Annotated in this window: 31 protein-coding genes (1 of these 31 running past the window's edge); 26 read left to right on the top strand and 5 right to left on the bottom strand. The window is 46.6% G+C overall.

Going from position 1 to position 41,179, the window contains the following annotated elements; translation table 11 throughout:
* Positions 1-200 precede the first annotated feature (200 nt).
* On the top strand, positions 201-2,132 hold the full coding sequence (locus tag GWI56_RS17280) for an HD domain-containing phosphohydrolase (RefSeq protein WP_198573605.1): 1,932 nt from the start codon (positions 201-203) through the stop codon (positions 2,130-2,132).
* Between the two features lie 135 nt (positions 2,133-2,267).
* Here the strand turns inward: GWI56_RS17280 and dapD are convergent, their stop codons facing one another.
* From dapD to map, 3 genes are read right to left on the bottom strand one after another with little or no spacing between them, the layout of a single operon-like run.
* On the bottom strand, positions 2,268-3,092 hold the full coding sequence (gene dapD, locus GWI56_RS17275) for a 2,3,4,5-tetrahydropyridine-2,6-dicarboxylate N-succinyltransferase (protein ID WP_028760609.1): 825 nt from the start codon (positions 3,090-3,092) through the stop codon (positions 2,268-2,270).
* A 21-nt stretch (positions 3,093-3,113) separates the two neighbouring features.
* Positions 3,114-5,699, bottom strand: coding sequence for a bifunctional uridylyltransferase/uridylyl-removing protein GlnD (gene glnD / locus GWI56_RS17270; RefSeq protein ID WP_105249721.1), 2,586 nt, complete (start codon positions 5,697-5,699; stop codon positions 3,114-3,116).
* Positions 5,700-5,732: 33 nt separating this feature from the next.
* Entirely contained in the window at positions 5,733-6,563 is an 831-nt protein-coding gene (gene map / locus GWI56_RS17265) for a type I methionyl aminopeptidase (RefSeq protein WP_226058787.1), read from the bottom strand.
* Between the two features lie 283 nt (positions 6,564-6,846).
* Here map and rpsB point away from each other — a divergent pair, with 283 nt between their 5' ends.
* From rpsB to tilS, 17 genes are all read left to right on the top strand, one after another.
* Entirely contained in the window at positions 6,847-7,575 is a 729-nt protein-coding gene (rpsB, locus tag GWI56_RS17260) for a 30S ribosomal protein S2 (RefSeq protein ID WP_028760607.1), read from the top strand.
* A 120-nt stretch (positions 7,576-7,695) separates the two neighbouring features.
* Positions 7,696-8,547 (top strand): translation elongation factor Ts, encoded by an 852-nt coding sequence (gene tsf / locus GWI56_RS17255; RefSeq protein ID WP_028760606.1) that lies wholly within the window; start codon positions 7,696-7,698, stop codon positions 8,545-8,547.
* Positions 8,548-8,615: 68 nt separating this feature from the next.
* A complete protein-coding gene (pyrH, locus tag GWI56_RS17250; RefSeq protein WP_006080981.1) occupies positions 8,616-9,353 on the top strand; it encodes a UMP kinase in 738 nt (245 codons plus the stop codon).
* Positions 9,354-9,374: 21 nt separating this feature from the next.
* A complete protein-coding gene (frr, locus tag GWI56_RS17245) occupies positions 9,375-9,932 on the top strand; it encodes a ribosome recycling factor (protein WP_012088724.1) in 558 nt (185 codons plus the stop codon).
* A gap of 81 nt (positions 9,933-10,013) precedes the next feature.
* A complete protein-coding gene (locus GWI56_RS17240) occupies positions 10,014-10,841 on the top strand; it encodes an isoprenyl transferase (protein ID WP_028760605.1) in 828 nt (275 codons plus the stop codon).
* A 20-nt stretch (positions 10,842-10,861) separates the two neighbouring features.
* Positions 10,862-11,719, top strand: coding sequence for a phosphatidate cytidylyltransferase (locus GWI56_RS17235; RefSeq protein WP_131523803.1), 858 nt, complete (start codon positions 10,862-10,864; stop codon positions 11,717-11,719).
* A gap of 4 nt (positions 11,720-11,723) precedes the next feature.
* Complete coding sequence (gene ispC / locus GWI56_RS17230; protein ID WP_198573604.1) at positions 11,724-12,914, top strand: 1-deoxy-D-xylulose-5-phosphate reductoisomerase; 1,191 nt, start codon at positions 11,724-11,726, stop codon at positions 12,912-12,914.
* 39 nt (positions 12,915-12,953) lie between these two features.
* Positions 12,954-14,324, top strand: a complete 1,371-nt coding sequence (gene rseP, locus GWI56_RS17225; RefSeq protein WP_028760602.1) for a sigma E protease regulator RseP — start codon at positions 12,954-12,956, stop codon at positions 14,322-14,324.
* Between the two features lie 31 nt (positions 14,325-14,355).
* A complete protein-coding gene (gene bamA / locus GWI56_RS17220; protein WP_131523800.1) occupies positions 14,356-16,836 on the top strand; it encodes an outer membrane protein assembly factor BamA in 2,481 nt (826 codons plus the stop codon).
* Positions 16,837-16,900: 64 nt separating this feature from the next.
* The gene (locus tag GWI56_RS17215; RefSeq protein WP_028760600.1) at positions 16,901-17,398 is read left to right on the top strand and encodes an OmpH family outer membrane protein; all 498 of its coding nucleotides are present in this window, start codon (positions 16,901-16,903) and stop codon (positions 17,396-17,398) included.
* Between the two features lie 3 nt (positions 17,399-17,401).
* Positions 17,402-18,427 (top strand): UDP-3-O-(3-hydroxymyristoyl)glucosamine N-acyltransferase, encoded by a 1,026-nt coding sequence (gene lpxD / locus GWI56_RS17210; RefSeq protein WP_105249717.1) that lies wholly within the window; start codon positions 17,402-17,404, stop codon positions 18,425-18,427.
* Positions 18,428-18,458: 31 nt separating this feature from the next.
* Positions 18,459-18,923 carry a 3-hydroxyacyl-ACP dehydratase FabZ gene (gene fabZ, locus GWI56_RS17205; RefSeq protein WP_006080990.1) on the top strand — a complete coding sequence of 155 codons (465 nt, stop codon included), beginning with the start codon at positions 18,459-18,461 and terminating at the stop codon, positions 18,921-18,923.
* The gene (gene lpxA / locus GWI56_RS17200) at positions 18,920-19,690 is read left to right on the top strand and encodes an acyl-ACP--UDP-N-acetylglucosamine O-acyltransferase (protein ID WP_028760598.1); all 771 of its coding nucleotides are present in this window, start codon (positions 18,920-18,922) and stop codon (positions 19,688-19,690) included. The genes fabZ and lpxA overlap by 4 nt, the downstream gene beginning before the upstream one ends.
* A gap of 241 nt (positions 19,691-19,931) precedes the next feature.
* Entirely contained in the window at positions 19,932-21,110 is a 1,179-nt protein-coding gene (gene lpxB, locus GWI56_RS17195; protein ID WP_198573603.1) for a lipid-A-disaccharide synthase, read from the top strand.
* The gene (gene rnhB / locus GWI56_RS17190; RefSeq protein ID WP_168823176.1) at positions 21,110-21,742 is read left to right on the top strand and encodes a ribonuclease HII; all 633 of its coding nucleotides are present in this window, start codon (positions 21,110-21,112) and stop codon (positions 21,740-21,742) included. Before lpxB ends, rnhB begins: the two co-directional genes overlap by 1 nt.
* Positions 21,743-21,892: 150 nt before the next feature.
* Positions 21,893-25,366 (top strand): DNA polymerase III subunit alpha, encoded by a 3,474-nt coding sequence (gene dnaE, locus GWI56_RS17185; protein WP_198573602.1) that lies wholly within the window; start codon positions 21,893-21,895, stop codon positions 25,364-25,366.
* Between the two features lie 41 nt (positions 25,367-25,407).
* Positions 25,408-26,847 (top strand): tRNA lysidine(34) synthetase TilS, encoded by a 1,440-nt coding sequence (gene tilS / locus GWI56_RS17180; RefSeq protein WP_198573601.1) that lies wholly within the window; start codon positions 25,408-25,410, stop codon positions 26,845-26,847.
* A 140-nt stretch (positions 26,848-26,987) separates the two neighbouring features.
* Here the strand turns inward: tilS and GWI56_RS17175 are convergent, their stop codons facing one another.
* Positions 26,988-27,878, bottom strand: coding sequence for a GGDEF domain-containing protein (locus tag GWI56_RS17175; RefSeq protein WP_105249714.1), 891 nt, complete (start codon positions 27,876-27,878; stop codon positions 26,988-26,990).
* 170 nt (positions 27,879-28,048) lie between these two features.
* Between GWI56_RS17175 and GWI56_RS17170 the strand changes: the two genes are divergently transcribed.
* A complete protein-coding gene (locus GWI56_RS17170; RefSeq protein WP_173245826.1) occupies positions 28,049-29,995 on the top strand; it encodes a monovalent cation:proton antiporter family protein in 1,947 nt (648 codons plus the stop codon).
* Positions 29,996-30,106: 111 nt separating this feature from the next.
* On the opposite strand, the gene GWI56_RS17165 is transcribed toward GWI56_RS17170, so the two are convergent.
* Positions 30,107-30,316, bottom strand: a complete 210-nt coding sequence (locus tag GWI56_RS17165) for a cold-shock protein (protein ID WP_006080998.1) — start codon at positions 30,314-30,316, stop codon at positions 30,107-30,109.
* A gap of 566 nt (positions 30,317-30,882) precedes the next feature.
* On the opposite strand from GWI56_RS17165, the gene GWI56_RS17160 reads away from it, so the two are divergent.
* The 7 genes from GWI56_RS17160 to GWI56_RS17130 form a co-directional block, all read left to right on the top strand.
* Positions 30,883-32,757 carry a DUF885 domain-containing protein gene (locus tag GWI56_RS17160; RefSeq protein ID WP_242068429.1) on the top strand — a complete coding sequence of 625 codons (1,875 nt, stop codon included), beginning with the start codon at positions 30,883-30,885 and terminating at the stop codon, positions 32,755-32,757.
* 262 nt (positions 32,758-33,019) lie between these two features.
* Positions 33,020-36,241, top strand: coding sequence for a DEAD/DEAH box helicase (locus GWI56_RS17155; RefSeq protein ID WP_198573600.1), 3,222 nt, complete (start codon positions 33,020-33,022; stop codon positions 36,239-36,241).
* A 49-nt stretch (positions 36,242-36,290) separates the two neighbouring features.
* Positions 36,291-37,055, top strand: coding sequence for a phosphatase (locus tag GWI56_RS17150; RefSeq protein WP_198573599.1), 765 nt, complete (start codon positions 36,291-36,293; stop codon positions 37,053-37,055).
* A 6-nt stretch (positions 37,056-37,061) separates the two neighbouring features.
* Complete coding sequence (locus GWI56_RS17145) at positions 37,062-38,234, top strand: NAD(P)-dependent oxidoreductase (RefSeq protein ID WP_198573598.1); 1,173 nt, start codon at positions 37,062-37,064, stop codon at positions 38,232-38,234.
* Between the two features lie 357 nt (positions 38,235-38,591).
* Positions 38,592-39,398, top strand: coding sequence for a 3'(2'),5'-bisphosphate nucleotidase CysQ (gene cysQ, locus GWI56_RS17140; RefSeq protein ID WP_198573597.1), 807 nt, complete (start codon positions 38,592-38,594; stop codon positions 39,396-39,398).
* Positions 39,399-39,459: 61 nt separating this feature from the next.
* Positions 39,460-40,377, top strand: a complete 918-nt coding sequence (mak, locus tag GWI56_RS17135; RefSeq protein WP_198573596.1) for a fructokinase — start codon at positions 39,460-39,462, stop codon at positions 40,375-40,377.
* Between the two features lie 218 nt (positions 40,378-40,595).
* Positions 40,596-41,179, top strand: partial view of an ElyC/SanA/YdcF family protein gene (locus tag GWI56_RS17130; RefSeq protein WP_198573608.1) — the 5' portion only. It continues 118 nt past the right edge of the window; only the first 584 of its 702 coding nucleotides appear in the window; its start codon is at positions 40,596-40,598; its stop codon lies beyond the right edge, outside the window.

Here is a 41,179-nt window from a genome sequence, read left to right as displayed (position 1 = left end):
GATGATGTAGGTTCTTGGAATAGCCCCTTCCAGGGGCAAGTCAAAGCCGCCTTCTAAGAAGGCGGATTCTTTACTTTAACCCGCGTCTGTCATGAAATCAGCTATCATTATGTTTATTGGAGATTTTATAGTGCTCACATTGGGGTGAACATAGCGGTATAGTGTATTGCCCATGCTCGAATTACAGGTCGGAGTGCTGGATGTCAACTCGTCAAAGCCTTATCGTTGGAATGAAAGACTTGCCCGATAGTTTGAATTTATCTTGGGCACAGCTAGATGAGCAGTTTTGTGTGCTACGGATGAGCCAAGCCTTTTACTGCCGTTGTAAACGCTCTGCGGCGCAAATCATTAATCAACCCATTAGCCAATTGTTTAGTGCTTTTAATGCTGAACTATGCGCCGATATTGTGAGGCGACGCGGCCAAGAAATAGGTTTTCAATTACAAGATCATCGCGGCATACGTGTGCATCTCGCGCTGCATTCTTTGCCTGAAATGGGATGGTATTTGATTCTATCCGACATCAATTTTGAAGATCCGCAGATGAAGGAGTTGCACTCGGATTATCGTCGAGCGATTCAAGCCAGCGATGCTTGGCTGCAACACATTGAAGATGTGATTAAATCCTCCCAAGAAGAAGTATTTAAAGTCGCAGTTTCTAAGGCGATGTCACTCACTGGCAGTCGATATGGCTTTATTCTGTTGCATAACGAAAAGTTAAAAACACTCACACTCGCCGCGCGTTCTGAGTATCCCCACGCAGAGGCTAATCAAGCCGATTTTGTTGAAGATAATACCCAAGTGTCAGAACTTGAAAGCCGCGTATGGCTCGAATGTGTGCGAGATTATAAGCCGATCATCCAAAATCAAACCGACTCCCAAAGGCGCTTAGGGGATTTGCCCTTAGATAAACTGCTACTTGGAGGGCGTTACTTGGCGGTGCCGATTTTATTTCGCAGTCGCTTAGTGGGCATGCTGTGCGTGGTCGACCGTAACGAGCCTTATAGTCGTAATGATGCGAGATCATTACTGACTTTTGCCAGCATTTTATGGCACAGCATTGAACTACCACGCACATTGCGCGCGGTATCCCGCCAGTCCAAAATCATTAAAGCGCAAAAAGAGCAATTATCTCAATCGTTAACACAGCTTATTAGTGCTATTTCTGAGGCATTAGAACTGAAAGATGCCTATACCGCAGGGCATCAAAAGTCGGTGGCGCAATTAAGTTATTTGATTGGTGAGAAATTAGGCTTAGACCCGCTGCGTTTAGAAGGGCTGAAGATTGGTGCCTTAGTTCATGATATTGGTAAGTTAGCGATTCCATCACAGATTTTGACAAAACCGTCAAAACTTTCAAAAGAAGAATACGCATTAATACAGACCCATCCGCTCCATGGCGCTGAAATTATTGAGGATGTGGAGTTTCCTTGGCCCATTAAAGAGATGATTTTACAGCATCATGAGCGGCTCGATGGCTCAGGTTATCCCGCGGGCTTAAAGGATAAGGCGATTTTATATGAGGCAAAAATTATTGCCGTCGCCGATGTTGCCGATTCGATATTGTCCCACAGGCCTTATCGCCCATCGTTAGGGCTGGAGAAAATGACTGAAGTATTGCGTGCGGGCAAAGGGACTCTTTTTGATCCTGAGATAGTCGAAACCTGTTTAGCGATTTTGATTAATCGAGAGTTGAGTATTAGCGATCATATCGGCGCTGCGCCGCTTGAACCTTTAGTCACGATTTCACTCGACCATGAGTTAGTTGATATTAAGCGTTTACTTACGACTGCCCATGCTAAGGTGGCCGTGGTATTGGATGAGCAACATAAGATACTTGGGGTGATCACGAGTCGCTTACTGGAACATTGGTTTAGCCCATTACTTGGCACTGCGGCTGAGCGTGAACTGGATAGGGCATCTTTACATAAAAAAGCCCATCAGATCATGGAGCATTCAGTGCCTATTATCAGTGAGGTGGCCACATCGGAAGATGCATTACTGCAGTTGAATTTACTAGACTCAGAATATCTTGTGGTGGTGAACAAAGCGCAGCAGCCATTGGGGATTATCGGCTGGCGGGCCATTGCAATGACGAGAAATGCATTCCGTGAAGTAGAGCGTTTGATTTAAGTGTCTTATTAAACACTTTATTTTTAAGCCTGATAATGACAGCGCAACCGTAGGCTAAATTTTACCGACAATAAAAAAGATGCCCTTAGGCATCTTTTTTATGGAACTCATGTTATCGAACAAATGCTGTGACTGTTAATCAACAATACGCAGTAATTCGTTGATACCCACTTTACTGCGGGTTTTTGCATCGACTTTCTTAACGATAATAGCGGCATAGAGGCTGTACTTGCCACAGGCTGATGGTAAGTTGCCAGAAACAACCACAGAGCCTGCTGGCACACGACCGTAATGCACTTCGCCGGTTTCGCGATCATAAATTCGAGTACTTTGGCCGATATACACGCCCATAGAAATCACTGAGCCTTCTTCAACCACAACGCCTTCAACAATCTCAGAACGCGCACCGATAAAGCAGTTATCTTCGATGATAGTTGGGCCCGCTTGCAATGGCTCAAGTACGCCACCAATGCCCACTCCGCCAGATAAATGCACGTTTTTACCGATTTGTGCACATGAGCCAACCGTTGCCCAAGTGTCAACCATAGTGCCTTCATCAACATAGGCGCCTAAGTTCACATAGGATGGCATCAACACGGTATTTTTACCGATAAATGAGCCTTTACGTACTGTTGCCGAAGGCACTACACGAATGGCTTCCGCCTTAAAGCGGGCTTCATCATATTCGGCAAATTTTAACGGCACTTTGTCGAAGTATTTGGTTTCGGCGCCATCGATAACCACGTTATCGAAAATACGGAAGGACAGTAATACCGCCTTTTTCAGCCATTGGTGCACATGCCATTGTCCGTCGATTTTCTCGGCGACACGGACTTCACCTTTATCGAGCATATTGATGACATTTTGCACATCGCTGCGCACACCTGCGTCAACTGTGCTTGGTGTGATGTCGGCGCGCGCTTCAAAAGCCGCCTCAATACGTTGGCGTAAAGCCTCCATTTACTTCTCCCACTGGTCTCGTTAATTAACTGATTCGATATTCTTTGCACTCAGGGCACTGATTAAAGCATCCCTGAGGGTATTCTCTTGGGTTTCGTTAAGTTGCAAGCCATCATTAGTCTGCAGCATAAAAAAGTCTTCGGCTCGCTCACCAATGGTGGTGATTTTGGCCGCGAGTAATGTTGTGTTGCAACGGTAAAAGATATCCCCGACTTTTGCCAGTAATCCTGGCGAATCTAAGGCGATAAGCTCCATCATACTTGTACCATGACGACTGCTTTCGAGGAAACTCACTTGTGTCGGCACATTAAAAGGTTTCATCTTGCGCGATAGTTTTCTAAAGCGCGGCAGTTTTGGACTGTCGCTCGACAGGGCTTTCTCAAGCGCCTTACGGATACTTTGGATGCGTGAAAGCTGGCTAACGGGCTCACCATCCTGCTCTAAGATCACAAAGGTATCGAGGGCATAATTGTCTTTTGAGGTCATGATGTTGGCATCATGGACGTTGATATTTTTATTGTCGAGTACCGCCATCACAGTTGCGAACAATTTAGGTCTGTCTTGGCAATAGACAAATAGCTCAGTACCACCACGGGTGGTGTGTTTGGACACTAAGACTAAGGGCTCATCCTGTTGTTTGTGCTTTAAAATCGCTTCGGCGTGCCACGCGACTTGATTTGGCTGGTGGCGTAAAAAGTAATCTGCCTTAAAACGTTGCCACAGGGCATCGAGATCTTTCTCTTTCAATCCGCGGCGCAGCAGTTCTTTTTTCGCCTTGGCTTGGTATTCACGCACTCTGGCACGAATATCGACGGGTTTTTCTTTACCGCGGGCTAGCACTCTTTGGGTCGAAAAGTACAAATCGCGCAGCAGTGAGCCTTTCCAGTTGTTCCAGGTTTTTTCGTTGGTGGCGCAGATATCAGCGACCGTTAAGCAATACAGATAACTTAAATGCACGGCATCGCGGACTTTATTGGCAAAGTCGGCCACCACATCGGGATCGGAAATATCACGGCGCTGGGCGGTGACAGACATCACCAGATGATTTTCAACCAGCCAAGCGACTAGACGGCCATCGTGATCGTTTAACCCGTGCAGCTTACAAAAGGCGAGGGCATCGCTGCTGCCAAGTTTACTGTGATCGCCACCGCGGCCTTTGGCGATATCATGGAAGATAGCGCCTAATACGAGTAAACCTTTTTTAGGCAGTTGGTTGATGAGAATCGAGCCTAAGGGAAATTCTTCCTTTTGTTCGGCTTGGGAAAAACGCTCGATATTGAGCAGTAATCTGTGGGTGTGTTCATCGACCGTATAGGCGTGGAACAGGTCGAACTGCATCTGGCCTTCAATATTTCGCCATGCGGGTAAATAGGCCGATAACACGCCGTGTTTATGCATTAAAGACAAAGCAACAATGCCGCGAGGGTGTCGCAGAATTTCCATAAAGGCTTGGCGACAAAGCGGGTTTTCTTGCAAGGCTTGCGGTTGGGCGCGTCTTGCTCGGCGCAGTGAACGCAGTGTTGGTGCGTAAATACCTTTGATGTTGGAGTTTTTAGCGACTAACAAAAACAGCCGGACAATTTCTTCGCCGCTATCGAAAAGATCATCGCTTAGCGCTTCGATAAAAGTGCCGCGGCGCTGGTAGTGTTTATCTATCGATTGAATTTCTAAAGCTTTTGTGTGCCCCAGTGTTGCCCGTTTAAACAGCTGCAGCAACATTTCGTTTAGCTCCATCACTCGGCGTACTGTGCGATAGTAACGTTTCATCATTTGCTCAACAGCAAGCTGGGTGGCGTCTTCATACCCCATAAGTTCGGCAACTTGGCGTTGTACATCAAAGAGTAAGCGATTTTCATCGCGACCGACCACCATGTGCAGGGCAAAGCGTATCTTCCACAAAAAGTGCTGGCATTCGAGCAGCTCTTCTAGTTCACCAGGCTCTAAAAAGTCGTATTGGACTAATTCTTCGAGGCGAGCGGCGCCAAAATGGCGCATGGCCACCCAAGCAATGGTTTGAATATCCCTAAGACCACCGGGACAACTCTTGATATTGGGTTCTAAATCGAAGGCACTGGCTCTGGCATGGCGGGCATTTTGCTCATCCCGTTTTGCGATAAAAAAATCGCTTGAAGTCCAAAAGTCACTCTGACGAATCGCATCATAAAGTTGATCGAATAAAAACTCGGGCCCTTCGAGCAGTCGTGCCTCTAACAGATTGGTGGCTATGGTGATGTCTTCACGGCCGAGGATAATCGTGTCGTTTAATGTACGGACACTGTGGCCGATTTCCAGATTGGCATCCCACAGAAAGGCAATAAACTGACTGAGTGCCGCTTCGGCGGCGGGTGACAAGATATCATTAAACAGGAACAGCAAGTCGACATCCGAGTGGGGATGCAGCTCCCCACGGCCATAGCCGCCCACGGCAATCAAGGCAATATCATATTCCCTTAGACCGTGTTGTTCCCAAGCTTGCTTGACAAGGGCATCGACAAATTGACAGCGCTGCGTGACGAGCTCTTCAATCGGGGTTTTAGCCTTAAAACTGGCCAAAAGAATCTGATTCTGTTCGATTAATGATTGTTTAGCGAGCAGAGCTATATTCATCGAGTCCCTTGTTTTTATGCTTGTTAGTGTGGCCTATCGCTCGTGATTGATGATACGTGGGAAATCCTCATCCTCACGCAGGGTAAGTACTTCAACCCCTTTTTCAGTCACCAGTAAGGTATGTTCCCACTGGGCTGAATTTTTACCATCGGAGGTCGTTACCGTCCACTTATCATCGCGATCGAGTATGGTCGTGTGGCGACCAGCATTGATCATAGGTTCAATGGTGAAACACATGCCTGGGCGTAATACTGTGTTATCGCCGTTACGGTAGTGCATGACCTGAGGTTCCTCATGGAAACCCGAGCCAATACCGTGGCCACAATAATCTTGCACGATGGAATATTTCTCAAGCCCTGTTTTGCTGGCTTTGATGAATTTTTCGATAGTATTGCCAATTTCACCCAGTTTTAAACCTGGACGAACCTTACGAATAGCTAAATACAGGCTTTCTTGCGCGATGCGGCACAGACGTTTGTCCTTCGCGCTCACTTCACCGATTAAAAACATCATCGAGGTATCGCCGTGATAACCGTCTTTAATCACTGTGATGTCGATATTGAGGATATCGCCTTCTTTCAATGGTGGGTTGTCGTTTGGAATGCCGTGGCAAATCACATGGTTTACAGAAGTACAAATGGATTTGGGAAAACCATGGTAGTTAAGCGGCGCCGAAATCGCACCTTGCTCTTCGGTATATTTGGCGCAGAGGTCATTGAGCTCATTGGTGGTCACGCCCGGTTTAACATGCGGCGCGATCATTTCTAATACCTGTGCGGCTAGTTTGCCCGCAGCACGCATTTTTTCAATTTCTTCAGCGGTCTTGATGACTATACTCATTGCGTTTTCTCTTGTGTCTTTAATGTCTGTTGGCCACGCAACCTAATGCAAAAATTTGTGCTTTAGGGCTATTTATGGTATAAAGCGCGCCGTTATGTTTAAGTCTTGATGAATTGTCCAAGCTAGCTTTTGCGCTGCTTTGATACTTGCAAGACTAAAGATGGCGGCCATTATACATGGCTATTTGTCTAAATACTAAATCACACACGTGTCGACACATTCTTCGGGGTGCCCTCAGTTGTTATATAAGGGGTCGAAGACATGGGATACGTGGAGGTCTAACCCCCTAAATTTTAAGGTAATAGAAATGACTACAGTTTCAATGCGCGATATGCTTCAGGCCGGTGTCCACTTCGGTCACCAAACCCGTTACTGGAACCCAAAAATGAAGCCATTCATTTTCGGTGCTCGCAACGGTGTTCACATCATCAACCTTGAGCATACTGTGCCAATGTTCAATGAAGCGCTAGCTTTCATCAGCAACGTAGCTTCAAAGAAAGGTAAAGTATTATTCGTTGGTACTAAACGTGCTGCTGGCGAAGCGATCAAAGAAGCTGCTCTGTCTTGTGACCAGTACTATGTTGATCACCGCTGGTTAGGCGGTATGCTGACTAACTGGAAAACCGTTCGTCAGTCAATCAAACGTCTGAAAGAACTGGAAAGCCAATCAGTAGACGGTACTTTCGACAAGCTGACCAAGAAAGAAGCGCTGATGCGTACTCGTGAGCTTGAAAAGCTGGAAAAATCTTTAGGTGGTATTAAAAACATGGGCGGCCTGCCAGACGTATTATTCGTCATTGGTGCTGATCATGAGCATATCGCTATTAAAGAAGCTAACAACCTGGGTATCCCTGTTGTTGCAGTTGTTGATACTAACTCTGCGCCAGATGGTGTTAACTACATCGTTCCTGGTAACGACGACGCTATGCGTGCTATCCGCCTGTACACTTCTTCTGTTGCTGCTGCTGCAAAAGCTGGCCGTGGTCAAGATTTGGCTGTTCAAGCTGAGCAAGACGGTTTCGTAGAAGCCGAATAATAATAAGGCGGGATGATTATCATCACCCTTATTAACCAAGATTTTTGATTGGTTAACAGGGGCCATTCGGCCCCTGTTTTATATCTGCAAATTAGTCGATTTTTTATAGAGGATTTAACAATGGCAATTACTGCTGCCCAAGTTAAAGAACTGCGCGACCGTACTGGCGCAGGCATGATGGATTGTAAAAACGCTCTGACAGAAGCTAACGGCGACATGGAGTTAGCAATTGACAACATGCGTAAGTCTGGCGCTGCTAAAGCGGCTAAAAAAGCGGGTAACATCGCTGCTGACGGTACAATTCTGATCAAGAATGGCGAAGGTTTCGCTGCGCTATTAGAAGTTAACTGTCAAACTGACTTCGTTGCTAAAGATTCAAACTTCTTAGCATTCGCGAACGCAGTATTAGATGCCGCTGCTGCATCTAAAGTGACTCTTGAAGATTTAAAAGCACAGTTCGAAGATGCACGCGTTGCATTGGTAACTAAAATCGGTGAAAACATCAACATTCGTCGTGTTGAGTACATCGATGGTGCAAACCTATCTTCATACCGTCACGGTGAGCGCATTGGCGTTGTTGTTGCCGGTGAAGCTGACGAAGAAACCTTAAAGCACATCGCAATGCACGTTGCTGCTTCTAAGCCTGAATACGTGAACCCAGAAGATGTTCCTGCAGAAATCGTTGCAAGAGAACAAGCTCTGCAAATCGAAATGTCAATGAACGAAGGCAAATCGGCAGAGATCGCTGAGAAGATGGTTCTTGGTCGTATGAAGAAGTTCACCGGTGAGATTTCTCTGACTGGTCAAGCTTACATCATGGAACCAAAGAAAACTGTTGGCGAAATTCTGAAAGAGAAAGGCGCTAAAGTCACTAACTTCATTCGTTTAGAAGTGGGTGAAGGTATTGAGAAGAAAGAAGAAGATTTCGCGGCTGAAGTTGCTGCTCAAATCGCTGCTTCTAAAAAGGCTTAATCGCCAACGCTAAATACCCCCAAGACCGCGGCAATAGCTGCGGTCTTGTTATGACCAGGATAAAAATTATGAGCACCAATCCAAAACCCGCATTTAGACGCATTCTTCTTAAATTAAGTGGCGAAGCACTGATGGGCGACGAAGGCTTCGGCATCGACCCTAAAGTATTAGATCGCATGGCTCAGGAAGTGAAAGAGCTGGTTGAGCTGGGTATTCAGGTGGGTGTGGTTATTGGTGGTGGTAATCTGTTTCGCGGTGAAGGCCTAGCAAAAGCCGGCATGAACCGTGTGGTGGGCGATCACATGGGTATGCTGGCAACGGTTATGAACGGCTTGGCAATGCGAGACGCCCTGCACCGTGCCTATGTTAATGCTCGTCTGATGTCAGCTATCCCGTTAAAGGGTGTGTGTGATGATTACAATTGGGCTGAAGCGATCAGCTTGCTAAAATCTGGCCGAGTGGTTATTTTTGCTGCCGGTACAGGTAATCCTTTCTGCACGACCGATTCTGCGGCCTGTTTACGCGGCATTGAAATCGAAGCTGAAGTCGTATTGAAAGGCACTAAAGTTGACGGTGTATACTCCGAAGACCCAATGAAGAACCCAGACGCCGTTAAGTATGATGAAGTGACTTATGCGGAAATTCTGGAAAAAGAATTAAAAGTAATGGACTTAGCCGCCTTTACTATGGCGCGTGATCACGACATGCCTATTTTAGTCTTCAACATGAATAAACCTGGCGCTCTACGCCGCGTTATCATGGGTGAAGAAGAAGGCACGCTGATCAGAGCGAAAAAAGTTATTTAATGACCAAGAAGGACATTTAACGTGATTGAGAACATTAAGAAAGATGCGCAAGAGCGTATGGGTAAATGCGTTGACGCGACTAAAAACCAAATGGCAAAAGTGCGTACCGGTCGTGCCCACCCAAGCCTGCTGGATTCCATTCAAGTCTCTTACTACGGCACTATGACGCCACTAAACCAAGTGGCTAACGTGGGCGTTGAAGATTCACGCACTCTGTCTGTGACTGTGTTTGACCGTAGTGCTATCCAAGCCGTTGAGAAGGCTATTATGAGCTCTGATTTAGGTCTGAACCCTATGTCAGCTGGCGCGACATTACGTATTCCATTACCCGCGTTGACTGAAGAACGTCGTAAAGACTTCATCAAAGTGGTGCGTAACGAAGCTGAAAACGGTCGTATTGCTATCCGTAACGTGCGTCGTGATGCGATTTCTGAAGTGAAAAAGCTTGAAAAAGCTAAAGCTTGTACTGAAGATGATGTGCGTCGCAGTGAAGAAGAAGTGCAAAAGTTCACCGATGCTCACATTAAAAAGGTCGATGAGATTTTAGCGGCCAAAGAAATTGAGTTGATGGAAGTCTAATCTCAGTTCGATAAGCTAGAGTTGATGCGCCGTGTAGGGGTATACTACACGGCGTTTGTCTATTTTAAAGGGCTGTATTAGATGTCATCCACAGTGGAACTTGATCCGCACCCTAGGACGAGTGAGAGTGATTTATACACTCAAACGACCTTGCCGGGACAATTACCCGAACTCGTGAAACAGTCGTTACCTAAGCATGTTGCTATTATCATGGATGGCAATGGGCGTTGGGCACAAACCCAAGGTAAACCACGAGTGATGGGACATAAGGCTGGTGTTAAGGCCGTTAGAAGAGCTGTAAGCACGGCAAGCCAATTAGGCATTGAATCGCTAACCTTATTCGCATTTTCTAGCGAGAATTGGCGTAGACCCGATAAAGAAGTCAGCTTGCTGATGGAGTTGTTTTTTACTGTATTACAGCGCGAAATTAAATTACTGGATAAGAATCAGGTTAAGCTCAACATTATTGGCGATATCAGCCGCTTTTCGGCGCGATTACAGAAGCAAATTGCTGCTGCCCAAGAGAAGACATCTCGCAATACTGGCTTGGTTCTGAATGTTGCGGCTAACTATGGTGGCCGTTGGGACATACTTCAAGCAGCACAAAAATTAGCGGAAAAGGTCGAAACTGGCGAAATGACCAGCAGTCAGTTCACCGAAGAAGCCTTAAGTGCACATTTGTGCATGCAAAATCAGAGTGAAGTTGATTTAATGATCCGCACGGGCGGGGACTGTCGCATCAGCAATTTTGTGCTGTGGCAGGCGGCCTATGCAGAATTGGTGTTTACCGACACCCTTTGGCCTGATTTCGATGAACAGGCTTTTCATGAAGCGATAGCCATTTTTGCAAGTCGCCAGCGCCGTTTTGGTCTGACTGGAAGTCAGATTGATGAGATGCGTGCATTGTAAAACCTCATGAGGGATTTTTTTTGCTAAAACAACGAATAATAACAGCAACTTGGTTAGTTCCATTAGTTTTGGGGGCGATATTTTTGCTCCCTGCCAGCTACTTCGCCTGGGCCTTAGTTGCCGTCTTCCTTATTGCAGCAAAGGAATGGGGAAGAATTATCGATAATCAGTGTGATGTCACTCAGTGGAGCTTTACCTTCACAGTTGGTATCTTATTGGTGGCAATTAATCTTATTGTGCCAATCGATGCAGTTTGGTTAAGCCATCAGTTACATCCTATCTATTTGGCCATTCTCTATATTGGTGCATTCTGGTGGTTAGCATCACTATTATTAGTGGTAACTTATCCTAAAAGCGCTAAGTTCTGGCAAAAGAATCCTATGTTTAAGTCCATGTTTGGACAGTTAACCTTAGTGCCTTGCTTTGTTGCTCTTATCGCGCTCAAATCCATTAGCTCACAAACTTCACCCTATTACGGCCCAGTATTAGTACTGTTAGTGATGTTGATTGTGTGGGCCGCTGATTCTGGGGCTTACTTCGTCGGTAAAGCGATAGGTAAAACGAAACTGATGCCTGCAGTGAGCCCTGCTAAAACCTTGGAAGGCCTACTTGGTGGTTTAGTGACGACTATGCTCGTGGTTGCAGGTGTTATGTATTATTCACCAGAGCAAGAACTGGGTTTAGTTGTGGCAGTGACCTTATTTGTTGCTTTAGTGTCAGCGCTGGGCGATTTATCTGAGAGTATGTTTAAGCGTGCGGCCTGTATTAAAGATTCTGGCACTATTTTGCCCGGTCACGGCGGCGTGCTCGACCGCATCGACAGCCTGACTGCAGCCTTGCCGGTGTTTACCCTGATCTACATTGCATTCTGGATGTAACGCTATGCAAAATATGGTGATTTTGGGTGCTACCGGTTCAATTGGTGCTAGTACCTTAAGCGTGATTTCGGCTAATCCATTGGCTTATAGCATCTATGGATTGGTGGCCAATGCGAGCGTTGATAAGATGCTGGCTTTGTGTGTAGCCCATAAACCGAAAGTCGCTCATATGGTGGATGAAGAGGCTGCGAAACAGTTACGCGCCGTTTTACCCGCTGCGCTCAATATCCAAGTCACTACTGGCATAAACGATTTACTCGGTTTAGTGACGACTGCCGAAGTGGATACCGTAATGGCAGCGATTGTCGGGGCGGCAGGGCTAGTACCAACCCTTGAAGCCGTGAAGGCGGGAAAGCGAGTATTACTGGCCAATAAAGAAGCTTTAGTCATGTCGGGTGAGTTGTTTATTGAGGCGACTAAGCGCTCTGGTGCTGTGCTCTTGCCCGTGGACAGTGAGCATAATGCTATCTTTCAATGTTTACCCCTAGAAGTGCAGGCTAACCTCGGCCGTTGCGATTTAGCTGCGTCGGGTATATCCCATATTTTGTTAACCGGTTCAGGCGGACCTTTCCTGCGGTCGGAACTTGCGACACTTGCGGCCATGACGCCTGCCCAAGCCTGTAAACACCCTAATTGGTCCATGGGACCTAAAATCTCTGTTGACTCCGCCACTATGATGAATAAGGGTTTAGAGTTCATTGAGGCGCGGTGGTTGTTTAATACTCAGGCTGAGCAACTTAAAGTGGTTATTCATCCGCAAAGCGTGATCCACTCTATGGTGCAGTACCGTGATGGTTCGGTTATCGCCCAAATGGGTAACCCTGATATGCGCACACCGATTGCCCATTGCATGGCTTATCCGCAAAGAATTCATTCGGGCGTTGAACCTTTAGATTTTTTCAAAGTCGGACAGTTAAGCTTTTATGAACCTGATTTTGAACGTTTCCCCTGTTTGGCTTTGGCTATGGAGGCGTGTGCCCAAGGCCAAGAGGCAACAACCGTATTAAATGCTGCCAATGAGGTCGCTGTTGAAGCATTTTTGCAGGGGAAAATTGGTTTTACGCAAATTGCAAAAGTGAATGAAGCTTGTTTAGTCACTGTGCCTAAACGTCCTATGGGCAGCATAGAAGATATTTTAGCCTTAGATGCGCAAACCCGCGTCTATGCGCGTGAGACATTAGCAAGCATCGCTTAGCAATAGCTGAGTGATTAAATTTATAACGTAAGGAGTGGGATGTTAGATTTTTTATGGAACTTAGGTTCTTTCATCGTTGCACTGGGTCTGTTAATTACTGCCCACGAATACGGCCATTTCTATATCGCGCGACGTTGTGGCGTGAAAGTCGAACGTTTCTCCATTGGTTTTGGTAAGGCTATTTGGCGCCGTGTTGGTAAAGACGGCACTGAATATGTGTTAGCCATGATCCCCCTTGGCGGCTATGTCAAAATGCTCGATGAGCGTGTTGAAGACGTTCCCGATGAATTAAAAGATCAAGCGTTCAATCGTAAAACCGTATGGCAACGTATTGCGATTGTTGCCGCAGGTCCAATTGCTAACTTTATTTTTGCCATCGTTGCCCTGTATTTTATGTATCTGATTGGTGTGCCATCACTTAAGCCTGTGATCACTTCGACGACCCCCGGGACTGCTGCTGCGCAAATTCAAATCACAGAGCCAATGCAAATAACGGCCATTTCCGGTCAGGCTGTGCGTAACTGGGAAGAAGTGAATTTAGCTTTAGTCGGCCACATAGGTGATGAAAGTCTGAGTGTATCACTAACGCCATTGAATGGTTTGCAAGGTTTGGATTCTAGTGCGCGGTCTTACACCTTAGATACGCGTAATTGGCGTTTTGATCCTGAAAAAGAATCCCCGATTACGGCATTAGGGTTAGGGATTTATCGTCCCGAAATCGTCCCCACCATTGCTGCGATTAGTCCTGACAGTGCCGCTGCGAATAGTGAGCTAAAAGTCGGTGACACCTTAGTCGCAATAAATGGTAAAAATTATACCGATTGGCAGGCTTTTGTTGACATTATTCAACATTCTGCCAATGTGCCTGTGAGTTTAACTGTGCGTCGCAATGGCGAACAGTTTAATGTGGCAGTGACACCCTTAAGCAGTAAAAATGCCGATGGCCAAGAGATAGGTATGCTCGGGGTGAGCCCAACCCAAGCACAATGGCCAGACAATATGCGTTTACAACTTGAATATGGACCAATCGATTCTTTCGGTATAGCAGCGGATAAAACATGGCAACTTGTTGCTGTGAGCTTTAAGATGATTGGCAAATTATTTACCGGCGATGTGTCGGTGAAAAACCTGAGTGGACCCATTTCGATCGCACAGGGTGCGGGCAGTAGTGCAAACTATGGCTTGGTCTATTTTCTCGGGTTCCTCGCGCTCATCAGCGTCAATTTAGGCATCATTAACTTGCTGCCTTTACCTGTGCTCGATGGGGGACACCTGCTGTATTACTTTATTGAAGTAATAACTGGTAAACCTGTACCTGAAAAGGTGCAGGAAATAGGATTCAGATTTGGGGCAGCAATACTGCTGATGTTGATGAGCGTTGCGCTTTTCAATGATTTTGCCCGACTCTGAGCAAGGACAGACTAATAATTAGAAGTGCTCTATGAGATTGAATAAACTTTTTGCCTCGATGTTATTCGTCGGTGCGTCGTTTTCAGGGACTGTGTTGGCAGATACTTTCCAACCGTTTGAAGTGACCGACATCCAAGTTGAAGGTTTGCAACGAGTTGCACTCGGTGCTGCCTTGTTAAGCTTACCAGTAAAAGTAGGTGACACTGTTGACCAGTTAAGAATCCAGCAAGCGATTAAAAGCTTGTATGCATCGACTAACTTTGAAAATGTCTCCGTGAGCCGAGATGGCGGCGTATTAGTGGTGAAAGTCACTGAACGTCCAACTATCAGTGCCGTGACATTCGATGGCAACAAAGACATTAAAGACGAACAGTTACAGGAAAGTCTGGACGGTTCTGGCGTTAAAGTCGGTGAGTCGCTCGATCGTACTATGTTGACCGGTATTGAAAAGGGTCTGCAGGATTTCTACTACGGCGTGGGTAAATACGGCGCGAAAGTGGAAGCCCAAGTGATTAACTTACCCCGTAATCGGGTTGAGCTGAAATTTAAGTTTACCGAAGGTTTAGCGGCCGAAATTCGCCAAATTAACGTGGTCGGTAACAAAGAGTTCACCGATGCTGAACTGATCGGCATGTTGGAACTTAAAGATTATGTGGCTTGGTGGGATCTGTTTGGTGAGCGTCGTTATCAGAAGCAAAAACTGCAGGCCGATCTCGAGACCATCAAAACCTATTATCACAATAAAGGTTATATCCGCTTCGAAGTCACCTCGACTCAAGTGGCCATGACGCCTGACCGTAAAGGTTTATATATCACCATCAACGTAGATGAAGGTGAGAAGTATAAAGTTAAAGAAGTAAACCTGACGGGTGATTTGATGGGCCGTGAAGAGTTGATGAAATCAATTCTGCCAATCAAAGCAGGTGATATGTACAACGGCGGTGATGTGACTTTCACCGAAGAAATGTACAGCAAATATTTAGGCCGCTTCGGTTATGCTTACCCTGAAGTGAAAACCTACCCTGAAATTGATGATAAGACTAAAGAAGTCACCTTAAACATCAATGTTAAACCGGGTAAACGTGTTTACGTACGGGCGATTAACTTCACTGGTAACACAGTGACTAAAGATGAAGTGATGCGCCGTGAGCTGCGTCAGATGGAAGGGGCTTGGTTAAACTCAGCGCAAGTTGAGCAATCTAAAGCGCGTCTTAACCGTTTGGGTTTCTTCGAAACCGTTGACACTGAAACCATTCAAGTGCCAGGTACCGATGATTTAGTCGATGTTGCGGTTAAAGTGAAAGAGCAGCCGTCGGGCTCATTCAACGCGGGTGTCGGTTATGGTACTGAATCAGGTCTGAGTTTGCAGTTTGGTGTACAACAAAACAACTTCTTAGGCACAGGTAACCAAGCGGGTATCAGCTTGAGCACCAACAAGTACTCTAAAAACGTTAACTTATCCTATACCGATCCGTACTGGACAAAAGACGGTGTGAGTTTAGGCGGGAGCGTTTATTGGAGTGAGTTTGACGCCAATGAAGCTAACTTAGAACGCTATAAAAACAGTTCGTATGGTGTGGCGCTTAACTCGGGTTTCCCGATTAACGAATACAACCGTATCAATGGTGGTATTGGCTATCGTCACAACACGATTTCTGAGATCTCAGCTTATGAGCAGGCACTGCGTTTCTATAACATCTATCGTGATGACGATCCAAACGCGGACTTAAGTTTCGATAACTTCGAACTCAGCCTGGGCTGGTATCGTAGCACCTTGAACCGTGGCACTTTCCCAACAGATGGCTCTTCTCAGCGTCTGAACGGCAAAATGACTTCGCCAGGGTCTGATTTACAGTATTTTAAGACAGACTTTGACACTAACTATTATTTCCCTGTTAACCGCAGTCAGAGCGTTGTGCTCTTGGCCCGTGGTCGATTAGGTTATGGTAACGGTTATGGTCAATTTAATGATAATGACCAAATTCTGCCTTTCTGGGAAAACTATTACTCAGGTGGTAGTAGCTCGCTACGTGGCTTTAAGTCTAACTCTGTAGGCCCTCGTTCATTCTATCTCTATCGAGGTAGTGAGCCGTGTGCACCGGATCCATCGGGCGATGGCTGTAGCTTGCCTGGCGATCCTAATAGTATCCAAGTCAGTTCTGGCCGCTCTATCGGTGGTAATGCCCTTGCAACGGCAAGTATGGAGTTGATTGTACCAACCCCATTCCTGGATGAGGCTTACACTAACTCAGTTCGTACTAGCTTCTTCGTCGATGCGGGTAACGTCTGGGATACTGAGTTTGATTACGAGTCATATCAAACACTTCCGGCGGACGAGTTTGCTAAGTTACAAGACTATAGTGATCCAGCTCGCCTGCGCGCCTCTTGGGGCTTGAGTGTGCAATGGTTATCACCTATGGGACCTATGGTGTTCAGCTTGGCGTGGCCGCTTAAAGAATATGAAGGTGACCAAACGGAGATCTTCTCTTTCAATATTGGCAAAACTTTTTAAAAGGCATACACTCGGCAAGTTTTGCTGACAATAACAAGGTAACAAGGAGTTTATTTTGAACAAGATGGTAAATTGCGCGCTGATGACGTTAGTTTTGTTAGGCGCGCCGTTAGTGGCACATGCTGAGAAAATTGCCGTAGTGGATATGGGCGCTGTGTTTGAACAGCTCCCACAACGTGAACAGATCTCTCAATCTCTGAAGAAAGAGTTTGGTGATCGCGTAGCTGATGTCCAAAAAATGCAAGAAGAAATGCGTTCTCTGATGGAGAAGCAGCAACGTGATGGTGCATTAATGAACGATGCACAAAAAACTGAGCTGGTTCGTAAAATGGAATCGCTAAAATCTGAATATCAGTTAAAAGGCAAAGCATTGGATGAAGACCTACGTCGTCGCCAAGGTGAAGAGCAAAATAAACTGTTAGTTAAAGTGCAAAAAGCCATCAACACTATCGCTGAAAAAGACCAATATGATTTGGTATTACAACGTGGTGCTGTCATTTATGTTAAGCCTAACGCTGACATCAGTGGCAAAGTGGTTGAAGCCTTAAGCAAAGGCAAGTAATAGATGAATAGTGTGACTTTAAAAGAGCTATGCCTGTTATTAGACGGTGATATCCAAGGCGACGAAACGCTAATTATTAATAGTGTGGCGACCTTAGAAAATGCCAAGGCGGGTCAGATCTCTTTTTTAGCCAACAGTAAATACCGCTCTCAGCTTGAGGCAACTCAAGCGAGTGCGGTGTTATTGTCAGCTAAAGATGCGCAGGATTATCAAGGTACTGCGTTAATTGTAAAAGATCCATATGTCGGTTTTGCTCGTGTTGCTCAGTATTTGGACACTACACCCAAAGCAGCGGTGGGTATCCATCCTTCGGCACAAATTGATCCTTCAGCCCATTTAGGGGAAGGTGTCGCTATTGGCGCGAATGCTGTGATTGGTGCGAACGTCATTTTAGGTGAAAATGTGCAGATCGGTGCCGGTGTTGTGCTGGGACAAGATGTGGTTATTGGCTCAAAAACACGTTTGTGGGCTAATGTCACCGTCTATCACGATGTGCATTTAGGACAGGATTGTATTATCCATTCGGGTGCCGTATTAGGCTCAGATGGTTTTGGTTATGCTAACGAACGTGGTCAGTGGATTAAAATTCCGCAGACAGGTGGCGTGCGTATTGGCGATCGGGTTGAAATTGGTGCTAATTCAACGGTAGATCGTGGGGCATTAGGCCATACAGAGATCCACGACGGTGTGATTATTGATAACCAAGTGCAAATTGCCCATAACGATATAATCGGCGAAAATACTGCTATTGCAGGCAGTACTACTGTTGCTGGCAGTGTCACTATTGGTAAATATTGTATTATTGGCGGTAGCTGTGCCATCGCAGGTCATTTGAGCATTGCCGATGGTGTGCATGTGTCTGGTGCTACCAATATCACCACTAATATGCGTGAGCCTGGTTTATACTCTTCTGCCACCGTGGCAATGGACAATAAACTTTGGCGTAAAAATACAGTTCGTTTCCGTCAGTTAGATGAACTGTTCCAGCGTGTTAAAACGTTGGAAAAAAATTTAAAAACACCAGATTAATTGCCCCAAGGCAATTTGAGGAACTCGGTTCGTGTCTAATCAAATGAACACTATGGATATTAAAGAAATACTTAAATATCTACCCCATAGATATCCATTCCTATTGATCGATCGTGTGCTTGATTACACTCCTGGTGTTAGTCTGCAGGCGATCAAAAACGTTTCAATAAATGAGCCATTTTTTCAGGGACATTTCCCGATACAACCTGTGATGCCAGGTGTGCTTATTTTAGAAGCGATGGCACAGGCAACTGGCCTGTTAGCCTTTAAAACGATGAGTAGTGATGTACCACCACCAGGTGTGTTGTATTACTTTGCTGGTATCGATAATGCGCGTTTTAGACGTGTGGTTGAGCCAGGAGATCAAATTCATTTTGATGTCAAAATGATTAAAGAGCGCCGCGGGATTGGCGTTTTCTACGGTGAGGCCAAAGTGGATGGTGAAGTGGTTTGTTCCGCTGAAATCATGTGTGCCCGCAGAGAGATTAGTCAGTGATAGATACATTAGCGTTTGTGCATCCCGATGCAAAAATTGGCAATAACGTCACTATTGGCCCTTGGACCTATATCGGTGCGGGCGTCGAAATTGGTGATGATTGTTGGTTGAGTTCCCATGTGGTGGTCAAAGGCCCAACGATTATCGGCAAAGGGAATCGTATTTTTCAATTCGCCTCCGTTGGTGAAGAATGCCAAGACAAAAAGTACGCTGGCGAGCCGACACGACTGATCATTGGCGACAATAACGTCATCCGTGAAAACGTGACCATTCACCGCGGTACGGTTCAAGATAACAGTGAAACCCGTATTGGGTCGAATAACCTGTTTATGAACTATGTGCATATCGCCCATGACTGTGTGGTCGGCGATAATGTCATCATGGCGAATAACGCATCTATTGCAGGTCACGTGCATGTCGGTGACTGGGCGATTTTAGGCGGTATGACAGGTGTGCATCAGTTTGTGCATATTGGTGCCCATGCATTTACTGCTGGTTGTTCTTTAGTACTGCAGGATGTGCCTCCCTTTGTGATGGCAGCGGGTCAACCGACAGTGCCTCGTGGCTTAAACAGCGAAGGTATGAAGCGTCGCGGTTTTTCTAAAGAAAGCCAGTTAGCCGTGCGTCGTGCTTATAAAACCTTATACCGTAGCAGTTTAACGGTAGAAGAAGCGATTGAAGCATTAGCTGAAGATGCGCAGAACGATGAGCAAGTCAAATTACTGCTTGAGTTTGTAAAGTCATCGAGTCGCGGCATTATTCGCTAACTTGATGACCACATGACAACAAAAGGGCATTTTTATGCCCTTTTGTATTATTGGTTTAAGCCTTTTTTGTGGTAGACGTAGTCGTTAAAAATGCGTTTATTCATCAATGCATTCGACCATAAATGTGCTTAGTCATTAATTGAATCATTAACTTAACATAAGTGTAGGCTTGGAACGATGCATTTTAGGTGCGGTTTACCTCTTCATCCAATGCCATTAATTCATGAGACGTGATTGGTTTATGAGCAATAAAACTCCATTAGTGTTTGCCATGGTTGCCGGAGAACTCTCAGGCGATATTTTAGGTGCAGGTTTAATGGCTGCGCTGCAAAAGACCCATCCCGATGCGCGCTTTGTCGGTATCGGTGGACCCCGCATGGAAGCCCTAGGCTTCAAATCCCTGTTTGCGATGGAAGAACTCGCAGTGATGGGAATCGTTGAAGTGTTATCCCGTCTACCTCGTTTATTAAAAGTGCGGTCATCCTTGATTAAAGAGATCACCGCGCTTAAGCCCGATTGTTTTATTGGTATAGATGCACCGGATTTTAATATAGGCCTCGAGCTTAAACTCAAAGCGTGCGGTATTAAAACCGTTCATTATGTGAGCCCATCCGTGTGGGCATGGCGCCCAAAACGTATATTCAAAATCGCGAAGGCGACCCATATGGTGTTGTCGCTATTGCCTTTTGAGAAAGCTTTTTATGACAAGCATCAAGTACCTTGCACCTTTGTGGGTCATACCTTAGCGGATGATATTCCGTTGCGAAGTGATAAAGCGGCGGCGCGCCAGTTACTCGAACTCGATGCCGATGCAGAATATTTAGCGATTCTACCGGGATCCCGTGGTGGCGAGTTAAAGCAACTGGCTGAGCCTTTCGTGAAGGCGGCTTTACTGATTAAACAGAACTTCCCTGATATACGTTTTGTGACGCCACTGGTAAATCAAAAGCGCCGTGAGCAATTTGAGCAAGCGTTGAAGGATTTTGCACCCGATCTCGAAATTCATATGGTCGAAGGTCAGTCGCGCGAAGTCATGGCGGCTGCCGATGGCATTTTATTAGCATCTGGTACCGCGACGTTAGAAGCCATGTTGGTCAAGCGTCCAATGGTGGTGGCTTATCGTGTTAGCCCTATGACCTATTGGATTGCTAAGCGCATGATGCAGGTCGAGCGTTTTTCTTTACCGAATCTACTGGCTGGAAAAGATCTCGTCCCTGAGCTCATTCAAGAAGATTGCACGCCAGAGAAAATAGCTGCGGCGGTCACAGTCGAGTTAAATCGAGATTTTACGCCGCTCAAAGCTGAGTTTGATGCCCTGCACCAAGTGTTACGCCGTGATGCGAGCTTAAAAGCCGCTGAAGCGGTAATGGCACTGGTTGAGCCTAAACCAAGTCATGCTAAATCGCTGGAGGCTAACTAGTGGCAACTTTTAAAAGTTTAACTGACGCCGATTTGCTGGCCTTTTCGACGGGTTTGATTGCTGGTGTGGATGAAGTCGGCCGTGGGCCTTTAGTTGGTGATGTGGTGACTGCGGCTGTGATTTTAGATCCAAACAAGCCCATCAGTGGTCTGAATGATTCCAAGAAACTCAGTGAGAAGCGTCGCGAAGCTTTGTTTGATGAGATTTGTGAAAAAGCCCTGTGTTATCACGTGGGCCGCGCAAGTCCTGCTGAAATCGATACGCTTAATATCTTGCATGCCACTATGTTGGCAATGCAGCGCGCGGTTGCAGGGCTTAAGATTGCGCCTGCGTTGGTGTTAGTCGATGGCAATCGCAGTCCGGCATTTGTTGCCCATAATGGCGTCTCGCTTACCAGTCACAGCATCATTAAAGGTGATGGTTTAATTGCCAGTATTAGTGCCGCATCGATTATCGCCAAAGTGACGCGGGATCGTGAGATGGATGTGCTCGATGCTGCTTATCCGCAATACGGTTTTGCTAAGCATAAGGGCTATCCGACTAAGGCGCATTTTGAGGCCATCGCCGAACATGGGGTGTTTGACCAATATCGTAAAAGTTTCAAACCCGTCAAGGCATTACTGGGACTGTAAGCTGTGCTCCCAAGCTACCTGAAGATACGAGTTTCAGGTTGTTTGGGTATAAGTTCCCGTTATCCAGCAAAGTCACTGGCTCTGGCTGCGTGACTTTGTTAGTCTGCTTTCTAGTTATTGTTAACCTGCTATTCAAAGATAATCCTAATTATGTCCGATCCTCGTTTTGTGCATCTTCGTGTCCACAGTGACTTCTCTATGACCGATGGCGTGGCCAAGGTCAAGCCTATTTTGGCGCAGGTGGAAGCGCAGGGAATGGCTGCGGTCGCCTTGACTGACCAAAATAACTTTTGTGGTTTGGTGAAGTTTTACAGTGGTTGCCATGGTGCGGGGATCAAGCCGATTATTGGTGCCGATTTTTGGATGCAAGTGCCCGGATTTGAAGGCGAATTATGCGCCTTAACCATCATTGCGATGAACAATGTCGGTTATCAGAATCTGACCCAAATCATCAGTCAAGCTTATTTGCGTGGCCAAGTGGCCGGCCGTGTAGTGATAGACCAAGAGTGGTTACTCACTTATAACGAAGGCATTTTGCTGTTATCGGGCGCCAAAGAAGGCGATCTGGGTAAGGCACTGCTCAAGGGCAATGGCACACAAGTCGAATCTTTATGCGACTTTTATCAGACCCATTTCACTGACCGTTATTTCCTCGAACTTATCCGCACGGGTCGCCCCGATGAAGAGCGTTATCTGCATATGGCTGTGGCCTTAGCGCAGGAGAAGGGCATCCCTGTGGTGGCCACTAATCAGGTGGTGTTTCTTAAACCCGAAGATTTTGATGCCCACGAAATTCGGGTGGCAATTCACGATGGCTTTACCCTTGCCGATCCTCGTCGTCCTAAAAAATACAGTGAACAGCAGTATTTGCGTAGCGAAGAGGAAATGTGTGAACTATTCGCCGACATTCCTGCGGCGTTGGCGAACAGTGTCGAAATCGCTAAACGCTGTAATGTAACGATCCGTTTATACGAATATTTCTTGCCCAATTTCCCGACGGGCGATATGTCCATTGAAGACTTTCTGGTCGACTGTTCGAAGAAGGGTCTTGAAGAGCGGCTCGAGTTTTTGTTCCCTGATCCTGAGGTGCGCGCCGAGAAACGCGGCGAATACGATGAGCGCCTCGACATTGAACTTAAAGTGATCAACCAGATGGGGTTCCCCGGTTACTTCTTGATCGTGATGGAGTTCATCCAATGGGGTAAAGATAACGGTATTCCAGTAGGGCCTGGTCGTGGCTCGGGCGCGGGTTCACTCGTGGCCTATGCGCTTAAGATTACCGACTTAGACCCATTGGAATTTGACTTACTGTTCGAGCGATTCCTCAACCCTGAGCGGGTTTCTATGCCCGACTTTGACGTCGACTTTTGCATGGATAGACGTGATGAAGTGATCGACCATGTGGCCGAATTGTACGGCCGCGAAGCGGTATCGCAAATCATCACCTTCGGAACTATGGCGGCAAAAGCGGTTATTCGTGACGTGGGTCGTGTGCTGGGTCATCCCTATGGCTTTGTTGACCGAATTTCTAAACTCATTCCACCAGAACCTGGGATGACGCTGGCGAAGGCTTTTGAGGTCGAGCCAGCCCTGCAAGAATCCTATGATGCCGATGAAGACGTAAAAGATCTGATCGACATGTGTCGCAAGCTTGAAGGTGTGACGCGTAACGCGGGTAAACACGCGGGGGGAGTGGTGATTGCACCGACTAAAATTACCGATTTTGCGCCGCTCTATTGCGACGCAGAAGGTAAAAACCCAGTAACGCAATTCGATAAAAACGACGTCGAAACCGCAGGTTTAGTTAAATTCGACTTTTTGGGTTTACGTACTTTGACAATCATCGACTGGGCACTGGAAATGGTGAACAAGGTCGAGGTCAAAAACGGTCGCCCACCTGTGCGTATCGAAGCGATTCCGTTAACGGATGCGGCATCTTTCCGCTTGTTGCAAAAATATGAAACCACAGCGGTATTCCAGTTGGAATCCCGCGGTATGAAGGATTTGATTAAACGTCTGCAGCCCGACTGTTTCGAAGACATGATCGCACTGGTGGCATTGTTCCGTCCTGGGCCTTTGCAATCGGGCATGGTAGATAACTTCATCGAACGTAAGCATGGGCGCGAAGAAGTGTCTTATCCCGATTCTCAGTACCAGCATGAATCACTAAAAGAACTGTTATCACCGACCTACGGCATTATTCTGTATCAAGAGCAAGTGATGCAGATTGCACAGGTGTTGTCGGGTTACACCCTTGGCGGCGCCGACATGTTGCGCCGTGCTATGGGTAAGAAAAAGCCCGAAGAGATGGCCAAGCAGCGCAGTATCTTTAAAGAGGGCGCAATCAATAACGGCGTCGACGGCGACTTGTCGATGAAGATCTTCGACTTAGTGGAAAAGTTCGCCGGCTACGGTTTTAACAAATCTCACTCAGCCGCCTATGCGCTTGTGTCTTATCAGACCTTATGGCTAAAAACCCATTATCCTTCGCAGTTTATGGCGGCGGTAATGTCGGCCGATATGGATAACACAGATAAAATTGTGACCTTGGTCGATGAATGCGAGCGTATGGGATTACCGCTCATTCCTCCGGATGTGAACAAAGGCTTGTTCAAATTTACCGTCGATGATGATTTGCGCATTGTTTATGGCATTGGCGCCATTAAAGGCGTGGGTGAAGGTCCAGTTGAATCGATTTTAGAGGCGCGTAAAGATGGCCCCTTCGTGGATTTATTCGATTTCTGTGCCCGTATCGATTTGAAAAAGCTCAATAAGCGCGTGATTGAAAAGCTGATCTGCGCGGGCGCACTCGATACTCTAGGGCCGCATCGTGCGTCTATGATGGCAACCTTGCCCGAAGCGATTCGGGCTGCTGATCAACATGCCAAAGCCGAGGCGATTGGCCAACACGATATGTTTGGTTTGCTCAACAGTGAACCCGAAGACAGTAAGCAGCAGTTTGTCGAATGTACCCCATGGCCAGATAAAATTTGGCTCGAAGGCGAGCGCGAAACCTTAGGCTTGTATTTGACTGGTCATCCGATCAATCAATATTTAAAAGAGCTTAAGCATTACACGTCCGGTCGCTTGAAAGATGTGCATCCCACCGAACGCGGTAAAACTGCTAAGGCTGCGGGGTTAGTGGTGGCAACGCGAGTGATGCTGACCAAGCGCGGATCGAAAATGGGCCTGTTGACACTCGATGATAAGAGCGCACGTCTCGAAATCATGTTGTTTACCGAAGCCTTTGAAAAGTTTAATCATCTGCTGGAGAAAGACCGCATCCTCATTTGTGAAGGTGAGGTGAGTTATGATGATTTTGCCGGCGGTAACCGTATGACGGCGCGTAACATCATAGATATCAGTGAGGCGCGCAGCCACTTTGCCAAAGCGCTGGAAATTGATATGGATGGCAGCGAGTTAACACCATCGGCGTTAGACACTTTCGAGCAAGCCCTAAGCCCGTGGCGTAACGGTGCTGTGCCTGTGGTGATCAATTACACTCAAGCTCAAGCCAAAGGTCAGTTTAGGTTAGCCGATGCTTGGCGAGTGAATCCGACCGATGACTTGATGCTCTCGCTCGAATCGCTCCTCGGGCCAAACAAGGTGAGAATTTTATTCTAATGTTGGCGAATGTCTTAGGTGTAAACAGATGAAGTTAACTTATGTCGGCTAAGCGTGACGAAGCGTTGACTGCTGGCGATCTCAGCGCGCATATCTGTGATTTTTTGGCAGCGCAATCCTTAGCGCCTGACAGCAAGTTAGTGCTGGCTTACAGTGGCGGAGTTGATTCCGAAGTCTTGGCCTTTGGTTTAAGCCAGTTTGCACGGCAACATCCGGAGTTTAATTATCAGCTAGTGTATGTACACCATGGACTAAGCGATAACGCTGAGGCTTGGGCACTGCATTGCCTTGAGCGGGGCCTGTATTACGATCTGCCCGTGACGGTTGAGCGAGTCACGGTTAATCGTGGGCCAAGATTGAGCCTTGAAGCCGAAGCGCGCAAAGCGCGTTATCTGGCGATTGAGCGGCATTTAAGTGCCAATGATGTGTTGCTGACGGCTCACCATGAAGACGATCAGCTTGAGACTATCTTACTGGCACTCAAGCGGGGTCAGGGGCCTAAAGGGCTGGCGGCCATGGGACAAGTGCAAGCATTAGCACATGGCAGACAACTGCGGCCGTTATTGGATATCAGCCGTGAGCAAATTGAAGCCTACGCAAAACAGCAAGGCTTAGTGCATATCGAAGATGAAAGTAATCAAGACGATAAGTACGATCGAAATTTTTTACGCTTAGAAATCATTCCCCGCTTAAAAGCGCGTTGGCCGAGTATTGCGACAACTGCGAGTCGCAGTGCGGCATTGTGCGCCGAACAACAGGCGACGCTGGATTTACAGGTGAGTGAACGTTTACCTTTATGGTTAACCCAAGCGCCTTACCATACTCAAAGTGTATTCAAGCTCGATGGTTTTGCCGAACAGTCAGTCGACTGGCAAGCGTTACTCTTACGTGGCTTTATTGAATCCCAAGGTTTTGCTTTGCCCTCAAAGGTGCAGCTTAAGCAAATCATCACTCAGCTTCTTAACGCGAAAGACGATGCTAAAGTGCATATTCGAGTGGGTGAGTGTGAAATCCGTCGCTTTGCTAATCAAGTCTATTTATTCAAGTATCAAACTCACAAACGTCACACTCAGCCTGTGAGTTGGACCTTGCCACAGCATGACTTTATTTCTTTATTACAGGGAGATAGTACCGAATTAGTCGTGTCGCCTGCGGGCTTAGCGAATGGTGAGCAGATTAGGCTGATAGTGACAAAGCAAGGTCCCAGAGTCCGTTTACCTTGGCCTGATGAAGTCGTTAGTGTGCGTTATCAACTTGCGGGGCAATTTCGCTGCCACCCGCATTCTCGGGGTAAGGGGCGAGAATTAAAGAAACTGTGGCAAGAGTTTGCCATTCCGCCTTGGGTACGCGAAAAGGTGGGGTTTGTGTTTTATGGCGAGCAACTGGTGATGGCAATTGGACTGTGGGTTGAAAAGGGCTTTATTGTTGAGTCGAATGGACTTGGTTTACAGGTGTTTGTTGAGGAAGCAAAGGAATTCTAGTCGAGAGTTAATCTTGGAATATTGGTGTGTTCTAGGAAAGCGAGAGGAGAGTGGAACGCAGCGCGTCAGTTTGATTTAGACCTTTATGGGGTACGCGCTGCGAGTGAGTTATCGCATTTCATTTGGCATCCCTGCGCGTGTTAAACTAATTGATTTTGGCTGAGTTTATAGCAGTTACGTCCGGCGGCTTTGGCTTGATAAAGCGCCTTATCGGCAAGTTCATAAAGTTGTTCGGCTTCAATGGTATCGTGTGATTCTGCCGCCCCTAAACTACAGCTCACCCCAAATTGATTGAAACTACTGTGCTGATTGATTACCGAGACAATCCGTTCACATAACAAGCCAGCCGCATGAATATTGCCTTGGACAATAATGACGAATTCATCACCACCAATCCGGAAGGCTTGATCTGTGTTGCGTATGGTTGCACGAATGATGTCACCAAATTCCTTCAGAATATAGTCACCACATTTATGGCCGAATTTATCATTAAGTTGTTTAAAGTTATCAAGATCGAGCACTATGAGAGCGACTGCTCCTTGTTTTCGATGGGCTCTGGCGGTCGCATTACTGAGACTCTGACTGTAATAATGGCGATTGCCTAAGCCAGTGAGCGAGTCAAACATAGCTTGCATCGACATTTCTTGATATTGCAACGCATTTAATAAAGGTTGCAATAACAGCGGTTCAATATCCTGTAAGTTTGAGGTTTGTGATGGCGTAAATGGCGTCACCAGTTGGTACTGAATCGTTAATGGCATTCCTGCACACATGAGCTGTCGTTTGACGCTGATACCATAACGTTTGCCCCAGCTGAATTTGTGCTCGCCATAGGTTAAGCGCACGCCTTGGATCGGCAAGTGTTGTCCCAGCACTTTGCCATAGCAGGCAAAGACTGTCCTAGGATCTAAACTGGCGTGCAGTTGTTGGATCACTTGTATCAAGTCCAATGGATTATCATTGGGACTATAATGTTCTGTTTGATAGCGATATTCGTCGGGATACAGCTCGGTCGCTAGGCCAAAGTCCATAATCATCACTCCAGCAAATGTTAGTGCGATACATCTCTAACCTAGTCTAAGCAAATACCGTGCCGCAATATTTGTTAATAAAATTTGTCTTTGTTAGTCATTCAGTTAAGCTTAAAACTCAGCGTTAGATTTTTTGACACGTCAGCATTTTGACAGGAGTCATAGCCCCAATGGAACATAGCTTTTTAATCCAAGTATTACTTATGCTCGTGATTGCCATTGTGGCCATTGCTGTGCTGCGTCGTTTGGGCCTACCCGCAATTCTGGCTTATTTACTCACAGGGGTTGTGAGTGGCCCGAGTGGTTTTCACTGGTTTACCCAGCATCAAATGCAATCTGTCGCCGAACTTGGCGTTGTGCTGCTGATGTTTACCTTAGGCTTAGAGTTCTCTGTGCCGCGGCTGTGGGCCATGCGCCGGACCGTATTTGGCTTAGGCAGTGCACAGATGGTGATAACGACCTTGTTGACCATGGGCGTTGCCCTATTGTGCGGCCTGAATTGGGTTGAAGCCTTGGTTATCGGTGCAGCCATCGCGTTGTCATCTACTGCTATAGTCCTTAAATTACTCAATGAACAGGGATGGCTGAGGCGCCGCCATGGCGAACTCTCCGTCAGCGTGCTTTTGTTCCAAGATTTAGCGGTTGTGCCGTTGTTGATCCTATTGCCATTACTGGCCAATGGCGGCGAACCTTTGATGGTCGCGGATATCGCCTTTGCCTTGCTCAAAGGCATATTGGCCTTTTTCCTCTTAATGGCGTTTGGTAAGTGGGCGTTGCCGCGGATATTTGATGAGGTTGCGCGTTCTCGCTCCAATGAGCTGTTTGTATTATCGACCTTAGTCGTTGCGCTTGTCACAGGGGCTTTTACTCAGTGGCTAGGATTATCTATGGCGCTGGGGGCATTTATGGCGGGTATGCTGCTGGGAGAAAGCCAGTATCGCCGCCAACTTGAGGCGGATATACGACCGTTTCGTGATCTATTGATGGGGCTGTTTTTCATCTCCATTGGCATGATGCTGGACTTTACCTTAGTGATACGTTTCTGGTGGCAGATACTGCTGATCTTAGTGGCTGTTGTGCTAGGTAAGGCGCTGATCATTCATGGCATTTTAAGATTAGTAGGTGAGCCTTTTCGAATTGCGATGAGTACGGCTATGAGCTTAGCTCAAGTGGGGGAGTTCAGTTTTGTGGTATTGGCTTTAGCGGTCAACTATCAACTTTTAAATAATGAGATCAGTACCATATTAGTCATGGTCGCCGTGCTTTCCATGGCAATAGCTCCTTGGTTAGTTCGTCATAGTGTGGATATTGCTAAGTGGGCGCTGGGGATCCGTCAGGCAAAGCATGTGGATGAAGCTGTGCCATTGATGATGGATGATCATGAGCTGGTGATGATTTTTGGTTACGGCCGAGTAGGACAAACCATTGCCCGTTTTTTAAAAACTGAAGCTGTACCTTATCTGGTATTGGATCTCGATCCAACGCGCGTCACTGAAGCGCGTCGTGCGGGCGAACCTATTTATTTCGGTGATGTGTGTAAACGGGCAATTTTAAAACAAATGGGCGTTAAACAGGCCAAGATGATCGTTATCACTTTTTGTGAGTCACGTAGTTTAGAAGAAGTCTTACCTTTATGTAAGTTATTGGCACCAGAGGCTAAAATTTTAGTTAGAACCAAAGACGACAGCGATCTAGACTTGCTTAAAAAGGCGGGAGCTAATCAAGTGATCCCAGAGTCTTTAGAGGGGAGCTTGATGTTAGTATCGCAGGTACTACACCAATGTGGTGTGCCATTGGCACGGATCCTAAAACGGCTAGAATCTGAGCGGCGCAATCATTATCAATTTTTACACGGCTTCTTTTCCGGCACAGAAACTGATTTTACTTTAGAGTCATTGCATGCGGTGGCATTACCGCGTGGGGCTGATGCGATTGGTAAAACCGTTGCCGATATCCTGTGGGAAACATTGAAAGTAGAGTTAAGGGCGATTCGTCGCAATGGCGCCGAAGTGGAACATCCTGAGCAGGACTGGGTTTTTCGTGCAGGGGATATCTTACTGATAGTGGGTAAACCACGGCGACTTGAGAAAGCTGAGGCTAAGCTCCTACATGGCTAAAGGCCTGAGGGTCACTCTTTTGAGATGGATGAAAATGCAGATATAAAAAATGCCGACATAGTGTCGGCATTTTTGTCTGGAACTTGTTAACTTAAATTAGACAAAGTCTAATTACAGAATAACTACGTTCGCAGCTTGAGGACCTTTTTGGCCTTGTTCGATGTCAAAAGAAACCTTTTGACCTTCAGCAAGAGTTTTAAAGCCTTCTGAAACGATTGCGCGGAAATGAACGAATGCGTCAGCGCCACCATTGTCAGGAGAAATAAAACCAAAACCTTTATCTTCGTTAAACCATTTAACTACACCAGTAGTTTTAGACATGAATGTCTCCAAAATTTTCAAACAAATAATTCGCAATTATGCGGTATGTTAGCCAGAAATAGAATTATTTACATTGATGATAAGTTATGAGTGGAAAGCTTCATGACAGCAAAAAAAATATTACAGGCGTAGCGAAGGTTTTCAAATACATAATATTGCTTATAAATAGGTCTGAATCACAGGCCGGAGTGCAGATTAACATACTCTAGGGGTTTGTATAGTTTTATTTTTAAATACCTCTCATATTGAAACTGCTTTTTTGCGACTTATTGAGTGCGTAATTAGATATAACTATTAATATTCAACTATTTAGATTTTGTTTTTGATTGTTATCTAGTGTGAAAGTTTTTTTATGTTTGCCACGACTGACTTGCGATTAACCTTTCAATCCGTTCCATTAGGTTTAAATGCGGCTTGTATGCTTAGGTAAGGATTCTGTCATGATTCGTTACGTTATTGAATTGTTGCTTATTTGTGGTTAATGGTATTCTCGTCATCCTATAAAAACGTGCTTGAGCTATGGATTCAGGGCGATAACTTTAGATTGAATATAATAAGAATGGAGAATGACGTTGAAAACAGTACTAAAACGGATTGGACTTGGCTGCTTAGTCTTAGTGCTGTTATTAGTGGCGCTGGCCGCCCATGAATGGTTTGCGAAAAAGCCGTTTTTCTTTCGCGCGTTTTTAGACCGCAGTGTGGTCAAGATGGCTTTCGAAAGCCCTGAGACCTTGACTTCATTGGGATTCTTGGAATCGGTAGGGATTACAGGCCATAACGCAGAGTTGGATGACGATAGTCCTGAGGCGATGGATAAGACTTTCGCGCAAGTGCGAGATCTGCGTGAAACCCTATTGAGCTATTCCGATGCGGATTTAGATGAAAATCAACGTATCTCCAAGGATATCGCCCTATATCTTGCCGATTTTGCGCTGATCTCTGAGCCGTATCGTTACCATAACTATCCGCTGAATCAGTTGTTTGGCGTGCAAAACGGTTATCCCAGCTTTATGCAGGCGCAGCACCAAGTGCATTCTGTGGGCGATGCTGAAAACTATCTGTCGCGTTTACAAAAGGTGAAACTTAAGTTTGCGCAAACTCTCGAAGGCTTAAAAATTCGTGAGGCTAAGGGGATTATCCCGCCAAAGTTTGTGATTGAGCGTGTTCTGACCGAGATGAATGAGTTTGTCGCGACGCCAGTGCAAGACAATATTCTCTACAGTTCCTTCAAAACTAAATTGGCTGACACGGATATCAGTGCCGATGAGCAAGCACGGTTATTGGCAGCGGCGGAAGCGGACATTAAAGGTTACGTGCATCCAGCGTATCAATTATTTATCGACTACCTTACCCAGCTACAAGCCAAAGCTGGGACGGATGATGGTTATTGGGCGCTGCCAAATGGCAACCTTGCCTATGAGCAATTGCTGAAGTTCTTTACGACCACTAATTACACTGCGGACGAAATCCATGCCAAAGGGGTCGCTGAGGTAGATCGCATTCAAAATGAAATCATGACTATTTTAGCCGCTGAAGGTTACGATGTGAGCCAAGGTTTCTCGGTCGCGATTGAAGCATTAGCCGCCGATCCTAAGTTTTACTACGAGGATAGCGATGCGGGTAGGGCGCAAATTTTGGTTGATTATCAACATATTCTTGATGAAGTGAATGCGGGACTCGGTGATGCCTTTCGTATTCGACCCGAAGCGGGCATGGAAGTGGTGCGTATTCCTGAGTTTAAAGAGAAAACAGCGCCAGGTGCCTATTATCAGCAGCCCGCGATTGACGGTAGCCGTCCAGGGCGTTTCTATGCCAATTTATATGACATCAAGGCCACGCCTAAATACGGTATGCGCACTTTAGCCTACCACGAGGGGATCCCTGGGCATCATTTCCAAATTGCAGTGGCGATGGAGTTAGAAGGTATGCCACTTATTCGTAAGATGGCGCCTTTTACGGCGTACATTGAAGGTTGGGCTTTATATAGCGAACGTTTGGCGTGGGAACTTGGTTTTCAAAAGGATCCCTTTGATAATATCGGTCGTCTGCAGGCAGAGTTGTTCCGCGCTGTGCGTCTAGTAGTAGATACAGGTATTCATCATAGCCGTTGGACTCGCGAGCAAGCGATTGACTATATGAAGAAAAATACTGGCATGTCCGATCGTGATGTCACGGCAGAGATTGAGCGTTATATCGTTATGCCAGGCCAAGCGACGGCCTATAAAGTCGGCATGATGAAAATTCTCGAACTGCGCGAAAAAGCCAAGTTGGCCTTAGGTGATAAGTTCGATCTCAGGGATTTCCACGATGTAGTTCTGAAGAATGGTGCAGTTCCTTTGGATATCTTAGAAACACTGGTCGACCGCTACATTGCTGATAAAAAAAGTGCTGATACAAAAAATGCTGAGGCCAAAGCCACTGACGCTAAAGCGAAAGTTTAGCATTTGGTTGTAACAGTTAACGCTCAGTAATTGATAATAAAGTATTACTTATCAATGACTTTTCTCTGGATGAGACCCGTTCCCTGTCTGCGGATAAGTTTGTTATTTTATCCTGCGGGCATGGTGGGGCTGTCTATCTTGGCTATCATTCTGGCTTTCGGCCAAGGCTTTCAATACAATCCCACACAACTTATTGATAAATGTCGCGCGGCAATGGCTTGCTATTGCTCGGAGTTGATATTTTTAGTTTCAAGGTTTTTACATGAATCGCTTGTCCCCCCAAGATCCTATCCAATTGACTCGAACCACGATTGAGTCATTATTCACGCCGCCAACCTTAATGCGCGCCCGTGATTATGTGATGAAGGGACGGGTGTTGAGCGCCAAAGCGAACGCCGATTTTCGTCATATTGAAGGTCGTGTCATGGGGACGGAATCCCAGCCCTATCGGCAGGATATTCGCCTTGTCAGCATGAACCATAAGTTGATCATGAATGGCTTCTGTTCATGTCCCGCCACTGGGCATTGCAAACATATTGCTGCCGTACTTTACAGTTTACTTAGCGATAGAACCGTTGAAGATCAACGTATTGCTCAGTGGTTACATCTGCTAGACGAAAGTGATGATCTCACGGTTTCAAATGTCGATTTACTCTACGACGATCGCGTGCTGTACGTGTTATCTAAAGATGATAACTGTGTCTTTCTTGAGCTAAGAAAAGGCAAGTTGGCGAAGAATGGTGGCTATAACAAAGGCTCGAAAATCGCTTTATCCGACGTGCAATATTACATGCCCGCTTGGATTGGTGCTGAAGACGTGCTCATCATCAATCTCATCATGTCTACCCGTCGCCACGGTGCCTCTCGTCTGTATCTTAAAGCTCAGTTAGGTGCCATGGCACTGGAAAAAATGCTCGTCACTGGGCGGTGTTTTTGGGAGGAGAGCCGTTTACCGCTCACCCGAGGTGAAGCGAGCAAGCCTGAATTCATTTGGCTAGATAAGGATGCCGAGCATAAACAAATGCAGTTAATGCTGCCCAATAAAGACAATTGGGAGCTGATCCCCTGTGAGCCACCGACTTATATCGATTTAGATTATTTTAAAGTGGGCGCATTGGACACAGAGATCAGTGTTGAAAAGCTGTTATTACTCAGTCAGATGCCGCCAGTGCCTAGCTCACAGATTGAACTGGTGAGCCACAAACTGATTAAGCATTTTTCGGCGAAAACGGTACCTACGCCTGCTTTGATTGATTTTGTCGAGCTGCAAGTGCCGCTTCAAGTTAGGTTGACCTTAACCTCGCAGGATTTACCTGAGTTTGCTATGGCGCAGCCATTAGTGCTGTTGGAATTTGTCTATCAAGACGTGGTGCTCGGCGGCCAATATCCCGACGAGCCCTTGTCCTTAGTCACTCATCAAGGCAAAACCTATCAAGTCGTGCGTCAACTCGATGCGGAAATGGATGCGATTAATCGTCTGATGGCATTGGAACTGGTGGAGCTGGCGCCTTCTTTTATCCCTAACAGTGGCAGCTATGTCAGTATTTGGGGGTTAGGTTCACTGCCTGAAACGATTGATGTTTGGTTGCACTTTATTCAACAGGAAATCCCGGCGCTAGAGGCTTTAGGTTACCAAGTGCATTTTGCCGACAATTTCAGCTTAAATGTCATTGAGACTCCGCTGGCGATTGAGCTGGATGATACGCAAGAGGGGTGGTTTTCTCTGTCACTGAATGCTGACATCGATGGTCAAATAGTGCCTATGCTGCCCTTAATTGCCACTTGGCTTAAGCAGTACGGTGAGCCCGCCGATGATGCAGAACTGCTGTTGCCCAGCCCAAATGGTGATTGGTTAAAAGTCAAAGCCAGCGTGATTAAGCCGCTGATCAGCATTATTTTAGAACTGTTCGATAGCCACAAAGGCAATAGCGTGTCTTTGCCTAAATACCGTGCCCACCTATTAAATGATTTTGCCGACAGTGATATTCGTTTGCTTAATGGTGAACGAGTGCGCAGTTTAGCGACTAAGCTCGAAAATTTTAACGGTGTGTTAGAGGTCACAGTCCCAGACAACTTAAATGCTGAGTTACGCCAGTATCAACAGCAAGGCTTAAATTGGCTCTGTTTCTTAAAGGAATATCAGCTTGGCGGTATTTTGGCCGATGATATGGGGCTGGGGAAAACCATTCAAACCTTGGCCTTTTTACTCAAGCAGCAAGAACTAAAACCCGCAGGGGCTAACCATGCACCGAGCCTCATTATTTGCCCAACCAGCTTGGTGGGCAATTGGGCGAAAGAAGCCGCGAAATTTGCGCCATTGTTAAAGGTAGTCGTTATTCATGGCGCCTTGCGTAAGCCTTTACTCGAACGCTTAAATGAGTTTGATATTGTGGTGACGACCTATCCGCTGATCGTGCGCGACAGTGACTATTATCAACAGCATGTGTTTGAACATATCGTGCTGGATGAAGCGCAGCAGATAAAAAATGCGCAGGCGAAAGTGACTCAAGTGATTAAAGATCTTAAAGCGCCGTTTAGATTGTGCCTGTCGGGTACGCCGCTTGAAAATCACTTAGGTGAACTTAAGTCCTTGATGGATTTTAGTTTGCCAGGATTACTCGGTACTAATGCTTTTTTTAACAAATCCTTTAGGCACAAAATCGAACGTTATGGCGATATGGAGCAAGCACAAATCTTGAGTCAGCGGATTGCGCCTTTTGTGTTGCGTCGAACCAAAGATGAAGTGGTCGGTGAATTACCCCCTAAAACCGAAATTTACCAGAGTTTAGAGTTAGAAAAAGATCAGCGTAATCTCTACGAGAGTATTCGACTGGTGATGGAAAAAAAACTGCGGGATTTATTTGCCACTCAAGGCGTTGGTAGCAGTCATATCGAGTTTCTTGATGCCTTACTTAAGCTACGCCAAGCTTGCTGTGATCCGCGCTTGGTGAAGTTAGAGCAAGCGCAGAAAGTGAAGAATAATGCTAAGTTAGACTGGCTAAAACAGAACTTGCCCGAGATGGTGCAAGAGGGGCGTAAGATATTGATTTTCAGCCAGTTCACTAGCATGCTCAGCTTGATTGAAGCTGAGTTGGTGGACTTGGGGCTCGATTACAGTAAGCTCACAGGACAAACTCGCCTGCGCCAAGCGCAGATAGATAAGTTCCAAGAGGGCGATACACCTGTGTTCTTAATCAGCTTAAAAGCGGGCGGCACTGGGCTCAATCTCACCGCGGCGGATACTGTGATCCACTATGATCCCTGGTGGAATCCGGCGGCGGAAAAACAGGCTACGGATAGAGCCCATCGTATCGGCCAAGATAAGCCAGTGTTTGTTTATAAGCTGATTGCAGAAGGTACAGTAGAAGAAAAAATCCAAGAAATGCAGCAGCATAAGCAAAGTCTGGCGGACAGTATTCTCGAAGGTAAAGGCAAGGGCACATGGCAAGGAAGTGCCGATGAACTGTTATCGCTCTTTAGCTAAATCGTGGCCAGTTTTCTAAATTGATTGAATCATTTGACTGAGGTGAACCATGCAGTACCAAGTCGACACTCATACCCATACTGTGGCGTCGAGCCATGCTTATAGCACGATTCATGACTACTTAGCGGTGGCAAAGCAGAAGGGGATTCGCCTATTTGCCACCACAGATCATGGGCCTGCGATGGCCGATGCGCCGCATTTTTGGCACTTTGTGAATTTAAGAGTTTTGCCACGTATGATTGATGGCGTCGGGATTTTGCGGGGTATCGAAGCTAATATCAAAAATATCGACGGCGAGATTGATTTCTTTGGTGATTATTTAAAGCAGCTCGATATTGTGCTCGCAGGATTTCATGAGCCCGTCTATCCTCCGTCAGATAAAGCAACTCACACAGAGGCCATGATTAATGCGATTAAGAGCGGCAAGGTTGATATCATTACTCATCCAGGTAATCCAGCCTATCCAATTGATATTGAAGCTGTTGCCCGCGCCGCTGCCGAATACGGTGTGGCGCTCGAAATTAACAATTCCTCCTTTGAAGTGTCCCGTAAGGGCAGCGAAGCTAATTGCACTGCGATTGCCAAAGCGGCCAAGGAATTTGGCACGATTTTAGTTATGGGCTCTGATTCCCATGTGGCTTTTAGCTTAGGCGGTTTTGCGCGGGCGCAAGCGATTATCGATGAAGTGGCTTATCCGCCATCACGATTACTCAATCGTAGTCCTTCAGCACTCTTGGCCTTTTTAGCCGCCCGTGGCCATGAAACCGTTGCTGATTTGATCCCCTTATTCAGTGACGATGAGCCATGCTGTTGATTAGTGATGAAAATAGTGGCAACTAAAGTGACGCCATTTCAATGCGGGGCGGCGAGTGCCACAGACGCTAACATTCCTCAAGTGGTGTTAATCACTGGCGCGAAGAGTCAGCTCGCTCAGGCCTTGCTGAGAGTCACTGCCGATATTGGTGAGCTAGCCCCAAATACCAGCACAAGTACAAACTCAGTCGCGCCAATTAAGCTTTATGTGCTAAGTCGCAGTCAGTTAGACATTACCGATGCCGCCAATATTGCCGCAGTGTTTACTCAATATCGACCAAGCTGGGTGATCAATTGTGCGGCCTATAATGCGGTCGACGCAGCTGAGCATGATGCAATCGAAGCCAATCGCGTGAATGCACTCGGCCCTGAGTTATTGGCGCAGCAATGTTGGCTGTCGGGGGCGCGCCTACTGCATGTGTCGAGCGATTATGTGTTTGGTGGTCATGCTGTTTGCGAGATTGCTCATGCAGCTGAACGTGCAGTGGGTGATGCTAGAGAAAGTGGCGTTAAACAGCATCAAAACCCTGACTCAGCTTCAAATTCAAACCCAAACCCAAATCCAAACCAAGTTCATGTACCAAGGCCATTTGTTGAACTTGATGCTCCCGAGCCGTTGTCTGCTTACGGTACGAGTAAGTTGCTCGGCGAGCAGAAGGTATTGGCGATTCTGGGCGAGGATGCAACGATTGTGCGTACCTCATGGCTCTACGGTCAAGATGGGCATAATTTTGTCCAAACCATGCTGAACTTGATGCGCACTCAACCAAGATTGCAGGTGATAGTCGATCAAATCGGCTGTCCGACGTGGAGTGATGCACTCGCTAAGGTGATTTGGCAATTAGTCATGCAACAGTGCTCGGGCGTATTTCATTACAGCGCTCAAGGCCAATGCAGTTGGTATGAATTTGCCTGTGAAATCCAGCGACAAGCCCTAGCGCTCAATCTGTTAAGTCTGCCAGTAGTTATCCAGCCGATTACCAGCGCTCACTATGCTAAACAAGCATTAAATCGCGGCGTGAGTTTGGTAAAAAGACCGAGTTATAGCGTGTTGAATAGTGCCAAAGTGCAGTCCGCTTTGGCTGTCAATACCGCACTGTTTATGCCTGATAACGTCGTATGGCAAGATTGGCGTCAGCAACTGAATTGCATGTTGCGACGCTATTATGACGACAATTAACGTGACTCACATTTGGGTTTAGGCCGTTTTAATCAGGCGTTAAGCGTTTACGTCATCGCAGTGATTAACGCTTTCGAAAACAATAAGCCCGCCAATAATCAGATTTAAGCGACAAATGTAGACTATCAATATGAAAACATAGGCTGTGAATACGAATGCAGCTGGACTTAAGCCTCTTCTCAGCGCCAATGGCTTGCCTTAGTATCGTAATCACTTTGTGTATCTGTGGTTTTGTGCACCGCGGTTTAAGCCGTGAGTCTTAGTCTATTTTGCTTGATGTATGATGAATTTGTTCTAAATTCCCCTTGGATGACAATGGCATAATGCCAAGATATTTAATGCATTAAGGAAGTTTCAGTGACAGACAAGACGACAATAGCGCAGACATTGACTAAACAAGATCTACTGCAAGTGGTCGCGATTGCCAAAGCCGCAGGCGATGCCATTATGACGGTTTATGGTCAAGATGACTTTTCGGTGAGCCATAAGGGGGACGATAGCCCCGTGACGGCGGCTGATTTAGCCGCGCACCACGTGATAGTGGCGGCATTGGCAAAGCAGTTTGTCGGTATTCCTATTATGTCTGAGGAGGCGGCGGATATCGCGTGGGACGTGCGTCGTCAATGGCAAACCTATTGGTTGATTGATCCCTTAGATGGCACTAAGGAATTTATTAAGCGCAATGGCGAGTTTACCGTCAATATTGCGCTTATCCATCAAGGGGTTGCTATCGCAGGTGTAGTATATGCGCCTGTGCTCGATACCTATTATTACGGCGCTAAACATTTAGGTGCATGGCGCCAACAAGCGGGTCAAGATAGCCCCTTATTGGGCGCCAACACGCCACGCGAAATGCCGATGATTGTCGGCAGTCGCTCGCACTTGAGCCCTGGTTTAGCGCAATATTTACAACAGTTTGGTGAGCATGACATCTTAAGCGTAGGGAGTTCGCTTAAGTTTTGTATGTTGGCAGAAGGCAGTGCCGATCTGTACCCCAGACTTGGCCCAACCAGCGAATGGGATACTGCGGCGGCGCAAGCTGTGCTCGAAAGTGCAGGCGGCACAGTTGTCTGTTATGACTCAGGTGAACCATTAACTTATAATCAAAAACCTGACATTTTAAACCCTTACTTTATTGCCACAGCTCCTGGCTGGGTAAAATAACGATTGCCTTTCATCAATCTCACTTGATGAAAGGGCAAGCTAAACACTGGAGTAGTAATTCATGATGCGCATAGGCGTCGATTTAGGCGGAACAAAAATAGAATTAGTCGCACTGAGTGATGAGGGCAATGAGCTATTTCGCAAACGTGTGACGACGCCACGTGACTATCAGGGCACGCTTGCTGCGGTGGTTGATTTAGTTAAGGAAGCGGAAGCGACTCTTGGCGAAAAAGGTACTGTCGGCGTGGGTATTCCAGGTGTGGTATCGCCCTATTCAGGTTTAGTCAAAAATGCTAACTCGACGTGGATCAATGGTCAGCCCCTCGATGTACATTTAGGGGAATTGTTGCAGCGTGAAGTACGGGTTGCCAATGATGCAAACTGTTTTGCGGTATCAGAGGCGGTCGATGGGGCAGCCGCTGGCGCTTCTGTGGTGTTTGGCGTGATTATTGGTACTGGTTGTGGCGCGGGTGTGGCAATTAACGGCAAAGTTCACGGTGGTGGTAATGGTATCGGCGGTGAATGGGGTCATAATCCTTTGCCTTGGATGACCAAGGAAGAGTTCAATACCACCCGATGTTTCTGTGGCAATCCCGATTGTATCGAGACCTTTATTTCAGGTACTGGCTTTGTGCGTGATTATAATGCGGCTTTGACGGCTGCGGGTACAGTGCGCGCTGCTGCCAAATCAGGTGCCGATATTATGTTGTTAGTCGATGAAGGTGACGCCATTGCGGTTGCTGCATTTGATCGTTATATGGATAGACTCGCTCGTTCACTCGCCCATGTGATCAATATGCTCGATCCCGATGCCATAGTGTTGGGCGGCGGAATGTCGAATGTCGCGGCGATTTACCCAAGATTACCGGCATTGCTGGCCCATTATGTGGTGGGACGTGAGTGTCATACGCCTGTGGTGCAGAATCTATACGGTTGTTCATCGGGAGTGCGCGGTGCCGCTTGGTTGTGGGAAAAGTGATCCATTATTGAGGATATAAACTCCACCAGTGAACTCATTACGCTATGAAATCAACGTCTAGTGATATCAGAGTCTTGTAAACAATAGCCCAGTAAAACGCTGGGCTAGCTTTATGTGCGATGTATTCCCCCCGTATTTTGATGCTATGATTGCGCTCCTTTGGATTGCTTGGCATGGACATCATGTTTTGGGTTAAGAAAGTTGTTTCACAGGGGATGATGCCGATTCCCTTTATCCTATTGTTATTACTGATTTCTTTTCTAGTATGGCGCCGTCGCAGTATGGCGAAATACTTAGTATCCTGCGCTTTTTTTCTCTTACTGTTTTTAAGCAGTCAACTGAGTGTGAATACCTTAGTGCGGCCGTTAGAATCAGCTTACCCTATTAATTCCACGCCCATCGCAGGCGCTTGTTTTGTGATGGTATTAGGTTCAGGGCATGCTGATATAGCAGGAGCGACGGCGGTGCAATCCTTATCAGACGTCGCCCTTACAAGGTTAACTGAAGGAATTCGGCAACTTAAGTTGGGTCAAGAGTGTATGTTGATCGTCAGCGGCTGGGGTGGTGAACTCACTCAATTTTCCCATGCTGAAATGATGGCTAAAGCCGCGGTAGAGCTAAGTGTTGATAAAAGCCGAATTATTCAATTTCCACTGGCGCGCGATACGATAGAAGAAGCGCAATACTTAAAGTGGGAGTTAGGGGAGGAGCCCTTTCGCTTAGTCACATCGGCCACTCATATGCCAAGGGCGATGGCTATTTTCGCCACTAAAGGCTTACACCCCGATGCTGCCCCAACGGA

It is taken from the genome of Shewanella sp. DW31 (assembly GCF_015767295.1).
In the GTDB taxonomy this organism is placed as follows: Bacteria; Pseudomonadota; Gammaproteobacteria; order Enterobacterales; family Shewanellaceae; genus Shewanella; species Shewanella oncorhynchi.
The sequence above is the reverse complement of the archived record's forward strand: the minus strand, read 5'-3'. Positions and strand labels throughout refer to the sequence as shown.

Excerpts from the sequence above, each read along its gene's own strand:
- rseP (WP_028760602.1), top strand. The coding sequence starts at position 12,954 with ATGTTAGATTTTTTATGGAACTTAGGTTCTTTCATCGTTGCACTGGGT.
- dnaE (WP_198573602.1), top strand. The coding sequence starts at position 21,893 with ATGTCCGATCCTCGTTTTGTGCATCTTCGTGTCCACAGTGACTTCTCT.
- glnD (WP_105249721.1), bottom strand. The coding sequence starts at position 5,699 with ATGAATATAGCTCTGCTCGCTAAACAATCATTAATCGAACAGAATCAG.
- GWI56_RS17150 (WP_198573599.1), top strand. The coding sequence starts at position 36,291 with ATGCAGTACCAAGTCGACACTCATACCCATACTGTGGCGTCGAGCCAT.
- GWI56_RS17145 (WP_198573598.1), top strand. The coding sequence starts at position 37,062 with ATGAAAATAGTGGCAACTAAAGTGACGCCATTTCAATGCGGGGCGGCG.
- GWI56_RS17160 (WP_242068429.1), top strand. The coding sequence starts at position 30,883 with ATGACGTTGAAAACAGTACTAAAACGGATTGGACTTGGCTGCTTAGTC.
- GWI56_RS17240 (WP_028760605.1), top strand. The coding sequence starts at position 10,014 with ATGTCATCCACAGTGGAACTTGATCCGCACCCTAGGACGAGTGAGAGT.
- mak (WP_198573596.1), top strand. The coding sequence starts at position 39,460 with ATGATGCGCATAGGCGTCGATTTAGGCGGAACAAAAATAGAATTAGTC.
- GWI56_RS17165 (WP_006080998.1), bottom strand. The coding sequence starts at position 30,316 with ATGTCTAAAACTACTGGTGTAGTTAAATGGTTTAACGAAGATAAAGGT.
- ispC (WP_198573604.1), top strand. The coding sequence starts at position 11,724 with ATGCAAAATATGGTGATTTTGGGTGCTACCGGTTCAATTGGTGCTAGT.
- GWI56_RS17175 (WP_105249714.1), bottom strand. The coding sequence starts at position 27,878 with ATGGACTTTGGCCTAGCGACCGAGCTGTATCCCGACGAATATCGCTAT.
- lpxB (WP_198573603.1), top strand. The coding sequence starts at position 19,932 with ATGAGCAATAAAACTCCATTAGTGTTTGCCATGGTTGCCGGAGAACTC.
- GWI56_RS17280 (WP_198573605.1), top strand. The coding sequence starts at position 201 with ATGTCAACTCGTCAAAGCCTTATCGTTGGAATGAAAGACTTGCCCGAT.
- GWI56_RS17155 (WP_198573600.1), top strand. The coding sequence starts at position 33,020 with ATGAATCGCTTGTCCCCCCAAGATCCTATCCAATTGACTCGAACCACG.
- pyrH (WP_006080981.1), top strand. The coding sequence starts at position 8,616 with ATGAGCACCAATCCAAAACCCGCATTTAGACGCATTCTTCTTAAATTA.
- rpsB (WP_028760607.1), top strand. The coding sequence starts at position 6,847 with ATGACTACAGTTTCAATGCGCGATATGCTTCAGGCCGGTGTCCACTTC.
- tsf (WP_028760606.1), top strand. The coding sequence starts at position 7,696 with ATGGCAATTACTGCTGCCCAAGTTAAAGAACTGCGCGACCGTACTGGC.
- GWI56_RS17170 (WP_173245826.1), top strand. The coding sequence starts at position 28,049 with ATGGAACATAGCTTTTTAATCCAAGTATTACTTATGCTCGTGATTGCC.
- GWI56_RS17215 (WP_028760600.1), top strand. The coding sequence starts at position 16,901 with ATGGTAAATTGCGCGCTGATGACGTTAGTTTTGTTAGGCGCGCCGTTA.
- dapD (WP_028760609.1), bottom strand. The coding sequence starts at position 3,092 with ATGGAGGCTTTACGCCAACGTATTGAGGCGGCTTTTGAAGCGCGCGCC.
- bamA (WP_131523800.1), top strand. The coding sequence starts at position 14,356 with ATGAGATTGAATAAACTTTTTGCCTCGATGTTATTCGTCGGTGCGTCG.
- lpxD (WP_105249717.1), top strand. The coding sequence starts at position 17,402 with ATGAATAGTGTGACTTTAAAAGAGCTATGCCTGTTATTAGACGGTGAT.
- tilS (WP_198573601.1), top strand. The coding sequence starts at position 25,408 with ATGTCGGCTAAGCGTGACGAAGCGTTGACTGCTGGCGATCTCAGCGCG.